This is a genomic window from Amycolatopsis sp. lyj-109, assembly GCF_046548995.1.
GTDB lineage: Bacteria > Actinomycetota > Actinomycetes > Mycobacteriales > Pseudonocardiaceae > Amycolatopsis.
In genome coordinates this window covers 171,743-228,633 of sequence record NZ_JAJPWR010000004.1, presented here as the reverse complement: position 1 = coordinate 228,633, position 56,891 = coordinate 171,743, and the positions used below count along the sequence as shown (strand labels likewise).

At 70.4% G+C, this 56,891-nt stretch carries 52 protein-coding genes and 3 pseudogenes (2 of these 55 running past the window's edge); 21 read left to right on the top strand and 34 right to left on the bottom strand.

The features are described from left to right. Positions 1-363, bottom strand: the 5' end (the start) of a protein-coding gene (locus ACLJQF_RS10820) for a DHA2 family efflux MFS transporter permease subunit (RefSeq protein WP_410608116.1). Its footprint begins 1,533 nt before the window's first position; only the first 363 of its 1,896 coding nucleotides appear in the window; its start codon is at positions 361-363; its stop codon lies beyond the left edge, outside the window. 112 nt (positions 364-475) lie between these two features. Between ACLJQF_RS10820 and ACLJQF_RS10815 the strand changes: the two genes are divergently transcribed. Beyond that, the gene (locus ACLJQF_RS10815) at positions 476-3,340 is read left to right on the top strand and encodes an AAA family ATPase (protein ID WP_410608115.1); all 2,865 of its coding nucleotides are present in this window, start codon (positions 476-478) and stop codon (positions 3,338-3,340) included. 12 nt (positions 3,341-3,352) lie between these two features. Here the strand turns inward: ACLJQF_RS10815 and ACLJQF_RS10810 are convergent. Then, positions 3,353-4,845: pseudogene (locus ACLJQF_RS10810) on the bottom strand (aromatic amino acid ammonia-lyase). A gap of 152 nt (positions 4,846-4,997) precedes the next feature. On the opposite strand from ACLJQF_RS10810, the gene ACLJQF_RS10805 reads away from it, so the two are divergent. From ACLJQF_RS10805 to ACLJQF_RS10780, 6 genes are all read left to right on the top strand, one after another. Next, positions 4,998-6,134, top strand: a complete 1,137-nt coding sequence (locus tag ACLJQF_RS10805; RefSeq protein WP_410608114.1) for an ABC transporter ATP-binding protein — start codon at positions 4,998-5,000, stop codon at positions 6,132-6,134. Beyond that, the gene (locus ACLJQF_RS10800) at positions 6,134-6,760 is read left to right on the top strand and encodes an ABC transporter permease (RefSeq protein ID WP_410608377.1); all 627 of its coding nucleotides are present in this window, start codon (positions 6,134-6,136) and stop codon (positions 6,758-6,760) included. The genes ACLJQF_RS10805 and ACLJQF_RS10800 overlap by 1 nt, the downstream gene beginning before the upstream one ends. A gap of 10 nt (positions 6,761-6,770) precedes the next feature. Then, positions 6,771-7,460, top strand: coding sequence for an ABC transporter permease (locus tag ACLJQF_RS10795; RefSeq protein ID WP_410608113.1), 690 nt, complete (start codon positions 6,771-6,773; stop codon positions 7,458-7,460). A 53-nt stretch (positions 7,461-7,513) separates the two neighbouring features. Further along, positions 7,514-8,440 (top strand): ABC transporter substrate-binding protein, encoded by a 927-nt coding sequence (locus tag ACLJQF_RS10790; protein WP_410608112.1) that lies wholly within the window; start codon positions 7,514-7,516, stop codon positions 8,438-8,440. Continuing rightward, on the top strand, positions 8,437-9,315 hold the full coding sequence (locus tag ACLJQF_RS10785) for a MurR/RpiR family transcriptional regulator (protein WP_410608111.1): 879 nt from the start codon (positions 8,437-8,439) through the stop codon (positions 9,313-9,315). Before ACLJQF_RS10790 ends, ACLJQF_RS10785 begins: the two co-directional genes overlap by 4 nt. An 87-nt stretch (positions 9,316-9,402) precedes the next feature. Then, positions 9,403-10,671, top strand: coding sequence for a glycosyltransferase (locus tag ACLJQF_RS10780; RefSeq protein ID WP_410608110.1), 1,269 nt, complete (start codon positions 9,403-9,405; stop codon positions 10,669-10,671). A gap of 141 nt (positions 10,672-10,812) precedes the next feature. Here ACLJQF_RS10780 and ACLJQF_RS10775 read toward each other — a convergent pair whose 3' ends face one another. The 4 genes from ACLJQF_RS10775 to ACLJQF_RS10760 all read right to left on the bottom strand — a co-directional run bounded on the left by ACLJQF_RS10775 (position 10,813) and on the right by ACLJQF_RS10760 (position 16,330). Beyond that, positions 10,813-12,777 (bottom strand): right-handed parallel beta-helix repeat-containing protein, encoded by a 1,965-nt coding sequence (locus ACLJQF_RS10775; RefSeq protein ID WP_410608109.1) that lies wholly within the window; start codon positions 12,775-12,777, stop codon positions 10,813-10,815. A gap of 173 nt (positions 12,778-12,950) precedes the next feature. After that, a complete protein-coding gene (locus ACLJQF_RS10770; RefSeq protein WP_410608108.1) occupies positions 12,951-14,123 on the bottom strand; it encodes a hypothetical protein in 1,173 nt (390 codons plus the stop codon). A gap of 84 nt (positions 14,124-14,207) precedes the next feature. Further along, a complete protein-coding gene (locus ACLJQF_RS10765; RefSeq protein ID WP_410608107.1) occupies positions 14,208-15,056 on the bottom strand; it encodes an alpha/beta fold hydrolase in 849 nt (282 codons plus the stop codon). A gap of 14 nt (positions 15,057-15,070) precedes the next feature. Beyond that, positions 15,071-16,330, bottom strand: a complete 1,260-nt coding sequence (locus tag ACLJQF_RS10760) for a cytochrome P450 (RefSeq protein ID WP_410608106.1) — start codon at positions 16,328-16,330, stop codon at positions 15,071-15,073. A gap of 110 nt (positions 16,331-16,440) precedes the next feature. Here ACLJQF_RS10760 and ACLJQF_RS10755 point away from each other — a divergent pair, with 110 nt between their 5' ends. Both ACLJQF_RS10755 and ACLJQF_RS10750 read left to right on the top strand, forming a co-directional pair. After that, entirely contained in the window at positions 16,441-17,283 is an 843-nt protein-coding gene (locus ACLJQF_RS10755) for a hypothetical protein (RefSeq protein ID WP_410608105.1), read from the top strand. Between the two features lie 97 nt (positions 17,284-17,380). Continuing rightward, positions 17,381-18,151 carry an SDR family NAD(P)-dependent oxidoreductase gene (locus ACLJQF_RS10750; protein ID WP_410608104.1) on the top strand — a complete coding sequence of 257 codons (771 nt, stop codon included), beginning with the start codon at positions 17,381-17,383 and terminating at the stop codon, positions 18,149-18,151. Between the two features lie 259 nt (positions 18,152-18,410). Here ACLJQF_RS10750 and ACLJQF_RS10745 read toward each other — a convergent pair whose 3' ends face one another. Continuing rightward, the gene (locus ACLJQF_RS10745; RefSeq protein ID WP_410608103.1) at positions 18,411-19,511 is read right to left on the bottom strand and encodes a hypothetical protein; all 1,101 of its coding nucleotides are present in this window, start codon (positions 19,509-19,511) and stop codon (positions 18,411-18,413) included. A 430-nt stretch (positions 19,512-19,941) separates the two neighbouring features. On the opposite strand from ACLJQF_RS10745, the gene ACLJQF_RS10740 reads away from it, so the two are divergent. Genes ACLJQF_RS10740 through ACLJQF_RS10730 form a run of 3 tightly spaced genes read left to right on the top strand, consistent with a single transcriptional unit; the run spans position 19,942 to position 25,339 of the window. Beyond that, complete coding sequence (locus ACLJQF_RS10740; RefSeq protein ID WP_410608102.1) at positions 19,942-21,117, top strand: ThuA domain-containing protein; 1,176 nt, start codon at positions 19,942-19,944, stop codon at positions 21,115-21,117. 35 nt (positions 21,118-21,152) lie between these two features. After that, positions 21,153-24,017, top strand: coding sequence for a PQQ-dependent sugar dehydrogenase (locus tag ACLJQF_RS10735; protein ID WP_410608101.1), 2,865 nt, complete (start codon positions 21,153-21,155; stop codon positions 24,015-24,017). Next, positions 24,014-25,339 (top strand): PHB depolymerase family esterase, encoded by a 1,326-nt coding sequence (locus ACLJQF_RS10730; protein WP_410608100.1) that lies wholly within the window; start codon positions 24,014-24,016, stop codon positions 25,337-25,339. The genes ACLJQF_RS10735 and ACLJQF_RS10730 overlap by 4 nt, the downstream gene beginning before the upstream one ends. 78 nt (positions 25,340-25,417) lie before the next feature. Here ACLJQF_RS10730 and ACLJQF_RS10725 read toward each other — a convergent pair whose 3' ends face one another. After that, a complete protein-coding gene (locus ACLJQF_RS10725; RefSeq protein ID WP_410608099.1) occupies positions 25,418-25,702 on the bottom strand; it encodes a hypothetical protein in 285 nt (94 codons plus the stop codon). 59 nt (positions 25,703-25,761) lie between these two features. Between ACLJQF_RS10725 and ACLJQF_RS10720 the strand changes: the two genes are divergently transcribed. Together ACLJQF_RS10720 and ACLJQF_RS10715 are read left to right on the top strand one after the other, a co-directional pair. Beyond that, entirely contained in the window at positions 25,762-26,013 is a 252-nt protein-coding gene (locus ACLJQF_RS10720; protein WP_410608098.1) for an RICIN domain-containing protein, read from the top strand. 441 nt (positions 26,014-26,454) lie between these two features. Continuing rightward, entirely contained in the window at positions 26,455-27,429 is a 975-nt protein-coding gene (locus ACLJQF_RS10715) for an anti-sigma factor RsbA family regulatory protein (protein ID WP_410608097.1), read from the top strand. 92 nt (positions 27,430-27,521) lie between these two features. Here ACLJQF_RS10715 and ACLJQF_RS10710 read toward each other — a convergent pair whose 3' ends face one another. Continuing rightward, entirely contained in the window at positions 27,522-28,037 is a 516-nt protein-coding gene (locus tag ACLJQF_RS10710) for a helix-turn-helix domain-containing protein (protein ID WP_410608096.1), read from the bottom strand. A gap of 264 nt (positions 28,038-28,301) precedes the next feature. On the opposite strand from ACLJQF_RS10710, the gene ACLJQF_RS10705 reads away from it, so the two are divergent. Genes ACLJQF_RS10705 through hypF form a run of 4 tightly spaced genes read left to right on the top strand, consistent with a single transcriptional unit; the run spans position 28,302 to position 32,621 of the window. After that, the gene (locus tag ACLJQF_RS10705; protein WP_410608095.1) at positions 28,302-29,321 is read left to right on the top strand and encodes a hydrogenase expression protein HypE; all 1,020 of its coding nucleotides are present in this window, start codon (positions 28,302-28,304) and stop codon (positions 29,319-29,321) included. Beyond that, positions 29,318-29,830: a NifU family protein gene (locus ACLJQF_RS10700; protein WP_410608094.1), complete on the top strand. Its 513-nt coding sequence runs from the start codon at positions 29,318-29,320 to the stop codon at positions 29,828-29,830. The genes ACLJQF_RS10705 and ACLJQF_RS10700 overlap by 4 nt, the downstream gene beginning before the upstream one ends. After that, positions 29,827-30,429 (top strand): DUF5947 family protein, encoded by a 603-nt coding sequence (locus ACLJQF_RS10695; RefSeq protein WP_410608093.1) that lies wholly within the window; start codon positions 29,827-29,829, stop codon positions 30,427-30,429. Before ACLJQF_RS10700 ends, ACLJQF_RS10695 begins: the two co-directional genes overlap by 4 nt. Positions 30,430-30,470: 41 nt before the next feature. Beyond that, complete coding sequence (gene hypF / locus ACLJQF_RS10690) at positions 30,471-32,621, top strand: carbamoyltransferase HypF (protein ID WP_410608092.1); 2,151 nt, start codon at positions 30,471-30,473, stop codon at positions 32,619-32,621. On the opposite strand, the gene hypB is transcribed toward hypF, so the two are convergent. From hypB to ACLJQF_RS10595, 19 genes and pseudogenes are all read right to left on the bottom strand, one after another. Further along, positions 32,578-33,273, bottom strand: coding sequence for a hydrogenase nickel incorporation protein HypB (gene hypB, locus ACLJQF_RS10685; protein WP_410608091.1), 696 nt, complete (start codon positions 33,271-33,273; stop codon positions 32,578-32,580). The two genes, hypF and hypB, sit on opposite strands and share 44 nt — an antisense overlap. Next, on the bottom strand, positions 33,266-33,601 hold the full coding sequence (locus ACLJQF_RS10680; RefSeq protein ID WP_410608090.1) for a hydrogenase maturation nickel metallochaperone HypA: 336 nt from the start codon (positions 33,599-33,601) through the stop codon (positions 33,266-33,268). The genes hypB and ACLJQF_RS10680 overlap by 8 nt, the downstream gene beginning before the upstream one ends. A 62-nt stretch (positions 33,602-33,663) precedes the next feature. Beyond that, on the bottom strand, positions 33,664-34,740 hold the full coding sequence (gene hypE / locus ACLJQF_RS10675; protein ID WP_410608089.1) for a hydrogenase expression/formation protein HypE: 1,077 nt from the start codon (positions 34,738-34,740) through the stop codon (positions 33,664-33,666). Next, positions 34,737-35,864: a hydrogenase formation protein HypD gene (gene hypD, locus ACLJQF_RS10670; RefSeq protein ID WP_410608088.1), complete on the bottom strand. Its 1,128-nt coding sequence runs from the start codon at positions 35,862-35,864 to the stop codon at positions 34,737-34,739. The genes hypE and hypD overlap by 4 nt, the downstream gene beginning before the upstream one ends. Positions 35,865-35,873: 9 nt before the next feature. Continuing rightward, positions 35,874-36,146: a HypC/HybG/HupF family hydrogenase formation chaperone gene (locus tag ACLJQF_RS10665; RefSeq protein ID WP_410608087.1), complete on the bottom strand. Its 273-nt coding sequence runs from the start codon at positions 36,144-36,146 to the stop codon at positions 35,874-35,876. Positions 36,147-36,149: 3 nt separating this feature from the next. Next, positions 36,150-36,638, bottom strand: a complete 489-nt coding sequence (locus ACLJQF_RS10660; RefSeq protein WP_410608086.1) for a hydrogenase maturation protease — start codon at positions 36,636-36,638, stop codon at positions 36,150-36,152. Further along, positions 36,635-37,768 (bottom strand): hypothetical protein, encoded by a 1,134-nt coding sequence (locus ACLJQF_RS10655; RefSeq protein WP_410608085.1) that lies wholly within the window; start codon positions 37,766-37,768, stop codon positions 36,635-36,637. Before ACLJQF_RS10655 ends, ACLJQF_RS10660 begins: the two co-directional genes overlap by 4 nt. Then, positions 37,765-38,394, bottom strand: coding sequence for a DUF6084 family protein (locus ACLJQF_RS10650; protein ID WP_410608084.1), 630 nt, complete (start codon positions 38,392-38,394; stop codon positions 37,765-37,767). The genes ACLJQF_RS10655 and ACLJQF_RS10650 overlap by 4 nt, the downstream gene beginning before the upstream one ends. After that, on the bottom strand, positions 38,387-38,992 hold the full coding sequence (locus tag ACLJQF_RS10645) for a DUF5947 family protein (RefSeq protein ID WP_410608083.1): 606 nt from the start codon (positions 38,990-38,992) through the stop codon (positions 38,387-38,389). The genes ACLJQF_RS10650 and ACLJQF_RS10645 overlap by 8 nt, the downstream gene beginning before the upstream one ends. Then, positions 38,989-39,498, bottom strand: a complete 510-nt coding sequence (locus ACLJQF_RS10640; protein WP_410608082.1) for a NifU family protein — start codon at positions 39,496-39,498, stop codon at positions 38,989-38,991. Before ACLJQF_RS10640 ends, ACLJQF_RS10645 begins: the two co-directional genes overlap by 4 nt. Beyond that, the gene (locus tag ACLJQF_RS10635) at positions 39,498-41,282 is read right to left on the bottom strand and encodes a nickel-dependent hydrogenase large subunit (RefSeq protein ID WP_410608081.1); all 1,785 of its coding nucleotides are present in this window, start codon (positions 41,280-41,282) and stop codon (positions 39,498-39,500) included. The genes ACLJQF_RS10640 and ACLJQF_RS10635 overlap by 1 nt, the downstream gene beginning before the upstream one ends. A 13-nt stretch (positions 41,283-41,295) precedes the next feature. Beyond that, positions 41,296-42,345: a hydrogenase expression protein HypE gene (locus tag ACLJQF_RS10630; RefSeq protein WP_410608080.1), complete on the bottom strand. Its 1,050-nt coding sequence runs from the start codon at positions 42,343-42,345 to the stop codon at positions 41,296-41,298. Beyond that, positions 42,342-43,022, bottom strand: a complete 681-nt coding sequence (locus ACLJQF_RS10625; protein ID WP_410608079.1) for an SIS domain-containing protein — start codon at positions 43,020-43,022, stop codon at positions 42,342-42,344. The genes ACLJQF_RS10630 and ACLJQF_RS10625 overlap by 4 nt, the downstream gene beginning before the upstream one ends. Before the next feature lie 20 nt (positions 43,023-43,042). Further along, positions 43,043-43,279 (bottom strand): HypC/HybG/HupF family hydrogenase formation chaperone, encoded by a 237-nt coding sequence (locus tag ACLJQF_RS10620; protein WP_410608078.1) that lies wholly within the window; start codon positions 43,277-43,279, stop codon positions 43,043-43,045. Then, complete coding sequence (locus ACLJQF_RS10615; protein ID WP_410608077.1) at positions 43,276-43,896, bottom strand: SIS domain-containing protein; 621 nt, start codon at positions 43,894-43,896, stop codon at positions 43,276-43,278. The genes ACLJQF_RS10620 and ACLJQF_RS10615 overlap by 4 nt, the downstream gene beginning before the upstream one ends. A 103-nt stretch (positions 43,897-43,999) precedes the next feature. After that, positions 44,000-44,221, bottom strand: coding sequence for a hypothetical protein (locus ACLJQF_RS10610; protein ID WP_410608076.1), 222 nt, complete (start codon positions 44,219-44,221; stop codon positions 44,000-44,002). Next, entirely contained in the window at positions 44,211-47,417 is a 3,207-nt protein-coding gene (locus ACLJQF_RS10605; RefSeq protein WP_410608075.1) for a chemotaxis protein CheB, read from the bottom strand. The genes ACLJQF_RS10610 and ACLJQF_RS10605 overlap by 11 nt, the downstream gene beginning before the upstream one ends. A gap of 97 nt (positions 47,418-47,514) precedes the next feature. Next, positions 47,515-47,946 (bottom strand): annotated as a pseudogene (locus ACLJQF_RS10600) (non-reducing end alpha-L-arabinofuranosidase family hydrolase); the annotation flags it as partial. A 170-nt stretch (positions 47,947-48,116) separates the two neighbouring features. Beyond that, on the bottom strand, positions 48,117-48,623 hold the full coding sequence (locus tag ACLJQF_RS10595; protein ID WP_410608074.1) for a hypothetical protein: 507 nt from the start codon (positions 48,621-48,623) through the stop codon (positions 48,117-48,119). A gap of 21 nt (positions 48,624-48,644) precedes the next feature. Here ACLJQF_RS10595 and ACLJQF_RS10590 point away from each other — a divergent pair, with 21 nt between their 5' ends. After that, on the top strand, positions 48,645-48,791 hold the full coding sequence (locus ACLJQF_RS10590; protein WP_410608073.1) for a hypothetical protein: 147 nt from the start codon (positions 48,645-48,647) through the stop codon (positions 48,789-48,791). Positions 48,792-49,142: 351 nt separating this feature from the next. Here the strand turns inward: ACLJQF_RS10590 and ACLJQF_RS10585 are convergent, their stop codons facing one another. Next, positions 49,143-49,337 carry a hypothetical protein gene (locus tag ACLJQF_RS10585; RefSeq protein WP_410608072.1) on the bottom strand — a complete coding sequence of 65 codons (195 nt, stop codon included), beginning with the start codon at positions 49,335-49,337 and terminating at the stop codon, positions 49,143-49,145. Between the two features lie 186 nt (positions 49,338-49,523). Here ACLJQF_RS10585 and ACLJQF_RS10580 point away from each other — a divergent pair, with 186 nt between their 5' ends. Further along, positions 49,524-49,769, top strand: coding sequence for a hypothetical protein (locus tag ACLJQF_RS10580; protein ID WP_410608071.1), 246 nt, complete (start codon positions 49,524-49,526; stop codon positions 49,767-49,769). On the opposite strand, the gene ACLJQF_RS10575 is transcribed toward ACLJQF_RS10580, so the two are convergent. The 5 genes and pseudogenes from ACLJQF_RS10575 to ACLJQF_RS10555 form a co-directional block, all read right to left on the bottom strand. After that, positions 49,763-50,773, bottom strand: a complete 1,011-nt coding sequence (locus ACLJQF_RS10575; RefSeq protein ID WP_410608070.1) for an SMP-30/gluconolactonase/LRE family protein — start codon at positions 50,771-50,773, stop codon at positions 49,763-49,765. The genes ACLJQF_RS10580 and ACLJQF_RS10575 overlap by 7 nt on opposite strands. Before the next feature lie 27 nt (positions 50,774-50,800). After that, positions 50,801-52,858 (bottom strand): PQQ-dependent sugar dehydrogenase, encoded by a 2,058-nt coding sequence (locus tag ACLJQF_RS10570; RefSeq protein WP_410608376.1) that lies wholly within the window; start codon positions 52,856-52,858, stop codon positions 50,801-50,803. 301 nt (positions 52,859-53,159) lie between these two features. Continuing rightward, positions 53,160-55,081: pseudogene (locus tag ACLJQF_RS10565) on the bottom strand (APC family permease). Between the two features lie 104 nt (positions 55,082-55,185). Continuing rightward, positions 55,186-55,947, bottom strand: a complete 762-nt coding sequence (locus ACLJQF_RS10560) for an ABC transporter permease (protein ID WP_410608069.1) — start codon at positions 55,945-55,947, stop codon at positions 55,186-55,188. 6 nt (positions 55,948-55,953) lie between these two features. Continuing rightward, positions 55,954-56,715, bottom strand: coding sequence for an ABC transporter ATP-binding protein (locus ACLJQF_RS10555; protein WP_410608068.1), 762 nt, complete (start codon positions 56,713-56,715; stop codon positions 55,954-55,956). Between the two features lie 84 nt (positions 56,716-56,799). Between ACLJQF_RS10555 and ACLJQF_RS10550 the strand changes: the two genes are divergently transcribed. Continuing rightward, a protein-coding gene (locus ACLJQF_RS10550) for a PadR family transcriptional regulator (RefSeq protein ID WP_410608067.1) crosses the window boundary here: on the top strand, positions 56,800-56,891 show its start. The gene runs 235 nt beyond the window's last position; the window shows 92 of its 327 coding nt (coding positions 1-92); the start codon lies at positions 56,800-56,802; its stop codon lies beyond the right edge, outside the window.

Genomic DNA, 56,891 nt, shown 5'->3' with positions numbered 1-56,891 from the left:
CGCGCTGAGCATGGTCATGGACAGCGGCGCGAAGATCGCCCCACCGGCACCCTGGACCGCGCGGGCCGTCACCAGGGCCCCGACGTCCGGCGCGAGCGCCGCCGCGGCCGACCCGGCGGTGAAGAGCGCCAGGCCGATCGCGAACATGCGACGACGGCCGAAGCGGTCGCCCAGCGCCGCCCCGGCCAGCAGCAGCACGGCGAAGGGCAGGGTGTAGGCGTTGACCGTCCACTCGGCGCCCGCGAGGCCGGCGCCGAGGTCGGTCCTGATCACCGGCAGGGCGGTGGTGACCGCCAGGCGGTCCAGTGCGAAGAGGAACCACGCCGACGAGGTGATGGCGAAGGTCCGGACGAACAAGCTCATGACAGGCAGCCTGCGTGCCGGGCACGTTCGCGGGCACTAGGGCGAGACCCCAGGCACCACCCCAGGTTTACGAGGTGTACCCCGGGCGGTCACCGTGCCAGAATTCGGGACTGTGCTACCCGAACCGGACACCCGGCCACGGCCGGCGGAACTCCTGGAGCGTGCCGGTGAGCTGACCGCGGTGGCCGCGCTGGTGGCCGCCGCCGACGCGGGCCGGGGTGGTTTGCTGCTGGTCGAGGCCACCGCGGGGCTGGGGAAGTCGACGCTGCTCGACCACGCCGCCGCGCTGGCTCGCGACCAGGGGCACCTGGTGCTGCGGGCGCGCGGCCACGAGCTGGAACGGGCGTTCGCCTGGGGCGTCACGCGGACCCTCTTCGAACGGTGGGCGGATGGCGGTCCGCAAGCGGAGCTGCTGACCGGCCCGGCGGTTGCTGCCCGGCTGGTGTTCGGTGCCGCCGAGGAGCCGGGCGACCTGCCGGTGTCCGATGCGGCGTTCGCGATCCTGCACGGGCTCTACTGGCTGGCGGTGCGGCTGGCCGAACGGACGCCGCTGCTGATCACGGTCGACGATGCCCAGTGGGCGGACGGTCCGTCGCTGCGCTGGCTGACGTTCCTGCTCGGCCGCCTGACCGACCTGCCGATCGCCGTCGTGGTCGCCACCCGGCCGGGGACCCGGGGCGAGGGCGGCGTGCTCGCCCAGCTGGCCGGCGATCCCGACGTGCTGGTGTGCCGGCTCGAGCCGCTGGGACCGGACGCCGTCGCCCAACTCGTCCGCCGTCGCCGTCCGGAGGCCGACGACGGCTTCTGCCGCCGCTGCCTGGAGCTGACCGGCGGCAACCCGCTGCACCTCCGGGAGCTGCTGGCGGCCATCGAGGCGCAACCCGGTGGCACCGACGCGGAGATCTTGGCCGGGAGTGTGGCGCTCGCCTCGCGTTCGCTGGCCCGCTCGGTGCGGCGCCGGCTGGCGGCCCTGTCCCAGGACGCGTACCAGCTGGCGCGGGCGGTCGCCGTGTTCGAGAACGACGCCCCGCTGATGATGGCCGCGGAGCTGGCAGAGATCGACACCTCGGCGGCGGTGCACGCCGCGGACGAGCTGACCCGCGCGGACCTGCTCAGGCCGGGTGACCCGCTGGAGTTCATCCACCCGTTGCTGCGCACCGCCGTCTACCACGAGCTGCTGCCCCGCAGGCGCTCTCAGCTGCACCGCCGGGCCGCCGCCTTGCTGGCCGGGGACGGCGCGGCGGACGAGTGCGTCTCCGCCCACCTGCTGGAGTCGCCGCCGGCGGAGGACGGCGAGGTGGTCGCCACGCTGCGCGCGTCGGCTCGCCGGGCCTTCGGCCGTGGCGCGCCCGCGTCCGCGGTGCGGTACCTGGACCGGGCGTTGCGGGAACCCGCCCCGGCGGCGGTGCGGCCGGCTCTGCTCGCCGAGCTGGGGCGCGCCGAAGGTGCCACCGGCGGGCAGGAGGCCGTCGCGCATCTGACGGAGGCTGTCGAACTGGCCGGCGACGCCCGTACCCGCGCGACGCTGTTGCTCGAACTGAGCCGGCTCCTGCACGACCGGGGGCGGCTTGACGAGGCATGCGAGGCATGCCTGCGCGGGCGGGCGGAGCTCGAGAGCGACGGCGACGGGCTGACCGACGAGCTCGCCGCCGGTCTGGACGCGGCCTACCTGACCTCGGCGATGCTGAGCCCGAAGCAGGCGGCCGAGGCTCACCAGCGGGTTCGGGCGATCCTCGACCGGCCGGCCCGGCTGGACAGCCCGGCCGATCGGGCACTGACCAGCAAGGCGATGATCATGCGGATGGGCGCGGGCGGGAACCGCGACGAACTGCTGACCGTCGCGAGGGACCTGTTCGCCGGGGGACGCCTGGCCACCGAGGGCGGCGCCGACTCCCAGGCGCTGTGGCACACCATGGGCGCGCTGAGCTACTGCGACGACTACGCGACGGCCGAGCACGCCTTCCAGCTCGCCTTGGCGGACGCGCGGCAGCGCGGGGCGACGATCGCACTCGCCGGCGCGTCGGTGTTCCGGGCCCGGCAGATCCTGTGGACCGGGCCGGTCGCCGAGGCCGAGCACGACGCCCGCACTGCGTTCGACGTCTGGCACGGTGTCGGGCACATGTACGTCTCGGCGGCCGGTCTCTGCCTGGTCTCCGCGCTTCTCGAGCAGGACGACATCGACCAGGCCGGGACCGTGCTCGCGGCGGTCGAGGAGCAGGCCACGCCGTTCGGGCTCTTCGCGGCCTGGCGGCTCGCGGCGACCGGCCGGGTCGCCGCCCGGCGCGGCCAGGACACCGAGGCGCTGCGGGCGTTCACCGCCTGCGGGCAGCACCTCGCCGGGATCGTCCAGCTCAACCCGGTGATGCTGTCCTGGCGCTCGGAGGCCGGGCTGGCCGCGCTGCGCCTCGGCCGGCGCGATGCCGCCGAGACGCTCATCGACGAGGAGCTCGCCCTCGCCGAAAGCTTCGGCGCCCCACGGGCCATCGGCGTCGCCCGCCGCGCCGCCGGCCTGCTCGCTCGCGGCGAGCAGGCGATCGAACTGCTCCGCTCCGCCGCCGACCTCCACCACGGCTGTGCGGCACACCTCGAGCACGCCACCACGCTCGTCGAACTCGGCGCCGCCGTCCGCCGCGCCGGCCGCCCGGCCGAAGCCCGCGGCATCCTGCGCGACGCACTGGCACTAGCCGAACCGCTGGGTGCGACTCACCTTGCGCGCCGAGCACGCGCGGAGGTACAGCTCGCCGGCGGCCGGGCGCCGTCCCGCCGCGACACCACCGCCGAGCTGACGCCCAGCGAAAGCCGGGTGGCCCGGCTCGCCGCCGACGGCCGCACGAACCGCCAGATCGCGGATTCCCTGTTCATCACCGTGAAAGCCGTCGAATGGCACCTCAGCAACACCTACCGCAAACTCCGCATCCGCGGCCGCGACGAAATCGGCAGCGCACTGGTCGTCTCCAGCGACACCGCAGGAGAATGAGACCGGTTCGCGTCACGTGATCGATGACCCCTCGATTTCTCCGCTGCCGGCCAGCCGGTCGAGCAGGATGGCGGCCGCCATGACGTCCGGGGTCAGGGAACGGTCGGCCATGTCCGCGTCCAGTGCGCGGTCGGCGAGCCGGTAGGCGGCGGCGAGGGGACTGGCCGGGTCCGGCTCGATGGATCGCTGGCGCAGCGTCCGCATGGCCGCCACGAGTTCGCACGCCAGCACCAGCCGGAACGCGCGGGCCGCGCGCAACGCCTGGCCGGCCGACTGGAACGCGAAGCTCGAATGGTCCTCGACGCCCCGGGAGACGACCGCGTGGCCGAGGCCGGCCGGCTGGGCCATGCTGCGTACCTCGGCCAGCGCCGAGTGCGCGCTGTATTCGAGGATCATGATCCCGGAACTGCCGGTCGCGCCCTCGGCGAGGAAAGGCCGCTGTGCGGTGAATCCCGGTTCGCTCAGCGTGGCCAGCCGCGCGGTGGACAGCTGCCCGGTGTGCAGCAGCGCGAGTTTCGTCGTGTCCAGGGCCATGCCCAGATAGGCGCAGTGGAAACCGCCGTGGTGGTACGCGGCGTCGTCCTCGGCCGAGATCAGCGGGTTCTCCGCGGCCGCGTTGAGCTCGACGGACAGCACCCGATCCAGCCCGTCGACGGCATCCACGGCGAGCCCGGTGATCTGGGGGAAACACCGGTAGCCGTAGGGATCCTGGATTCTCGCCCGCTGCCGCGGCGGCGTGCCGATCAAGCGCCGCATCCGCGCGGCGGCGAGCACCTGGCCGGGGTGCGGCCGGGCGCGGTGGACCCGCTCGGCCAAGGGTCCAGCGACGCGTCGACGGCCAAAAAGGACAGTCCCGCGACCAGGCTGGTGGCGGCCACCAGGTCCCGCACCATCCGCCAGGCCAGGGACGCCAGGCCGATGGTCAGCGCGTTGCTGCTGATCAGCGCGAGGGCGTCGCCCGGTTCGAGGGTGATCGGCGGCGGGGTGGTGAGGGCGCCGAGCCACGGCCGTTCGCCGAGCAGGACGAGCCCGGTTTCGGCGAGCGCGGTCAGATCGCCGGTGCCGATCGCGCCGAACTCGTGCACCGCCGGGTAGGCGCCGGCGTTGAGCGCGGCGGTCAGCGTTTCGGCGATGGCCGGCGGCAGTCCGGCACCGCCGGCCAGCAGCTGGTTGACCCGGACCGCCAGCATCGCGCGGGCCTGTTCCTCCGGCAGCAGGTCGCCGATCCCGCCGGCGTGGCTGCGCAGGAGCCGGAGCCCGTGCTCGGCGCGGTCGTGCACGGACACGCTCTCGGTCCGGTTGGCGCCGACCCCCGTGTTGCGTCCGTAGACGAGTTGCCGGTCGACGATTTCCCGCGAGGCGCGGGCCGAGGCGGCCATCCGCTTGCGGCCGGTGTCGTCGAGCACGACCGTTGCCCGTTCACAAGCCACGCTGAAGAGCTGGTCGGCGCTCAACGTGCGGCCGTCGAGCACCACGGGTGCGACGGTCCCGATCACCGACGTCATGTCGATCTCCTCCGGACACGGGTCATCGCGGACGGTGGCCGGGACCGGCTCGTGTTTCCGGTCGGTTAACGCCCGAGACTGAACCTTGACATACGCGTATTCGCTACGAACTATGCATGAAGATATTCACTCACTTCAAGGGGTGAAGATAGTTGATCAGATTCGAGTCGGTGACGAAGCGCTTCCCGGGCGGTGCCACGGCGGTGCACGAGTTGGACATGACCATGCCGGCGGGACAGCTCACCGTGCTCGTCGGCACGTCAGGGTGTGGGAAGACCACCACGCTCCGGATGATCAACCGGATGGTCGAGGCGACCTCCGGTGCGGTCACAGTGGACGGACGCAACGTGCGCGAGCTGCCGGAAGCCGCCCTGCGAAGGGGTATCGGCTATGTGATCCAGCAATCCGGGCTGTTTCCACATCGGACGGTCCGGGACAACATCGGCACGGTGCCGCGGCTGCTCGGCTGGCCGAAACGCAAGATCCGGGACCGCACCGACGAGCTGCTGGAGACGGTCGGGCTGGCGGAGCAACTGGCCGACCGGTACCCGCATCAGCTCTCCGGTGGGCAGCAGCAGCGCGTCGGGGTGGCCCGCGCGCTGGCCGCCGACCCACCGGTCCTGCTGATGGACGAACCGTTCGGCGCGGTCGATCCGGTGGTCCGCGGCCGCCTGCAGGAGGAATTGCTCAGCCTGCAGCGCCGGCTGCAAAAGACGATCGTGTTCGTCACGCACGACATCGACGAGGCGGTGAAGCTGGGCGACCGGATCGCGATCTTCCGCACCGGCGGCAAGCTCGCCCAGTACGCGGCGCCGGCCGAACTGCTCGCCCACCCGGCCGACGAGTTCGTCGCCGACTTCCTCGGCGAGCAGCGCGGGCTGAAACTGCTGTCCCTGCGCTCGCTGGACGGCGTGCCGATCCGGCCGGTCACCACGGTCCGCGCCGACACCCCGGTCGCCGAAGCGCGGTCGGCGGCCGGTGACCAGCGGTGGCTGCTCGCCGTGACAGTGAATGGCCGGCCGGTCGGCTGGGTCGACCGGCAAGGGCTGCCGGCGAGCGGGGTGGTCGCGGACGGCGAGATCTTCCCGGCCGGCGGCCTGCGGCCCGACGCGTCTTTGCTGTCCGCATTGGACAACGCGATGTCCGCGCCGACCGGGCTCGCCGTCCGGCTCGACGAACACGGTGCGGTGGCCGGTGTGTCCGATCAGCGGGAGATCGGCGAGCTCGCGGCCGGCTTCCGGGCCGGGATCGTCGCCGAGGTCGCCGTGCACGAGGTGCCGTCATCGTGATGTGGTCGTGGATTCCCGGCCACGTCAGTGCACTGTGGACGCTGGTGCTCACCCACACCGAGATGACCGCGATCGCGGTGCTGCTCGGGCTGGTGATCGCGCTGCCGCTCGGGGTGCTCGCGCACCGGATGCCCGTGCTGCGCGGCCCGATCACGGCGATCAGCGGCGTGCTGTTCACGGTGCCCTCGCTGGCGCTGTTCATCCTGCTGCTGCCGATCACCGGGCTGACCGAGACGACCGCCATCGCCGGACTGACCGTCTACACCCTGGTCGTGCTGGTACGCAACATCGTCGAGGGGCTGGCCGGGGTGTCCCCGCAGGTCCGCCAGGCGGCCAGGGCGATGGGCTACACCCGGCTGCACACCCTGTTCGCGGTGGAACTGCCGCTCGCCCTGCCGGTGATCATGGCCGGGGTCCGGATGGCGACCGTGATGACGATCAGCCTGGTCAGCGTCGCCGGGTTCATCGGCTACGGCGCGCTCGGCCAGTTGTTCATCGACGGCTTCCAGCGCAACTTTCCCACCCCGATCGTCGTCGGCGTGGTGCTGACGCTGCTGCTCGCGCTGGTCGCCGACGGGGTGCTGGTCGGTGTGCAGCGCGTGCTCACCCCGTGGACCAGGAAGTAGGAGCCGCGTCATGTTCGATATCTTCGGCTCGGTCTTCGGCTGGCTGACCAGCGGTGCGCACTGGGCGGGCACCGGCGGGGTGGCCAACCGGGTGCTGGAGCACCTGCAGTACTCCCTGCTCTCCACGCTCGCCGCGATGGTCGTCGCGCTGCCGATCGGCCTGCTCATCGGGCACACCGGCCGCGGGGCGTTCCTGGCCATCAACATCAGCGGCTTCGGCCGGGCGCTGCCCACCGTCGGGCTCGTCACCCTGGTGTTCCTGGTCAGCGGGCTGAGCCTGTGGCCGGTGTACGTCGCGCTGGTGGTGCTGGCCGTTCCCGTGATCATCACCAACACCTACGCCGGCATGGCCTCGGTCGATCGGGAGGTGCGCGACGCGGCGCGCGGTGTCGGGATGACCGGCCTCCAGGTGCTGTGGGAGATCGAGATCCCCCTGGCACTGCCTCTCATCATCACCGGCATCCGGCTGGCCGCGGTGCAGGTGATCGCCACCGCGACCATCGCCGCGTACATCAGCTTCGGCGGCCTCGGCCGCTACCTGTTCGACGGCCTTGCCCAGCGCGACCTCACCCAGGTGCTCGCCGGCGCTGTGCTCGTCGCCGTCCTGGCCATCACGGTGGACCTCGCGTTCACCGGGCTGCAGCGGAGTCTCGTACCACGGGGCATTGCGATGCGGCGACGTCAAAACAACGACGCCTAGCCGGCCGAGCTCGACCCGACCCACCTCACCGTTCGCGTTCGTCGAGGAGCCCCGTGAAAAACCGCATCTGCTTGATCGCCACCACCGCCATCACCGCTGTCCTGCTCGCCGGTTGCTCCGGTGGCGTCAGCTCGCTCGACCAGCCCGCCGGCGGGCCCGCTTCGAACAGCGGCGGCGGCGCCATCACCGTCGGCACCGCCAACTACACCGAAAACGTCGTACTCGGCTACCTCTACGCCGGCGTGCTCAAGGCCAAGGGGGTGAACGTCACCGTCAAGCCCAACCTCGGTTCCCGTGAAGTGATCATCCCGGCGTTGCAGCACGGCGACATCGACCTGCTGCCGGAGTACCAGGGCAGCCTGCTCGCCTACCTGAAGCCGGACGCCAAGCAGAGCAGCGCCGCGGACGTGCAGCAGGCACTGGCCGCCGCGCTGCCCGCCGGGCTGAAGGTGCTTCCGTATGCGGCCGCCGAGGACGCCGACGTGTACGCGGTCACCAAGGCCACCGCCGACAAGTACAACCTGCACTCGCTGGCCGACCTGGCCGCGCACAACGGCAAGCTCGTGTTCGGTGGACCGGCCGAGGACCAGACCCGGTACGCTGGAATCGTCGGCCTTCAACAGGTGTACGGGGCGCAGTTCAAGGAGTTCAAGGCCCTGGACGCGGACGGGCCGCTGACCAAGGGAGCACTGGGCAAAGGTGACATCGACGTGGCCAACCTGTTCAGCACGGACGTGGACATCCAGCGCAACGGCTGGGTCGTGCTCACCGACCCGAAGCACCTCATCGCCGCTCAGCACATCGTGCCGCTGATCAGCTCGGCCAAGCCCAATCCGACGGTGGAAAGCGCGCTGGCCCAGCTCAACGACAAGCTGACCACCGACGCCCTCAGTCAATTGGACTCCAAAGTGGACAACGACAAGGCGGACCCGGACCAGGTCGCCGCCGACTGGCTGAAGCAGGAGGGAATCACTTCGTGACCCAACCGGATCTCGGGTCGGCACCGGACACCGGATGGATGATCGCCAGGATGCACGAGCTGTTCGGCGGGCATCGGCTGTCCCCGGCGCAACGGCGGATCGCGCAGTACCTGCTCGACCATCCGCGGGAGGCGGTGTTCCTCAGCAGCGTCGACATCGCGGAGAAGGTGGGCGTCAGCCAGCCGTCGGTGACGAGGTTCGCCACCGCGCTCGGCTTCGACGGCTTCCCGGAGTTCCGCAGCGCGCTGCAGTCGGCGCTGCTGGCCCGGCCGGCCGACCAGCCCGCCGCCGGTGTGCGCAACGAGATCCAGCTGCTGATCGACGCCGAGATCCGGAACCTGGAAACCCTGCGGGACACAATGGCGGACCTCGGTCCGCTGCGTACCGTATCGGCCGCGCTGGCGGCGTCCCGCCCGTTGCCCGTGATCGGGCTGCGGGTGTCGGCGCCGCTGGCGCAGCTTTTCGGCTATTTCGCGGCGAAGGTACTGCCCGACGTCCGGGTGCTCGACGTTCCCGGTTCGACGCTCGAAGACGGCCTGACCCGGGCAGCCGAGACCGGCGCCGAATGGGTACTCGTCTTCGCGCTGCCCCGCCAGCCGGAGGAGACCAAGAAGGCGATGCTCTGGGCACGGCGGGTCGGCCTGACGATCGCCCTGGTCACCGACCAGCAGCTCAACCCGCTGGCCGAGTACGCGGACGTCGTGCTGGCCGCGCCGGTCTGCTCGGACTTCGCGTTCGACTCGCACGCCGCGGCGACCGTGCTGTGCACGGCGCTGCTGCACACGGTGCTCGGCGCCACCCCGACCGACCAGCAGGCCAGCCTCGACCTGTTCGAGACGACCGCGGAGGAGCGCCAGATCTTCCTGTCCAGGTGACCGGGGCCGACGGGCGCCGAACTCGCCACCGCGGTTCGGATCTCGCCTGTCCGCCACCGCTCGAGCGGAGCCTGGTTGGATCACCGCATGCCGTTGGATCTCCTGTTCGCGACCATGCCCGTGCCCGGCCACGTCGGCCCGTTGCTGCCCATCGCCCGCACCCTCACCGCACGAGGGCACCGGGTGCGGTGGTGCTCCGGACAGGTGTTCGCGGATCGGATCCGGGCCACCGGCGCGGAGTTCGTGGCGATGGACCCGGCCATCGACCATCTGGGCCGCAACGTCGACGAGCTTTTCCCGCAGCGCACCCGGCTCAACGGGGTCGCGAAACTGCGCTACGACATCCGCTCGGTGTTCCTCGAACCCATTCCGGCGCAGGTCGCGGACCTGCGGCGGGAGCTCGACCGGCGGCCGGCCGACCTGGTGCTGCACGACGCGGCCCATGTCGGCGCCGCTGTCCTGGAACAGCTGGGCGGCCCGCGCGCGGTCAGTGTCGGGGTCACGCCGCTGATGCTGCCGGCGCCGGAGGTACCTCCGTTCGGGCCCGGGCTCAAGTACCGGCGCGGGGCGCTCGCCCGCCTGCGCAACGGCGTGGTGCGCCGGCTGCTGGACAACGTCGTCTTCAAGCCGGTGTACGACCACCGCGACCGGATCCTCGCCGGGCTCGGCCTGCCGGCCGGGGAACACGGGATGGCGGGCGTTTCGCCGCACCTGCACCTGCAGAACGGTGTCGCCGGGCTGGAACACCCGCGCGAACAGCTGCCGCCGCAGGTGAAGTTCGTCGGGGCGCTGGTGGATCCAGCGCCGGCGGCGGAGCTGCCCGCGTGGTGGGACCGGATGATCGGCGCCGGTCGCCCGATCGTGCACGTCACCCAGGGCACGGTCGCGGACACGGATCTGGCGCAGCTCGTGCTGCCTGCCATCCGGGCGCTGGCGGGCGAAGACGTCACGGTCGTGGCGAGTACCGGTGCGCACGACGTCGGTCCGTTGCCCGGCAATGCGTTCACCGCGCCCTTCCTGCCCTACGACCGGCTGCTTCCGGAGATCTCCGCGATGGTGACCAACGGCGGCTTCGGCGGGGTGCAGCTGGCCCTCGCCCAGGGCGTGCCGCTCGTCGTCGCCGGCACCACCGAGGACAAGCCCGAGGTCGCTGCCCGTGTCGAACGGTTCGGCGCCGGTCTCAACCTGCGCACGGCGACGCCGTCGGAGAAGGCGCTCAAGGCGGCGGTGCGCAAGCTGCTCGACGGCGGGTCGCACCGGCGGCGCGCGGAGGAACTGGCCGCGGAGTACCGCGGGCTCGACGCGGGGGAGCTGTGCGCCGGCCACATCGAGCGGCTGGCCGGCGTGCGGGTGTGACGCCCGGCGATCAGACCAAGACCGGCGAGTGGTGCCCTGTCCGGCGCGCCGGACAGGGCCCGTCCAGCCGCCACGGCGTCGAGGAAGCAGGCCGCCGCGGCGGTTTCGCCGCGGCGGCGGAGGTGGATTTACGGTGACCGATCAGCCGGCCGAGGTCCAGTCGAGGATGTCGGCGTACGCCGCTTCCAGGCCTGCGTTGGTGCGGATGCTCGCCGGGATGCCACTGGCGTCGGTGATCGCGTGGTTGTTCTTGATGACCACGGATTTCTGGTTGTAGTCGGCGCTGCCGTTCTCCCAGTAGTTGTTCTCGATGTCGAGTGGGTCGTAGGTGCCCTTGTTCAGCGTGTAGTCGGTGTGCTTGGAGCCCCATGCGAGAGCGGCGTTGTACAGGCCGTTGCCGGTGATGGTGATGTTCCCCGCGCCGTTGTCGGTGTAGACAGCCTTGCCCGCGCCCTTCTGGTCGTGGATCACGTTGCCGGTGATCTTCTCGCCGCCGGCCATGTTCGGCCCGGTGTTGCCGTTGGTGTAGATCCCGGCGCCGTCGGCGAGCAGCTGCATGTGGTCGAAGATCAGGTTGTTCGACAGTGTGTTGTTGTTGCTGTAGTTGGGTTCCGCCTTGATCTTCACCTTGTCCGGCCAGCCGCCCCAGCCGATCGAGATCCCGCTGTAGGGGGTGTGGTCGATCTGGTTGTGCGAGACCGTGGTGCGCTCGGTGTAGCCGATGTCCATCCCGATGCCGCCCGCGTACTCCACCGACGTGGCGAACACGTGGTTGTCGAGCAGCCGGTTGCCGCTGGTGTGCTGCGCGGCCGTGGCGGGCAAGGTGATGTCGACGCCGCCGAGTTCCAGCCCGTTGCCGGAGATGTCGGTGAACACGCTGCCCTGCACCAGATCGTTCTGCGAGCCGGTGCCCAGGTCGAGCCCCGCCGCGCCCAGGTGGACGAACGCGTCCCGCGTGAAGCTGATGTTCTTGTCATAGGCGAAGGAGACGTTGCCCGGTTCCTTGGTCCAGTTGCCGTACGGGCATTTGCCGCCGTCGATGAACTGGCACAGCCCTTGCTGGTCGAAGCCGTGCGCGCCGGTCAGCGTGTAGTTCGCCTGGATCTCCGAGAATCCCTCGGGCGTGCTCGGGAAGTTCCAGGTGGCGTAGGAGAACTGGAGGCCGGTGAACGTGATGTCGTGGACCGGCGCGGAAGCCGTCCCGATACCGGACACCAGGGTCTCCAGTGCGGGCGCGGTCACCGTCTCCTTGGTGATGTCCTCACCGGGTTTCGGCACGTAGAAGACGGTGTGCGCGCTGTTGTCGAGGTACCACTCACCGGCGGAGAGCAGCTCGTAGGCGTTTTCCACCGCGGTGGGCAGTTCGGTGATGGCCTGGCGGCCGACCAGTTCGACCGTGCGGCCGGAGTCGTCGGTGCGCATCACCCGCTTCGTCGAGTTGTCCCAGCACGGCTGCGCCATCTTGATCGTCGTCGGGGAGATCGTGTTCACTGGGCACCGTGGCTGCGTCCACGCGCCGAGGCCCCCGGTGTAGACGAAGTCGATGTCCTTGGGGTTGCGCCAGTTGTCCATCGCGGCCGACGACGTCGTGTAGCCACCGGTGATCCTGGTCAGCGTCACCGGAAGGGTGCCGGTCGCGCGCGGGACGCGGGCACCGTTGACGTACAGCTGGCGCGTCCGCAGTGTCGCGGGGGCGGGCGCGGACCAGATGTTCTTGCCGCTGTCGGCCACCTTCCAGCCGGTGATCGGGACGCCGCCGCTGATGACCGGCCGGGCGCCGGGCGCGGCGGTCCAGAGCACGCGGTGGCCGTCGGCGCCGGAGTCGGCGGCGGTCAGCTGCAGTGGCGCGCTCAACGCGTAGGTACCGTCGGCGAGGCTGACGGAGACATCGCCGGTCATGCCGGGGATCAGCCCGCGCACGAGCTGCTGAGCGCGGTGCAGCGTCCGGACGGCCTGGGCCTCGCTCGTGCCGTCGTGGGTGTCGTCGCCGTTCGGGGCGACGTGGACGACCTGCGGTGGCGCCGACGTCGCCGGGGTCACCAGTACCCCGGTCGCCGCCAGCGCGAGACCGGTCGCGAAGAGTGCCGCCTTGAGTCGTGTGCGCACCGATGACCGTCCTTCGTCGGAGGCTTTGGGCGGCTCAGAGTCTGACCGGGCTGACGAAGAACTGTCAACTAATGATCGGATGACTTAGGCCGAAAAAGCCGTAAAGCGGACTATTTCGCGCCTGAGTGTTCCGTTCATCGGATCTCTGGCGGCCGGTTCCCGGCCACCTCCGGTCAGTTCCTGAGCCACTTCTCCACGTAGGGCTGGAAGATGTTCAGCAACACCGGCAGCGCGACGGAGAACAGGACCGGGATGCGCGCGAAGTTGCCCAGGCGCATCGGCCGGATCCGGGCAGTGCGGTAACGCTGCACTCGCGTCTCGAGCTCGTCCAGTTCCTTGGTCGAGGCGCCCTCCGCCTCTGCCTCGGCGATCGCGATGTGGCGCTCCCGTGCGGCGGTTTCGATCCTGCGGATCCCGAGCCACGGCAGGCCGACGTAGATCCACAACAGGACGAACCAGAACGCGGCCGGGATCCAACCGCCGCTGCCCAGTCCAAGGACGACCGCCAGACCGGAAACCATGATCCCGTAGAGCGCCATGGAGAGCCACACACTGCGAAAGATCTGCCGGACCGGTTCCCAGCCGTAGTGGCCGTCCGGGTTGATCCAGTTGGCGTCGAGCTGCACCAGGCGGGGCAGCGCGGCGGCGATGCGCGCGATGCTCACCCCGACGTGCGTCTGGGCGAGGATCATGTAGATGGCGAGTGCCGCCAGCAGGAAGTACGTGATCGCACCGATGGGGTGGTCGATGCCCGCCCACCAGTGCGCGTACGCGTCATGCCGCCACTGCTCCCGCTCCGCCGGACTGCCGTTGGTGGGCATGAAGATGCGGAACAGCCCGTAGTACTGTCCCAGCGACAGGAGCAAGGCCAGTACGAACGCGGACACCGCGAACGCGGTCGTGATCACCGCGGCGTGCCGGCGGTTGCGGTCGTTTGTTCTCTCGAGGTACCTGGCCAGCCGCTGTTCCGGAGGGAAACTCGCCGCCCAGCGCAGGATCGGCGGGTCGTCCGGGTTCTCGGTGGTGAGGCCGTGCCGTGGTTTGATCACCTTGTTGGCGATCAGTTTCGGAATGCACGTCTTGAACAGCCGCCACTGCCGGTGCATGATCATCACCTCGGTGATCATGATGGCCGCGAACAGCCACACCAGGGTGTCTCGCACGAGCGGGTACCGCAGCCCTTGGGCAACCGTGAGGTCGTTGCGTCCGACCGCCCGCCAGAAGTCTTCGAGGGGCTGGAAGTCGTGGGCGCCGCCCAGCATGCCGCCTGCCGCGGCGCTCACCACGAGCACCACGGCCACGATCGGAGCCAGGAGCAGGAGCGCACCGCCCGGCACCTTCCGCAACCATCGGAGGGGAATCGCGGCGGAATAGGGATCGAATGCAGCGACGTCGACTGCCGATGCACGGGCGGGGCTGTCCGGCATGTGTCACTCCTTTGCGAGGATGAAGTCGACAAGGGCCTGCGGATCCTCGATGAGGGGCCAATGGCGGCAATTGCGGACGATCAGTTCGCGCCGCACATCGGCGTGCCGGCGCACGATCTCGAAGTCAGCCGCGGTGTTCATCGTGTCGCGCTCACCACGTACGACGTCGATGGGCACTCGCGCGGCATCGAGCAACGCGGGGAGGTCGATACCGCGGGCCTGCCGCAGTGCGCGCAGCACGGTGCGGGCGCCACCCGTGTAGGAGAGGGCCTCCGCGGTGAGCACGGGGTCAAGCCGCGATGGCTCCGCGACGAACGCCCCCAGCGCGATCGAGCGCAGGACTTTCGACCTGGCGATCAATCCGGCCGACCAGGGTCGCAGCGGCACCAGGCCGCCGGCGAACTGGGCGGCGAGTGTGGCGGCGAGCGCCGGTGCCCGCAACGCGCGCGCCGGATGGTGCAGCATCTCGATGCCGGTCACCGGTGTGGCGTCGACCAGCACGAGGCGCCGGCACACGCCGGGATTCTTCGCCGCCACTCTGAGGGCGACCATGCCGCTCAGCGAGTGTGCGACCACAGTGCACCTCGTGGCCTTCGCACGGTGGCAGAATTCGATGATGGCGTCGGCCACCCCGTCGAGGGTCACCTGGTCGCCGGGCAGCGCGCTGCGCCCGAACCCCGGCACATCGATCACCAGCGTCCGACCGACGGCGCCCAGTGCCGGTGCCACCCCACTCCAGAACCTGAGTGTTCCGCCCAGTCCGTGCAGGAGGAGGAACGTGCTGTCCCCGTGGTGGCTCGGCATCAGCTCGACGACGTGCACACCGTCCCGGAGCTCGGCCCGCCGGCTCATCGCGCTCCCGCCCGTCACCATGTGACCGGCAACGACTCGACGCCGTGAATGACGGAGAAGCGCTTGAATTCGATGCGCTCGGCGGGTACCGCCAATCGTATGCCGGGAAACCGGCGCAACAGTGCGGGGAACACGACGCGCATCTCCAGCCGGGCGAGTGGCGCACCGAGGCAGCGGTGGACGCCGAACCCGAACGCGAGGTGAGCTGTGGTCCTTCGGTGGGGATCCACCTCGTCCATGTCCGTGCCGAGTGCCGGATCGCGATTGGCCGTGGGCAACGAGCAGAAAACGGCGTCACCCGCCCTGATTCGCTGTCCCCTCAGGATCACGTCGCGCCGGGCGAACCGGGGGAACGCGAGCTGAGCCACGCACACGTAGCGCAGCAACTCGTCCAGTAGCCGGTCGATCGGGGCATCCTCGCGGCGGAGCGACGTCACGAGACGGTCGTCCCTCAGCAACACCAGGCAACCGGTCGCGATCATGCTCGCGGTGGTGCCGAGCCCGCCGGTCAGCAGCCCGTCGATCAGGCCGGCCAGCTCACGATCATCCAGCTGGTCACCGTGCTCGCTGATCAGCCTGCCGAGCAGACCGGCCCGCCGGCCCGCACGCTGGCGGGCGACGAGCTCGACCACGTCCTCCAACGACCGGTCGGCGGCGGCGATCGACGTACCGAGTTCGCCGGACAGGTCGAACCGGCCGCTGCCGGTGGCCCGCCGGTCAGCGTCGGGAACCCCGATCAGCTCGCTCATCACCGCCGACGCGACGGGTTCTGCCAGTGCCCGCACCAGGTCGGCCGGAGGCCCGGCTTGCGCCATGCGCTCGAGTTGCGTGGCGACGATGTCCTCGAGCCGGCGCGCCATGTCCCGGATGACCCGGGTGCGGAACGCGGGGGCGAGCAGCCGCCGGCGTCGGGTGTGCACGGGAGAGTCGTGGAAGCCGAGGCCACCCGGTCGCCACTGCCCGGCCGTGTGCGGCATGGTCACGTCCCGAGCCAGGGAGAGTTCGTTGCCGAATGTGCCGGCATCGCCGAGCACGGCTCGCACGTCTTCGTGCCGAGTCACCAGCCATGCCTTGCCCAGGCCGAGCATGGGAAATGCCACCACCGGATGTTCGTGGCGCAGGCGGCCGAGTTCCTCGTGCGGATCCAGCCCGTTGCGCATGATCGGCAGAAGCGGATGCATGGCTTCCTTCCCCGGGCCGGTGGCCGAGACGAGTGCGCCGACGACAGGCGTGCTCGGCGGAGGTGTCGCGGAAAGGGGAGCGAGCTGTTTCACGGCTTGATACACCGGTGAATGACCGTTGCTCAACCGTGACCTGCGGCCGGCACGTCGGTGTGGCCCCGGTCCCGGGACGCCGGTCGTAGCCGGGCTGGCACACTCAGGCGGTGCTCCTCGGATACGTCCTCGCCGTGCTGGCCGCCGTCGCCTCGGGTAGCGGCTCCATTCTGGAGTCGGCCGGAGTCCGGCGGGCCGGTGCCTTCGGCGGCTCGCCCCAGGACCTGGTCGCGCTGCGCCGTCAGCCGCTCTACTTCCTCGGGGTGGGGGTCGATCTGCTCGGGTTCGTCTTCGCCGCCGCCGCCCTGCACCGCCTGCCGCTGTTCCTGGTCCAGTCGGTGCTCGCGTTCAGCGTCGGCGTGACCGCGACGATCTCCGCCATCCTCGGCGTCCGGCTGGCCGGCGCCGGCTGGGCCGCGCTGGGGGTGGGTGCGACCGGCCTGGTCCTGCTCGGCCTGTCCGCGGAGCCGGGCCCGGCACGCCTGCTGTCGCCCGGGTGGCAACTGCTGCTGGTGGGCGTGGCGGTGGTGATAGCGGCGATCGCGTTCGCCGCCCAGCGCGGGGACGGCCGCTGGTCGCCGATCGTGCTGGGGTTCTGCGCCGGGCTGGGGTTCAGCACCGTCGGGATCGCGGCACGGACGCTCGACGTGTCCGGGCCGCTCTGGCACCTCGTCCTGGAACCGGCGCTGTGGGCGATGATCGCCAACGGGCTCGTCGCGGCGGTGGCGTTCGCGATGGCCCTGCAACGCGGCCGGGCGACCGCGGTCACCGCCATCATGTTCACCACCAACACGGCGGTGTCCTCGCTCATCGGCGTGGTGGCGCTGAACGACCGCGTCCGCGAGGGCTTCACCGCCGCGGCCGGGGCAGGATTCGTCCTGGCTGTCGCCGGGGCGATCGGCACCGCGCACTACGCGGCCCATCGGACGGAGCCCAGCACTTCCGCCGCGTGAGCGGAGCCGGCGGGCGTGGGACTGGGCGAGGCCCGTGTGGGAAAAGCCCTTGGCGCGAACCGTGGATTCGCGCGGCGCGGTGATTTAAGGTCGCGTCATGCTGCTGGCCGAGAAGGTCGCCCTGATCACCGGAGCGAGCACCGGGATCGGCGCCGCGTCCGCACGGCTCTTCGCCCGGGAAGGCGCGGCCGTCGTGCTGTGCGCGCGTTCGGCGGACAAGCTCGCCGCGCTGGTCGAGGAGATCCGGGCGGCGGGCGGGCAGGCCGCCGCGGTGGTCGCCGACGTTGCCCGGGACGCGGACTGCGAAGCGGCCGTCGCCGCGGCGGTCGAGCGGTTCGGGCGGCTCGACGTGGCTTTCAACAACGCCGGTGTCGGTCCGGAGGGAACCCCGCTCGCGGACACGTCACCGGAGGCGTGGCAGGCGGCGCTCGCGACCAACCTCATCGGCGTCGCGCAGTGCCTGCGGCACGAGATCCGGGCGATGCTGGCGACCGGCGGCGGCGCGATCGTCAGCAACGCCAGCACCGCGGCGTTCTTCGGGACCGCGTTCTCGGCCGCCTACTCCGCGTCCAAGCACGGCGTGGTCGGGCTGTCGAAGGCCGCGGCCGCCGAATACGGCCCGGCGGGGATCCGGGTCAACGTCGTGAATCCCGGTGTCACCGAAACCCCGCAGACCGGGCCGTGGCTCGATTCGGTTCCCGGTGAGCGTGACCGGGTCGCCGGGTGGAACGCGCTGAAGCGGCTGGCCCGGCCGGAGGAAGTGGCCGAGGCGGCGGCGTGGCTGCTGTCGGACCGCGCTTCGTTCGTGACCGGCGCGGAGCTGGCGGTTGACGGCGGTTACACGGCGATCGCGCCGTACGTCGGGTGATCCCAGGGCAACGGCCCGGAGTAGTCCACTGTGGACGGAAGTCGGCAACCGGTAGTTCATGGGCCGCCGTTTCCCGATGGTGATCCATTCGGGCAGGGGAGTGCTTTTCCTTCCTTGCCGGGTTTCGTCACTTCCCCACAGGGGAGTGTGATTAGCCGTGATTCAGCGACGTCTCTGGCTCCTCGCCGAGCCCGCACCGACGCCGGTCGGACCGCGCCTGAGCCGTGCGGTACCGGAACGGCTCGGCTGAGATGTTCGGTCAGGCGTATCGGGTCGGTCTGGGAAACGGGGCGGCCATCGAGGTGGCGAGGACCGCTTCGAAGTCGGGCGGCGGTGTCCATTGTGGTGGACCTGCAGCCGGGATGGGATTGCCGTGGACGGCCTGGCACAGCGAGTACTGCGCGAATGTGACGTAGGGGTGGGTTTCCGGGCCGGGATCGCGGAGAAGCCGCAGCGCGGTGCGGTACCGCTCGGCGAGTTCGGTGTCCTCGACGAGGTGGAGCAGCGGGTCGTCGCCGGCGGGGAGCCTCGCTTCACGGGTGAAGCCGGTCAGCCGGCGCAGCATGAATGCCGCGACGGTTTCGCCGGTGAGCTGGTCGGTGATCTCCTGGACGTCGTCCGGGTCGTAGACGTCGATCGCGTGGGTGTTCCCGTTCCTGGCGGCGGCCCGGGGCACGAAGGCATCGCAGCGGACGCCGAGTTCGTCCGCGATCACGGGGACGGCGTCGGCGGGTACTTTCCACACGGCCGCGACCTGCGGGGGCCGCCACCAGCGGTCGCGGGTCGGATTCACCCGGTCGACGACCTTCCGGTGTTCGACCTCGACACCGGGCAGGTCGCTCAGCCACGCCGTCAGGAGCTGGGCGTCCACGTCGATCCGCTCCGCGCCCCGGACGGTCTCGCCGGTCGTGCGCAGTTCCAGTTCGACACCGGCGGGTTCGGCGAGCTTCACGTGTTCGATGACGGCGATCGACCGCAACGCACTGGTCCGCGTTGCCCCGGACACTCGTTTGACGAGCACCCGCGTCGGGTTTTCCCCGAGCTTCAGCTCCACCCACCGTGCGTCGGAACGCAGGCTCCACGGCATGACGACCGACAGCACCAGCCCGAGGGCAGCGAGGACGCCGCCGAGCACGAGGGCGGTGTGCCACATCGCGGTCCATCCGAAGAAGACGGCGACCACGGGCAGGACAACGACGACGAGCAGGGGGCCCGCCACCGCGAACGGGATGGCCAGGCTGCCGGCCCACGTCTTGGTCAGCAGGCGCGTGACGCGCGGCACGAACACCAGCCGCCACGTTCCGGACGACGTCGTCACCACTGGGCGCAGCTCCTCGGGTACCGCTGAGGAAACGTCCACCGGCATCTCCCTCGATCGAGGCCACAGGTCGTCAGGCTACCTCGATCGCCCCGGTCCGTGGCCGAATTCCGGGTGTCGCGGGCAAAGGCGCCGTGACTCTGAGCTACAACCTGTGCACCCCTGCGCCGCGTGGAGCCGGTCGTCCACCGGACCGCGGCGGTTGGGTGGCCGAGGTGCCGCGCGTCGCTCTGGTCGCGACGGGGGAGAAGCAGCCCGGCGCGGGAGGCGGCGGCTCGCCGATTCCCGCCATCGTTCCTTTGTGGACTGACCGATGACTCTGCCGGGCTCGCCATCCGTTGCGGGCAAGTAAGTTTCATCGTGCATTGACGTTGCCGCCGGACAAACTTATCTTGGCTTTGCCCGTTCGGTGACCGGGCGACTTCACAGCGCGCACCCCGCGCGCTCCTTGCGCTCCTGAAGAGGAGTACCCGTGACGACGCTGTCTCGTACTCTGCGCGCGGCCACCGCGCTCGCCGTGCTGTTGCTGCTGGCGGTCGCGACGCCCGTGTCGGCCGCGCCTGCGGCGGCGTTCAAGGTCCTGGTGTTCTCCAAGACCACCGCCTTCCGGCACGACTCCATCCCGGCCGGGATCGCGGCGATCCGCCAACTGGGTCAGCAGAACGACTTCGCGGTCGACGCCACCGAGGACAGCGCGGTGTTCACCGATGCCGGCCTGGCCCCGTACGCCGCCGTGGTCTTCCTCTCCACGACCGGCGACCCGGTCAGCACGCAGGCCGGGAAGGACGCCTTCCGGCGGTACATCGAGCGCGGCGGCGGGTTCGCCGGCGTCCACGCGGCCTCCGACAGCGGGTACGACTGGGCCTGGTACGGCCAGCTGGTCGGCGCCTACTTCAAGCAGCACCCCGCGCTGCAGAACGCACTCGTGAAGGTCGAGGACGCGGTCCACCCGTCCACCCAGGGGCTGCCCGCGCAGTACACCCATTACGACGAGTGGTACGACTACCGGGCGAACCCGCGTTCGTCCGTGCACGTCCTGACCACTGTGGACGAATCCACCTACTCGGGTGCCACGATGGGCGCGGACCACCCCACCACGTGGTGCCACGACTTCGACGGCGGCCGCGCCTGGTACACCGGCATGGGTCACACCGTCGCGAGCTTCAGCGAACCGAACTTCCTGCACCTGCTGCTGGGCGGGATCCGGACCGCGGCCGGGGCGGTCCCCGCGGACTGCTCGGTCGCCACCACACCCCCGCCGACGGGCAAGCAGATCGTGGGCGCGCAGTCGGGCCGGTGCGTGGAGGTGCCGAACGCCTCGACGGCGAACGGCACGCAGGTGCAGCTGCGGGACTGCGTCGCCGGGCAGGCGAACCAGACCTGGACCTACACCGCGGGCAAGCAGCTGACGGTGTACGGGAACAAGTGCCTGGACGCCTCCGGCCGCGGCACGGCCAACGGCACGCCGGTGATCATCTGGGACTGCACCGGGCAGCCCAACCAGCAGTGGAACGTCACCGCGAACACGATCACCGGTGTCCAGTCGAACCTGTGCCTGGACGCTTCCGGACGGGGCACGGCCAACGGCACGAAGCTCATCCTGTGGTCCTGCGGTGGGCAGGCCAACCAGCAGTGGACCCTGCGCTGACCCGTTCTCGCCACCCCTTCGCCCCGAGGAGAGCCATGTCCGGATTTTCGGCGCTGCGCCGCGGCGCTTTGGCGGTGGCCGCGGTACTGGCCGCCGCATCGGTTCCGGTGTTCACGGCTGCCGTGAGCCCGGTCGCCGCGGCGGCGCTGCCGCCGGACTCGAAGTTCCAGAAGGTCATCCTGCACACCGAGACGTCCAACCCGATGGCGCTGGACGTGGCGCCGGACGGGCGGGTGTTCTACATCGACCGGCTCGGTGACGTGAAGGTCGTCAAACCCAACGGAACGACGGTTCTCTCGACGCACCTGAACGTTTTCACGGCCAACGAGTCCGGCGGCCTCAACATCGCGCTGGACCCGGGGTTCGCCACCAACCAGTGGGTGTACGTCTATTACTCGCCGAACAACGCCGGCAACGTCGACCGCCTGAGCCGGTTCACCGTCGGCGGCGACACCATCGACCAGTCGACCGAGAAGGTCGTGCTGGACGTGCCGGTGCAGCGCGCCGAGTGCTGCCACCACGGCGCGGGCCTGGTCATCGACAAGAAGAACGGGAACCTGTGGCTGGCGCTGGGTGACAACACCAACCCGTTCGCCTCGGACGGCTACAGCCCGCTCGACCAGCGCTCCGGGCGCGCCAACTGGGACTCCGAACGCACCGCGGGCAACACCAACAGCTTGTCCGGGAAGCTGCTGCGGATCCACCCGGAAACCACCGGGACCTACACGATCCCTTCGGGCAACTTGTTCGCGCCCGGCACGGCCGGTACGCGCCCGGAGATCTACTCGATGGGTCAGCGCAACCCGTTCCGGATCGGCCTCGACCCGAAGACCGGCTACCCCCTGGTCGCCAACTACGGCCCGGACGCCGGGTCGGCCAACCCGAACCGCGGACCCCAGAACACCGTGGAATGGGACGTCGTCAGCAAGCCGGGCAACGCCGGGTGGCCGTTCTGCATCGGCCCGAACCTGCCCTACAACCAGTACAACTTCGCCACCGGCGCGTCCGGTGCGAAGTTCGACTGCGCCGGCGGCCCGACCAACAGCTCGCCCAACAACACCGGGCTGACGAAGCTGCCGCCGGCCATCCCGGCCCAGATCTACTACCACTACCAGGCCGACCCGGCGCACTTCCCGCAGCTGTCCGGCGGGGCGCCGATGGCCGGGCCGGTCTACCGGTTCGACCCCGACCTCGCGTCGGCGCGCAAGTGGCCGGTGGACTTCGACGGCCGCGCGGTCTTCGCCGAGTGGAACACCAGCGCGATGTACACCTTCCAGCTCGACAGCGGCGGCACGAACGTCACCTCGATCGACCCGCTGCTGCCGTCGGTGAAGTTCACCCGGCCGATGGACTTCGAGTTCGGCCCGGACGGCGCGCTCTACGTCATCGAGTGGGGCACCGGGTACGGCGGCGGCAACAGCGACGCGGCCATCGTCCGGGTCGACTACCTCGGCGGCGGCTCGGCCGCGCCGGTCGCGAAGGCCGCCGCGGACCGCACCAGCGGGCCCGCCCCGCTCACCGTGAACTTCTCCAGCGCCGGCTCGGCCGATCCGGGCGGGTCCGCGTTGCGGTACAGTTGGACCTTCGGGGACGGCACCACCTCCACCGCGGCGAACCCCAGCCACACCTACGCGGCCGGCAATTACACCGCGGTGCTGACCGTGACCAACTCGGCCGGCGCCACCGGGACGGCGAGCGTCGCGGTCACCTCGGGCAACACCGCACCGACGATCACCGTCACGACCCCGCCGACGGGCGGGCTGTTCGAGTGGGGCGACAAGGTGAACTTCGCCGTCACGGTCAGCGATCCGGAGGACGGGACGATCGACTGCTCGCAGGTGACCGTCCAGGCCTACCTCGGCCACGACGAGCACGGGCACCCGCTCGACCAGTACCCCGGGTGCACCGGCCAGGTGCAGACCACCCTTTCGTCGGGGCACAGCGAGAACGATAACCTCTTCTACGTCCTCGAGGCGTCCTACACCGACAAGGGCGGCGCCGGGGGAGCCGGCCCGGTCACCGGGCGCGCCCAGGTGATCCTGCAGCCCAAGATGAAGCAGGCCGAGTTCTTCAGCGCCACCGGCCGCACCGCGGACGGGAAGGGCACCGACACCGCGGGGGTCACGGTGGAAGCCTCGACGGACCCGATGGGCGGCGGCGGCAGCGCCGCGTTCGTCCAGGACGGGGACTGGTGGTCCTTCGACCCGCTGGCTCTCGACAACATCACCGGTCTGCACGTCCGGGCGTCCTCGGGCGGCTCCGGCGGCACCCTGGAAGTGCGCCGCAACGCGCCGGACGGCGCCTTGGTCACCTCGGTGCCGATCACCGGCACCGGCGGCTGGCAGAACTGGCAGGACTTCACGGTCGGCCTGTCGAGCCCGCCCGCCGGCACCGGGAAGCTCTACTTCGTGGCCCGCAACCCCGCCAGCCAGAGCGGTGCCGCCTACCTGTTCAACGTCAACTGGGTCCACTTCGACGGCGCCGGCGTCGGCCAGCCCGGCACCCCGCCGTCGGGCAAGCAGATCGTGGGGAAGCCGTCCAGCCGGTGCGTGGAGGTGCCGAACTCGTCGACCGCCAACGGGACGCAGGTGCAGCTGCGGGACTGCGCCAGTCCGGCCGCGAACCAGCAGTGGACCTACACCAGCGGAAAGCAGCTGACGGTCTACGGGAACAAGTGCCTGGACGCGTCCGGGCAGGGCACCGCCAACGGCACGCAGGTGATCATCTGGGACTGCCACAACCAGGTGAACCAGCAGTGGAACGTCAACGCCAACGGCACCATCACCGGCGTCCAATCGGGCTTGTGCCTCGACGCGAACGCGCAGGGCACGGCCAACGGCACGAAGATCATCCTCTGGTCCTGCGGCGGCCAGGCCAACCAGCAATGGAGCCTACGGTGAAACGGCTGCTCGCGCTCCTTCTCCTGCTGCCCCTGGCCGTCGCCGGGGTGGTCTCCACCGCTCGTCCGGCCGAGGCCGCCGCGTTGACCCGCGTCACCGGCTTCGGCACCAACCCGACCAACCTCGGCATGTACCTGTACGCGCCGGACAACGTGGCACCCAAGCCGGCCCTGCTGGTCCTGGTGCACTACTGCGGTGGTTCGGCGAGCGGGATCTTCAACGGCAACGGGCACGACTACGCGACGGCCGCCGACCGCTACGGCTACCTCGTCGTCGTCCCCGAAGCGACCCGGGACGGCCACTGCTTCGACGTCTCCACGAAAGCGGGCCTGACCCGCGACGGTGGCAGCGACACCACCGGCATCATGGCGATGGTGGCTTGGACCCGCCAGCACTACGACGTGGATCCGGGCCGGATCGTGGTCAGCGGCTTCTCCTCGGGCGCCATGATGACGAACGTCCTGGCCGCGCAGTACCCGGACGTCTTCGCCGCCGGTGCCGCGTTCTCCGGCGTGCCCGCCGGGTGCTTCGCCACCACCGACGGCTCGCTCTGGAACAGCCAGTGCGCCGGCGGCAACGTCAGCAAGTCCGCGCAGCAGTGGGCCGACCAAGCCCACGCCATGTACCCCGGCTACACCGGCACCTACCCGCGGATGCAGCTGTGGCACGGGAACCAGGACACCACCCTGGCGTACCCGAACTACGGCGAGGAGATCAAGCAGTGGACCGCGCTGCGCGGGCTGAGCCAGACGCCGTCCTTCACCGACCACCCGCAGTCGTCGTGGACCCGCAACCGCTACGGCGACACCGGCACCCAGGCGACCGTCGAGGGCATCACCATCGCGGGTACCGGCCACACCCTGCCGCAGGCGGGGATGCTCGCGTACGCCCTCTCCTTCCTCGGCCTCGACCGCGGCGGGAGCACGACCACCGGCGGCCCGGTGCGCTCGGTCGCCGCGGGCCGCTGCCTCGACGTGCCGGGCCAGTCGACCACCCAGGGCACGCGAACCCAGGTCTGGGACTGCCACGGCGGCGCGAACCAGACGTGGACGGCCACCGCGGCCGGGGAGCTGACCGTCTATTCCGGCGGCACGCAGCGCTGCCTGGACGCCGAGGGCGGCGCCACCGCCCCGGGCACGGCCGCGATCATCTGGGCGTGCCACGGCGGAGCCAACCAGAAGTGGCGGATCGGCTCCGACGGCACCGTCACCGCGACGCAGTCGGGGCTCTGCCTGGAGCTCGCGGGCGCCACCGTGAACGGCACCGCCGTGCGGCTGGGAACCTGCACCCACGGAACCACCCAGCAGTGGACCCGGAGCTGACCTACCGTGACCAGCCGTCGCCCGGTCAGCCTTCGGTGACGTTGAGCGGCTGGTTGTTCCGGCGCAGCAGGAATGCGGTCAGGACGCCGGCGAGGGCGGACGCGATGCCGAGGACCGCCAGCGCGCCTTGGAGCCGCCGGCGCCGGTACCGATGGCGGCGAGGGCGAGCGGGCACACGAACTCACCGAGGAACAGTGTGCCGGTCCACAGGCCGGTGCCGCGACCTCGCTGGTCGAACGTCAGCCGGTTGACCGCCCAGGTCAGCAGGGTGGGCAGGAGCATGCCGGTGCCGAAGCCGGTGAAGACCGCGCCGACGGTGACGACGACCGGTGAGGCAGTGGCGAACACCAGGAGGAAACCCACGGCGGCGAGACCGAACTCGGGTCGGCGTCGCGGACGTCGCGGGGGCGTGGGGTGCCTTAGTGGTCGGTTTCCGTCTGGTCGGCCGTGAGCTGGACCTGCCTCGTACTCCAGGTTGTCACTGCCGGGTCAAGGACGAGGCGCAGCTCTTCCGGATCGAGCATTTCGACGGCACCGCCGAGGACTACCGCCTGCGGCGAGCACGAACCGATTTCTGCATCGGCATCGGCGACACCGCTTCGGGAGCGGAAGCCAGCCGGCAGCCCGGTAGCGACGCCGCGGCCCAGCGCTTCCGCTTCGAGCTGGGCGTCTGACCGAACGGCGGTGTCGACGTGAAAGGCGAAATTTATTCGTCCTCTCCTGGTAGCCGACCGCTGTGCGACTTTCGAACAATTCCCATAGCCTGTCCGGAATGAAGGTGAATTGTTTCGAACAGGTGGGCGCCGGATCTTTCCCGGCGAGGTTCGGACAGTACTGTCAGGCGTCCTGATGGAGGGGACACATCTGGCCTGATATCCCTGCGTGACAGGGGTTTCGCCGGGCCGTGACCGGGGTGCCGGCGGGTCTCGCAAATGACGGTTGTGTCCGCCGCGGGGGATGGCGGTGTCAAATAGTCCGAACGGGTGCAATAAATTCGTCGCGTGATGGCTGAACCGAGCTGTTTCGGGTACGCTCCCAGCGGTCCGCATGCGTTCCCCGGGGAAACGCGATCGAATGGACAACCGGCTAAGAAATACTCAGGAGGCTCGGTGTGCATGAACACCCCGGCAGCTGCTGCGGCACCGGAAAGCGCGGTGAAGCCAGGTTTCCGGCACCAGGGCTGCCTCTACGCCAGCGACGCCGAGTTCCTCGCGATGGCCGTCCCGTTCGCGGGGGACGGGTTGCGCCGGGGTGAGCCGGTGCTGGTCACCACGACGGGGGCCAACCTCGACCTGCTGCACGCGGTGATGGGCGCGGATGCCGACCGGATCGCCTTCGCGGAGTCGGACTACTTCGGCCGGCGGCCGTCGCAGCTGGCCGAAGCGCTGCAGCGCTACTGGGGCCGCCACCGGTCCACCGCGCCGACCGGCACGGTCCGCATCCTCGCCGAACCGGCCCGGGCCGGCGGTGCCCGCGACGAAGCCGCCTGGCAGCTGGCCGAGGCGGAGTTCAACGTGGCGCTGACGGGTACCCGGATCTGGATGATCTGCCCCTACGACACCCGGACCACCGGTCCCGGTGTGGTCGAGGTGGCACGCCGCACGCATCCCGAGTACGTCGTGGACGGCGAGGTGCGGCCGTCCGCGCAGTTCAAGGCCCCCGAGGAAGCAGACGGACCCGCGGCGGCCATGCCGGCGCACCCCGCCGAGGACCCCTTCCACTTCGAAGGCGACCTGGTCGCCGTGCGGCGTCACGTGCTGGAGCGGGCGAGCGTCCTGCTGCGCTCCGAAGACACCGCGACGCTGTTCGGCGTCGCCGTCGGCGAGGCCATGGCCTACCTGGTCGAGCACGACATCGACCGGGCGGCCGTGTGGATGCGGGCGGCGGCGGGCCGGGTGGTGTGCACCCTGCACAGCGAACGGCCCGTCGACGGCCCGGCGTTCTACGGGCCCCGGGCGGCTGCCCGCCCCGGCACCACGTTGTGGATGACCGACCAGATCTGTGAGTGGCTCGACGTCAGCTCCGACACGGCCGGCTGCACCATCGAGCTGGCCATGCGGGAACGGCCCGCCGGTGGGGGCGCACCCTGACCGGCGCCAGTGGATTCGGGGTAGGGCCGGCCGGATGCGGTGAATGAGTCATTCAAGACGCCGTGGCTCGCCGGCCGGGACACATCTGTCCGTCAGTGCAACCGCACGTCGCCGAAGCGGTCTTCGATGCGGCGCAAGTCGCGCAGCCGGGGCTCGGTCTGCCCGCCGAGCCAGCGGTTCACCGTTTTCGGGGACACGCCCAGCTCTTCGGCAGCGGTCTCCTTCGTGATCCCGCGGCTGCGCAGGGCTTCGGCCAGCCACTCGGCGAAGCTGGCGGCGGGCGCGTCCGGTCCGCCCGGCTGCGGGGGCACCGGGGGTGGCTCCTGGCCGCGGGACGGGAGCACGTCGAACTCGACGCGCTGGGGATATTTCCGGCAGGAGACCTCGAGCACGCCGGATGGGCCGGCCGCGGTCAGCAGGGCCCGGAGGATCGTGTTGCCCACCTCGCGCTCTTCGGCCTCGGCGAGCGGCGCACCGGCGAGGCACCCCTGGACGAATTCCCGGATTCCCGGAACGGCGGACGGGCGGGCAGGAAAGATCTTCGTGATGATTTCGACCGGTACGACCTCGATCGAATTGCCTGCTGACCGGCCCGCCGATTCCACCACGATCAATGCCCCTTCCACAGAGGGTCCAGTGTAGTCTTCCGCGCGATTTCCGGCTGTCCTCCGAACGCTGAGGCGCAGGCCGCCGGTATTGTCCGCCGCCCGGGGGCCAGCTGTGTCCGGGACGCCGGCCCGGCAGCCTTGCCGCTGCTGCCGGACGGGTCTACGGTAGGCGTCCTTCGGGCCGGTCATTCGGGGGACAGCCTGTTTCCGAGGAAGAACTGCCGACTTCGCGTGCGGCCCGCGGCCGCAGGGAAGGTGCCATCGATGGTCAGGGCCCCGCAGACCGGCAACGGCCCGGCGGACGACTCGGAGAACAACCCACCGACCGTCCATATTCTGTGGATGAATGGCGGACTGAGCTGTGACGGCGAATCGGTCGCGCTGACCGCGGCCACTCAGCCCAGTATCGAAGAGATCGTTCTCGGCGGTCTTCCCGGGCTGCCCGAGGTCGCCATGCACTGGCCGTTCCTCGATTTCCACAGCGGGCCCGACGGGGGTTCCGACAGCTTCATCGAATGGTGGCACCGCGCGGACCGCGGCGAGCTCGAGCCGTTCGTCCTGATCGTCGAGGGTTCGATCGCCGACGAGACGAACAAGGCCGAGGGCTACTGGTGCGGGTTCGGCACGGACCCCGCGACCGGTCAGCCGGTGACGGCGAGTGAGTGGCTCGACCGGCTGGCCCCCAAGGCGATGGCGATCCTGGCCGTCGGCACCTGCGCGAGCTACGGCGGCGTGCACGCCATGGCCGGCAACCCCACCGGGGCCATGGGCGTGCCCGAGTACCTCGGCCGGGACTGGCGGTCGTGGGCCGGGCTGCCCATCGTGTGCGTGCCGGGTTGCCCGGTCCAGCCGGACAACCTCTCGGAGACCATCCTGCACCTGCTGTTCCAGGTGGCCGGGCGGGCACCGGAGATCGACGTCGACGAGGCACTGCGCCCGAAGTGGCTGTTCGGGAACACCGTCCACGAAGGGTGCGACCGGGCCGGGTACTACGAGCAGGACGAGTTCGCCGATCAGCACGATTCGCCCAAGTGCCTGGTCAAGCTGGGGTGCTGGGGCCAGGTGGTCAAGTGCAACGTGCCCAAGCGGGGCTGGATCAACGGCGTCGGCGGGTGCCCGAACGTCGGGGGCATCTGCATCGGCTGCACGATGCCGGGCTTCCCGGACAAGTTCATGCCGTTCATGGAGGACCCGGCCGGCGTCGGCGGCCCGGCTCCGGCGAGCCGCGTGTCCGGGTCCGCGATCCGGATCCTGCGGGAGATCCGGACGGCGGCCGACCGGTGAGCGACCTCGGCGACCCCACCGCCCCGAGCCCCGGAGAACGCCTCGAGACACTTCTGGGTGCCCTGCTCGCCGGGCCGGGCCGGTGGCCCGTCGAAGAGATCGTCCGGCAGCTGACGGACCTGTACGGCGAAGGCCTGACCCGGATCGTCGGCACGCTGCGCGAGCACGCCCCGGGGCTGGTCGGTGCGCTCGCCGCCGACGACGTCGTCGCGAGCCTGCTGGCGCTCCACGACCTGCACCCCCTCGACGCGCCGGCGCGGGTCCGGGGAGCCCTGGACCGGATCCGTCCGCAGGTGGGCGCGGTCGGGTACCTGGGCACCGACGACGGCGTGGTCCGGCTGAGCCTCGGCGCGAGCCGTGGCTGCTCGTCGGCGGCTCGTGCGACGGTCGCAGCCGCCGTCCGGGACGCCGCTCCGGAACTCACCGGCGTGGAGATCGTCGCCGCTCCGGCGCTGTACCAGATCGGCATGGGACCACCCGGCGCCGCACCGGAGGGGAGAGCGTCATGAGTGTGTCCTACCCCGCGTTCGCCCGGGACAGCCGCTCCGCGCGGCAGGAGCGGTGCGAGCTCTGTGGGACACCGGTGGCGGCGCGGCACTGCCACTTGGTCGACACCGGCCGCCGTGGCCTGCTGTGCGCGTGCCGCGCTTGCTTCCTGCTGTGCACCGGGTGCCCGACCGGAGAAGCGCGCTACCGCGCGGTACCGGAGCGCTACCTGTGGGACCCCCGTCGCCCGATCGCCTGCCTCGACTGGCGGGGCCTGGACATCCCGGCGCGCTTCGCGTTCTTCGTCCGCCGCGGCACCCGCGTCACCGCGTTCCAGCCCGGACCGGCCGGCGCGGCCGAGACGCCCCTTCCGTCCGGCCTCTGGGCGGAGCTCGCCGCGGCGCACCCGCTGCTGGCCACGGCCGAGCCGGACGTCGAGGCGATCGTGTTCCGCGGGCGTGGGTGGGGGACGGACTGCTTCCTCGTGCCCGTCGACGTGTGCTACCGGCTGGCCGGCGCGGTCCGCCGGTACTGGACCGGCGGCGACGGCGGCCCCGAGGTGCACGAACGCGTCGGCGAGCTGTTCGCGGAGATCGAACAGCGTGCCCGGCCCCTGCGGTAGCGCCCTGGCCGGATGAGGTGACCCGGGCGCAGACTGGGCGCGTGCGGGTGGCGGTCCGGGTCGTCGGGGTGGTGCAGGGCGTGGGGTTCCGGCCCTTCGTCCATCAGCTGGCGGTGCGGCTCGGGCTCAGCGGGTTCGTCGGGAACGACGTGCACGGGGTCTTCGCCGAGGTGGAAGGAACGCCGTCGGGGGTTGACCGGTTTGTCGGCGCGCTCGAGGCCGAAGCGCCGCCCCTGGCCCTGGTCGATGACGTGCGGGTGCGGGAGATTCCCGCCGCGGGTGGGGCCGGGTTCAGGATTGTCGGGAGTCCTCCCGGTGGCGGTGCCGACACGCTGGTCTCCGCCGATTCCGCCACCTGTGACGACTGCCTGCGGGAGCTGCACGACCCGGGCGACCGGCGGTTCCGGTACCCCTTCGTGAACTGCACGAACTGCGGCCCGCGGTTCACCGTCGTCCGGGGCGTGCCCTACGACCGGCCGCTCACCACCATGGCCGCCTTCGCGATGTGCGCCGAGTGCAAGCAGGAGTACGAGGACCCGGCCGACCGGCGGTTCCACGCCCAGCCCGTCTGCTGTCCGGCCTGCGGGCCCACGCTGCGGTTCGGGCCCGGTGGCGGGGAGGCGATCCCGGCGGCCGTCGAAGCCCTGCGCGAGGGCGCGATCGTGGCCGTGAAAGGGCTGGGCGGCTATCACCTCGCTGTCGGGGCACGGCACGAGGAAGCGGCCGAGCGACTGCGCAGGCGGAAACACCGTGCGGACAAACCGTTCGCCGTCATGGTCGCCGACCTGGCGGGGGCCAGGGAACTGGCCGAAGTGGACCCGGCGGCCGAAGCTGCGCTCACGAGCCGGCGGCGGCCCATCGTGCTGCTGCCGAAGAAGAGCGAACTCGCCCGGGCCGTCGCGCCGGGGAACCGGCGGATCGGCCTCGTGCTGCCCTACACCCCGCTGCACCACCTCCTGCTGGAGCGCACCGGGCCGATCGTGCTGACCAGCGCGAACGTCTCCGACGAGCCGATCGTGTACCGCGACGAAGACCTGGACCGGCTGAAGGGCGTCGCCGATGCCTTCCTCGGCCACGACCGGCCGATCCACACCAGGACCGATGACTCCGTGGTGCGGATCGTCCGAGGACGGGAGCAGCTCCAACGGCGATCACGCGGCTACGCGCCCGAGCCGGTCCGCCTCGAAACGAAGAAGCACCTGCTCGGCTGCGGCGCCGAACTCAAGAACACGTTCTGCCTCGCCAAGGGCCGCCACGCCTTCGTCTCGCACCACATCGGCGACCTCGAGAACTACGAGACCTTCACGGCCTTCACCGAAGGCATCGAGCACTTCAAGCACCTCTTCGCCGTCGATCCCGTCGTCGTCGCACACGATCTGCACCCCGAGTACCTGTCGACGAAATACGCGCTCGATCAGGAAGCCGAGCTGCTCGGCGTCCAGCACCACCACGCCCACATCGCCGCGTGCCTGGCCGACAACGGACGGGACGGCCCGGTCCTCGGCGTCGCCTTCGACGGCACCGGCTTCGGCCCCGACGGCACCGTCTGGGGCGGCGAGTTCCTCCTCGCCGACCTCGTGGGCTATCAGCGGCTGAGCCACCTCCGGCCGGTCGCCATGCCCGGAGGTGTGATGGCCATCCGGCACCCGTGGCGGATGGCCGTGTCCTATGTGGACGAACTCGGACGGCCGGCCCGGGAAGACATCGTGAAGCTCAAGCGCAGCGGCCTCAACTCACCTCTGACCTCCAGTGCCGGACGGCTCTTCGACGCCGCCGCCGCGCTGCTCGGCGTCCGGGACACCGTCACCTACGAAGGCCAGGCCGCCATCGAGCTGGAGCAGCTGGCCGATCCCACCGAAAGGTCCGCCTACCGGGCCCGCATCGACGACGTCGTCCACGGCGAGGACCTGATCGCCGCGCTGCTGGACGACCCCGGCACCCCGGCGACGAGAGCCGCGCGGTTCCACAACGGGGTCGCCGACGCGATCGTGCGGACCTGCGACCGCTTCCGGGACCACAGCGCCACGGTCGCGCTGTCGGGCGGGGTCTTCCAGAACGTCCTGCTGCTCGACCGGACCGTCGAAGCCCTCGAAGAGGCCGGTTTCGAGGTCCTCACCCACCGGAGCGTGCCCACGAACGACGGCGGGATCAGCTTCGGTCAGGTCGCCGTAGCCAGTCGTACCACCCGGTGAGGCCGTCGCCGCGCGTCGCGCTGACCTGGAGGATCGTCGCCGAGGGGTTGACTCGCCGCGTGTCCCGCTCGAACTCGCCGACGTCGAAGTCGACGTAGGGCAGTAGGTCGACCTTGTTCAGCAGCACGAGGTCCGTCGCGGCGAACATGTGCGGGTACTTCAGCGGCTTCCCGGGCCCCTCGGTCACCGACAGGACCACGACCCGCGCCGCCTCGCCGAGGTCGAACAACGCCGGGCAGACCAGGTTGCCGACGTTCTCGATGAACAGCGTCGAGCCGGGCGCGGGCGCCAGCGAATGCAGCGCCCGGTGCAGCATCGACGCGTCGAGGTGGCAGCCGGCGCCGGTGTTGATCTGCACCACCGGTGCGCCCGTGGCCTTGATCCGCTCGGCGTCCAGCAGCGTCTCCTGGTCGCCCTCGATCACCGCGCAGGGGGTGTCCAAGTCCCGGATGGTCCGTTCCAGCAGCGTCGTCTTCCCGGCGCCGGGCGAGCTCATCAGGTTGATCGCGAAGACGTCCCCGTCGCGCAGGTGCGCGCGGTTGTGCGACGCGAGTTCGTCGTTCTTCGCCAGGATGTCCTGCTCCATGACCACCGTGTGGGCGTGGTCGGTGATCCGGACGTCCGAATCCGAGCAGCCGCAGGTGTCACACATGGCCGACCTCCACCGAGGTGATGCGTAGTTCTCGCCCCGCGAGCACCGACACGTCGGCGCTGCCGCACGGGCACAGCAGGATGAAGTCGTCGAGGGTGAACTCGTCGCCGCAGTCGCGGCAGCGCGCCCGGCCCATCGGCTCGGCGATGTCCAGCCGGGCGCCTTCCAGCGAGGTCCCCGTGCACAGCACGTCGAAGCAGAAGCGGACGCTGTCCGGCACCACCCCGGACAGCCGCCCGATCTCCAGCCGCACGCTCGTCACCGTCGCGTCGCCCAGTCTGGCGACGATCGCGTCGACGACCGACTGCGTGATCGCCATTTCGTGCATGGGTCACCTCCTCGTGAGTGGTAATTAGGGTTCTAACCCGAATTACCACTCACGACCGGTTGCTAGCAGATCCTCGGCAGCGGGTCCCCGACCAGCAGGTCCACGATCCGGGTGCCGCCGAACGCGGTGTTCAGCAGCACGATCCCGGGCGGGTCGTCGGCGATCCGGCCGATCACCGCGGCGTCCGCGCCGAGCGGGTGCGCGCGCAACGCGGCGAGCGCGTCCGAAGCCTGTGAGCCGTCGACGACGACCACGATCCGGCCTTCGCAGGCGACGTACAGCGGGTCGATGCCCAGCAGCTCCGACGCGCCGCGGACCTCCTCGCGCACCGGGACGGCCTTCTCGTCGACGACCACGGCGACCTCCGCGGCCTTCGCGATCTCGTTGAGGATCGTCGCGACGCCGCCGCGGGTCGCGTCGCGCATCGCGCGCACGCCGGGCACCGCGGCCAGCAGCCCGGCCACCAGCTCGTGCACCGGTGCGGTGTCGGACTCGAGGTCGGCGTCGATGTCCAGCTCGCCGCGGGCCAGCATGATCGTGACGCCGTGGTCGCCGATCGGCCCGGAGACGAGGACGGCGTCGCCGGGTTTCGCGGTGGCGACGCCGAGCCCGGTGCGGGTGAGCGCCCCGACCCCGGCGGTGTTGATGTAGACGCCGTCGGCCTTGCCGCGCTGCACGACCTTCGTGTCGCCGGTGACGATCCGGACGTCGGCCGCCTCGGCGGCCGTCTTCATCGACTCGACGATCTTCAGCAGGTCTTCGACGGGGAAGCCTTCTTCGAGGATGAACCCGGCGGTCAGGTACAGCGGCCGCGCGCCGGAGACGGCGAGGTCGTTGACCGTGCCGTTGACCGCCAGGTCGCCGATGTTCCCGCCGGGGAAGAACAGCGGCGAGACGACGTAGGAGTCCGTTGTCAGGGCCAGCCGGGCGTCGCCGATGGTCAGCGACGCCGCGTCTTCCAGCGGCTCGAGCAGCGGATTGCGGAACGCGTCGAGGAACACGGCCTCGATGAGCGTGTGCGTCGCCTTGCCGCCGGCGCCGTGGGACAGCGTGATGCGCTCTTCGCGCACCTTCGCGCGCCGGCGCCGCGCTCGTTCGATGCGGTCGAGGACCTGCTGCTCGCGCTCGGTGGTCGTCATGTGCGGCTCGCCTCCCGGACGCGCTGCCGGCTGAACCGGCCGAAGTTGTAGTACGCCGCGCAGGCGCCTTCGGGCGAGACCATGCACGTCCCGATCGGCGTCTCCGGGGTGCACGCGGTGCCGAACACCTTGCACTCCCACGGTTTCAGCACGCCCTTGAGCACCTCGCCGCACTGGCACGCCTTCGGGTCGGCGACGCGCAGGCCGGGGATCTCGAAGATCCGTTCGGCGTCGAAGGCGGCGTACTTTTCGCGGATCGCCATCGCCGAGTGCGTGATGAACCCGAGACCGCGCCACTCGAAGTACGGCCGCAGCTCCAGCACCTCGTTGATCACCCTCAGCGCGACCATGTTCCCGTTCCACGGCACGACCCGCGAGTACTGGTTCTCGACCTCGCACCGCCCGGAGGAGAGCTGCAGCATCAGCAGGTAGATCGACTGCAGGATGTCCAGGGGCTCGAACCCGGCGACGACCACGGGCTTGCCGTAGTCGCGGGCGATGAACTCGTACGGCCGGCAGCCGATCACCGTGGAGACGTGCCCCGGCCCGATGAAGCCGTCGAGCCGCAGGTCGGGGGAGTCGAGGATGGCCTTGATCGCCGGGATGATCGTGACGTGGTTGCCGAACACCGAGAAGTTCCCGATGCCCTCGGCCGCCGCGCGCAGCAACGTCATCGCGGTGGACGGCGTGGTCGTCTCGAACCCGATCGCCATGAACACGACGCGCAGGTCCGGGTTCTGCCGCGCGATCTTCAGCGAGTCCAGCGGCGAATACACCATGCGGATATTGGTGCCTTCGGCGTTGGAGTCGAAGAAGTTCCCGCCGGAGCCGGGTACGCGCATCATGTCGCCGAAGGACGTCATGAGCACCCCGGGCTGCCGGGCGATGTGGATGGCGTCGTCGATGCGGCCCATCGGGATCACGCACACCGGACAACCCGGCCCGTGCACCAGCGTGATGCTCTCCGGCAGGTAGTCCTCGAGGCCGTGTTTGTAGATGGTGTGCGTGTGCCCGCCGCAGACCTCCATGAACTTGTAGTGGCGGCCCGGCTCGCACAACGACGTGATCTTCGCGGACAGTGCCCGCGCCTTTTCGGCGTCGCGGAACTCGTCGACGAAACGCATGACGACTCCTTATTCGATCTGTGATTCGAGCAGTGCGGCCATCTCGTCCTCGTACGCCTTGCCGATGCTTTCGAGGAAGTCCAGCGCGGCCGCCGCTTCCGCTTCGTCTATTTTGGACAGTGCAAAGCCGACGTGGATGAGGATCCAGTCGCCCGGCACCGGTGGGTCGTCTTCGAGCAGGCCGATGTTGATGAGCCGCTTGACCCCGCTGACCGAGACCTTCGCGAGGTCCGGCCGCTCCTCACTGATCTCGATGATCTCGCCCGGGATGCCGAGGCACATGGCTCAGACCTCCGTGGTTTCCAGCCGCGGGCTCGTGCCCCAGGCCAGCTCGGTGACGGCGCGGACGGCGGCCGGGACGGCCGCGGTCACTTCGGGGGACAGCCCGATCCCTTCGTCGACGCACGCGGGCTCGCAGCCGACGATCAGCACCCGGCCGGCGTCCCCGCCGAGCAGCCGCAGCAGCCGGAACACCGCTTCGGGCTGCATGCCGTGCGCGTCGATCGACGCCGACGCCGCCAGATCTTCGGTGTCGGCCTCGATGAGCGAGAGCGTGCCGGGAGGCCGTCCGTGCGGTGTCGCGTCGAGCAGGATCGTCGTGTCGTAGCCGCCCAGCAGGTCGTAGGCGAGGTGCAGGCCGGCGATGCCGTAGTCGGCGATCTGCACCCAGTCCGGCAGGTCGGTGCCTTCCAGTTCCTTGATGACTTCGACACCGAAGCCGTCGTCGCCGAGGAAGATGTTGCCGATTCCGGCGACCAGGACCCGTGGCCTCATTCCGCACCTTCCCAGGGCTCGATCTCGTCGGGGGAGAAGTACCGGTACCGGCCGTGCGCATGCTGCAGGTCGGCGCCGGGGTCGTCGTCGAGGGTCACCGCGAGGTACGCGACACCGTCCACATCGGACAGCACGACCCGCACGGTGGCGGTCTTGCCGACCAGGAACATGTCCTGGGCGTCGGTCCCCCGCAGGTTCGGCCGGAGCCGCACCCGGGATCCGCCGGCGATGCGGACGCCGGCGACGGTCACCGCAGGCTCGACCGGCCGGAGGGACCGGACCGCGCCGTGCAGCCGCTCCAGCAGCTCCGGCGGCATCGAGTCGACGCGGTCCACGATGGCCGCCGCGCGGGGGTCGGTGGCCCGGGCCTCGCGCTTCTCCTCGGCGGTGAGCGTCATCGTGCGCAGCGTCAGGATCTCGTCGATCTCGGTGCCGTCGAACAGGTCGCCCGGGCTTTCCGGCGCGATCGACGGGTCGTCGTAGAGGATGATCGGCGAGGCGAGCACCACCGTGCTGCGCGAGGTGTCGCCGATCAGCACCGGCCACAGCCGTTCCTGCCGGCAGGCTTCGACGGCCGGTTTCGCCCATTCCGGCGGGTCCAGCATCGACAGGAAGTGCCCGGAGTCGACGCTGAACACCAGGTGGGCGGCGAGCAGTGAGTGCCGCAGAGCGTGCTCGCGGACGCCGTCCGAATGCCACAACTTCGTGTTGTGCACTTCGACGTGCAGCCGGGTGCCGCCGAACGGCCCGTCGAGCGGGTCGGCCCGGGCGATGAGGACGCCGGACAGCTCCTGCACGTGGAACGGTCTCTCGGCCGGGAGCGCGGAAAGCGGCAGTTCGAAGTCGATCTCGTGCTCGTCGGCTTCGTCCCACGTCGTGCCGAGCCGGGTCCGGGCCTGCAGGAACCGCAGCTTGACGTGCAGGATCGTGTGCGTGAGGGGTTCGAGGACGCACTCGGCACGCGCCGAGGCGTGCTCGCCGATCTCGGCCGACGCGTACGACGGCGGCACCAGCACGCCCCACTGCCAGCGCACCCGGTTCTTCGGCGCCGACGCGCGGTACGGGTAGAGGAGATAGCCCTCGTAGAGCACGGCGTCACCGACCGCGCGAGCTTGGTCGAGAACGTTCACGGCCCACCGGCCAGCAGGTGCTCGATCGCGGCTTCCCAGGTCGGGATCGCGTGCTGCGCCTTGTACTTGAGCAGCGCGTCCACCGTGTCCCGGGGCAGCTTGATCCACGCGACGTTCGGGAAGTAGCGGGACACCAGCTCGTCCCAGACGGCCACCGGCATCCGGCACTCGGCCTGCGTGTGCCACGGCACCTGCTCGACCCAGAACCCCGGCCCGCCCTTGCCGAACACGGTGCCGCTGAACAGCAGCACCATCGGCACGACACCCTCGGACAGCGCGTGGAAGTACTTGCCGGCCGCGACTTCGAGGTCGTAAGTGCACGGCACCTCGGCGTCCACCTCGGTGGCGCCGGTGAACGCCGGCACGGTCACCGAAATCGTGGTGAACTGGAACGGCTTCAGCGTCTCGCCCCATCGGGACCGGTCGCCGAAGAGGTGGGTGAGCAGCTCCGACTCGTCGTCGGCGTACCGGCGGCGCTGCGGCTCGATGCGGATCTGGACGCGCAGCACCATCGCGTGCACCGGCTGCCCGGTCAGCTCGGAGATCCGCAGCTTGAACGCCAGCGTCGGCGACGCGGCGTACTTCAGCGGCCGGACGTCGATGCAGTCGAAGGTCAGCTCAGCCATCCGCCACGACCTCGCTGCGTTCCCTCAGCCGCGCGAAGAACCCGTCGATGGCTTCGTGCGCTTCGGAGCCGCCGTCGAAGCCACGCCACGTCGTCCGGACGAGCCCGACCAGCTCGTAGCAGACGTCGATCGGCACCAGGAAGCACTCGAAACCCAGGTCGAGCTGGTTCAGCAGCAGGGCCTCGACGTCGTCGGCGACACCGGCCGAGGCGAGCAGGTCGTCGCCCGTGCCCAGCGGGAGCAGGGACTCCGTCGCGCCGGCCGGGCTCGGGTAGAACGCGACGGTGCGGTCCTGCACGGAGTTCCGGAACAGGAACGCCGTCTTGACCGGGATCCCGGCGGACTCCCACAGCGCCGGGCCCGGGCCGAAGCGGGGCAGGTGCCGGAACCGGTCGGGCACCGCCCGGTGCCGCTTCCCGCCCGCCCCGCGGTGGGTGAAGAGCAGATAGCAGCCCCGGCAGGTGCACAGGATCGTCCGGGACTCGAGGTCGATGACGTGCCCGTGCTCGCTTCCGATCGGTTCCGCGCACATCTCGCACTTCTCGCCCGGCGCGGTGCGCCGGACGGGGGTGCGGAACCTGCGCAGGCCGCCGGTCACGGGACCTCCACCGGGCACAGGGGGAGCAGCGGCCGGCCACCCGGGCCGGTCTCTTCCACCACTCCTTCGACGATGACGTCGGAGATCTCCGGCGCGATCTCCCGCACCATCCGCTCGATGGCGTACTTCGCGGTGACCGTCGAGGACGGGCAACCGTCGCAGGAACCTTTCAGCCGGAGCCGCAGGACGCCGTCGTCGATGCCGACGAACTCGACGTCGCCGGCGTGCGAACCCAGGTACGGCCGGACCTTGTCGAGCGCTTCGGTGACACGCTCGTGCGTCGACCGGGGGTGCAGGTCGTGCAGCACGAGCAGGCCGCGGATGTGGTCGTCCTCCGCGAGCCGGTCGAGCAACGGCCGGTCGACGATCTCCACGATCCGCGCGAGACCGGCGCCGTAGAACTCGATCAGCGTGTGGACGAGGTCCTCGGCGAGCTCGGCGTCGGCACCGTCGAACTCGCCCAGGAGCTGCTCGATGCGCTCGCCGACCCGGTCGACGTCGGACATCAGCCGAGCTCCCCGCCGAACGCGTGCGGGGTGTGCAGCCGCTCGATCACCTTGCCCTTGCCGGTGTACATGTGGACGCCGCAGGGCAGGCAGGGGTCGAAGCTGCGGACCGCGCGCATGATGTCGATGCCCTTGAAGTTCTCCTGGGTGTTCTCCTCGAAGATCGGGGTGTTCTGCACGGCGTCCTCGTACGGCCCCGGCGTGCCGAAGCTGTCGCGCACGCTGCCGTTCCACGGCGTCGGCGGGTACGGGTGGTAGTTCGCGATCTTGCCGCCCTTGATCACCATGTGGTGCGAGAGCACCCCGCGGACGGCTTCGGTGAAGCCGCAGCTGACGCCTTCGTCCGGGACCTTGAACGGCTCCCACGTCTTGGTGTTGCCCTTGCGGACCTCGCCCAGCGCCTGCTCGCCGAAGTGCAGCGCCATCGCGGCCGCGTACGCCTGGAAGTACGTCCGGGCGCGGTTGCGCTCGAGGGCGTTGCTCCACTGCGGGATCTTCCACTCGAAGGCGGCTTCGGGTTTGGTCGCCGTGCGCGGCAGGGTGATCGTGACGCTGTGCCCGGTCGACTTGACGTACGGCGTGTCGACGAGCCCGGCGAGCGCGGTGACCCACAGTCGCGCGATCGGGCCGCCACCGGTGTCGAGGGCCAGGTGGTCCGTGCCGTCGAACCAGCGCGGCGACATCGTCCACGAGTACTTGCCGTCGAAGTCGCGCTTGGCCGGTCGCGGGATGGTGTGCTGGTTCCACGGGTGGCGCTGGTCGACCGGGTTGCCGAGCGGGTCCTGGGTGACGAACATCGGCTGGTCCGCCCAGTCTTCGTAGAACGAGCTGCCGAGCAGGATCCGGATGCCGAGGTTGATGTCGAGCAGGCTGGTGGTGACGAGCTTGCCGTCGACGACCACGCCGGGCGTCACGAACATCTTCCGGCCCCAGGACTCCATGTTCTCGTAGCTGAAGTCGCAGTACTCCGGGTCGTTCAGGCTGCCCCAGCAGCCGAGCAGGACCCGCCGCCGGCCGACCTCTTCGTAGCCGGGCAGGGCTTCGTAGAAGAAGTCGAACAGGTCGTCGTGCATCGGCAGGCAGCGCTTCATGAACTCGACGTAGCGCATCAGCCGGGTCAGGTAGTCGGTGAACAGCTGCACGGTGGCGACCGTGCCGACGCCGCCGGGGTACAGGGTGGACGGGTGAACGTGCCTGCCCTCCATCAGGCAGAACATCTCGCGCGTGCTGCGGCTGACCTGCAGCGCCTCGCGGTAGAACTCGCCTTCGAGCGGGTTCAGCGAGCGCATGATGTCGCCGATGGTCCGGTAGCCGTGGTCACCCGCGTGCGGTGCCTCGGTGCGGTTGGCGAGCTCCAGGACGCCGGGGTTGGTCTCGCGGACCATCCGTTCGCAGTAGTCGACCCCGACCAGGTTCTCCTGGAAGATGTTGTGGTCGAACATGTACTCGGCGGCCTCGCCGAGGTTGAGGATCCACTCGCCGAGGTGCGGTGGGCGGACACCGTAGGCCATGTTCTGGGCGTACACCGAGCAGGTCGCGTGGTTGTCGCCGCAGATCCCGCAGATCCGGCTGGTGATGAAGTGCGCGTCGCGCGGGTCCTTGCCCTTCATGAAGATGCTGTAGCCGCGGAAGACCGACGACGTGCTGTGGCACTCGACGACGCGCTTGGCGGCCCAGTCGATCTTCGTGTAGATGCCGAGGCTGCCGACGATCCGGGTGATCGGGTCCCACGCCATCTCGACGAGGTCGGTCCGGCCCTTGGTGCTGACGCCCTTGTCCGTCATCGTCCGATCCCTTTCAGCGCCACGAGGACTGGTAGCCGGTCTTGAGCTTCTTGCCCGGGTGCCGCCACCTGGGCTCCTTGTCGAGCTTGCGCTCGGTGATCTTCCGCAGCCGCCGGATCACCGACCCGTACGCGCCGCTGGCCAGCGAAGACACCTGGGCGCCCGGGGGCTCGTCCATGAACGGCATGAACTTGTCCGGGAAGCCCGGCATCGTGCAGCCGATGCAGATCCCGCCGACGTTCGGGCAGCCGCCGACGCCGTTGATCCAGCCGCGCTTGGGCACGTTGCACTTGACGACGGGACCCCAGCACCCCAGCTTCACCAGGCACTTGGGGGAGTCGTAGGTGTCGGCGAACTGGCCCTGCTCGTAGTAGCCGCCGCGGTCGCAGCCCTCGTGCACGGTCGCGCCGAAGAGCCACTGCGGCCGCAGGTGGTCGTCGAGCGGGATCATCGGCGCCTGCCCGGCGGCCTGGTAGAGCAGGTAGGTGATGGTCTCGGACAGGTTGTCCGGGTGGGTCGGGCAGCCGGGCACGCAGACGATCGGGATGCCGGCGCCGGAGCGCCAGTCCCAGCCCAGGTAGTCGGGCACCCCCATGGCGCCGGTCGGGTTGCCCTCCATCGCGTGGATGCCGCCGTAGGTGGCGCAGGTGCCGACGGCCAGCACGGCGAGTGCCTTCGGCGTCAGCCGGTCCAGCCACTCGCTGGTGGTCATCGGCTGGCCGGTCTCGGGGTTGTTGCCGAACCCGCACCAGTAGCCTTCATCCTTGATCGCCTCGTTCGGGATCGAGCCCTCGACGACCAGCACGAACGGTTCCAGTTCGCCGCGGTCGGCCTTGTGGAACCACTCGATGAACGTGTCGGCCCCCTTGTCGGGGCCGCATTCGAAGTCGATCAGCGGCCAGTGGACCGCGATCTTCGGCAGGCCGGGCAACGCGCCGAGGACGATTTCCTCGATGCTCGGCTGGGTGGCGGCGGTCAGCGCGACGGAGTCGCCGTCGCAGGACAGACCGGCGTTGATCCAGAGGATGTGGATGGGCTGCTCTTCGGTCTCGGTCTGTGTCACGGCTGGTCAACCCCGAGTTCGTCGAGTGCGCCGAGGGTCAGTTCCCACAGCGCGTGGTAGAGGGTCGTCTGGGCTTCCTGGATGCGGTGCACGGACGGTGACGGGACGACGAAGAGGTGGTCGATGCTGTCCAGCTCGGCCATCTTCCCGCCGTCGTAGCCGGCAATGCCGACGGTCACCAGGCCGCGCCGGGCGGCTTCGTCGAAGGCACGCACCAGATTCGCGGAGTTCCCGCTGGTGGACAGGCCCACCGCGATGTCGCCGGGCCGGCCGAACGCGCCGATCTGCCGGGCGAACACGACGTCGAACCCGATGTCGTTGGAAAGGGCGGTCACCACGGCGATGTCGTTCGTCAACCCGAAGGCGGGCAACGGCCGGGCATCGCCCGCCGGGCTCAGGAACAGGCTGGCCAAGTCCTGCGCGTCGGTCGAACTGCCACCGTTGCCGAACGCGAGCAGCCGGCCGCCACCGGCGAACGCGCGCGCGACGTCCTGCGCGCAGGCGAACAGGCGCTCGCCGTCGGCCGCGAGCACCTCGGCCCGCAGCGCGACGATCTCGTGCACCTTGTCCACAGTGGACTGCTCCACCTGGCGGAGGACGGCGTCGACGTCGCTGGAACCCGCGTAGAGGAACGGGTACAGCGCTTCGAGACCGTCGACCGGGTGTTCCCGGGTCATCCGGCGCTCAACTCCCGCGGCTAGGACTTCGCCAAGCGTGCGATGGCTTCTCCGGCGTGCACCAGGATTCGGTCGCCGACGCCGGCCTCGACCAGCGCGACACTGACCTCTTCCCGGGTAATTCCGGTGTCCACGACAGCGAGCTCGTGTTCGAGGAGCTCGACCACGGTCACTTCGACCGCGGTGTCGGAGCAGGTGATGCACACCCCGTCGGGACAGACGGGGCCGCCTTCTCTGTCGGCGTCACCGGCGCTCACGACGCCACCTCCGAGGTCAGCGCGCCGGGGTGTTCGAAGAAGACGTGCACCAGCTCCCACAGCACGTGGTAGGTGGTCACGTGCACCTCCTTGACGATCCGCGGGTCGGCCGAGCGGGCGATGAAGACGTGGCCCAGCCCAGTAGTCGCGGCGATCGCGCCGCCGTTACGACCGGTCAGCGCGACGGTGAGCATCCCCAGGTCCCGGGCCGTTTCGAGAGCGCGGCGGACGTTGGCGCACTCGCCGTCGGCCGAGATGCCCAAGGCGATGTCGGCCGGTTCGCCGATGATCCGCAGCTGGTGGGCGAAGACGTCTTCGAGGCCGACGCGGTTGGCGACCCCGGTGACGGTCGCGACGTCGGCGGTCAGTGAAATCGCCGGCAGTGCGCGCTTGCCGACGATCACCGGGTGGACGAACTCCACCGCCACGTGCTGGGCGTCGGTGCTGGGACCGCCGTTGCCGAACACCACGAGCTTGCCGCCGCGCTGGAAGCGGCGGGCCATGTCGCGGCACGCCTCGGCGACCGTGTGCGCGTCGTCGGCCAGCGCGAGCACCGGCGCCTTCCGGCGCTCGAAGAGGGCGTCGACGGAGTCCGGGTGATTCGGTGACCACGACATCGCGGTACTGCCTCCGGGCTGCTGCTCGGTGGTGGGAGCCATCCCAGGCTAGAGCTGTGAGTTGGATCACACAATAGCGTGAACGGTCGGAAGGCCGGACCGCTCACCGCGCCGGCGGAGCCGGACGCAGTCGTGCCCAGGTTTGGGTCTGCAGCTTTTCGGCGCGCTGCCGGGCGGCTTCCGCTTCCGCAAACGCCCGTCCCGCGGTGGCCGCCCGCCGGCCCGCCTGCTCCTCGAAGCTGTCCGCCTTGGCCGCGGCCCGGGCGAGGTAGGCGGCGCGCTCGCCGTCCCAGCCGGGTCGGCGGTCCTCGAGTTCACCACGCATGACGCTCTCCGGGGTGAGTCATCGGGCCGGGGACTTCGGTCGCGGTCCCGACCCACTCGACGACTTCGCCGGTGTCGTCGCAGAGGGGAACGGCGCGGGAGTGGGTCCAGGCCAGGGTGCCGTCGGTGCGCCGGACGCGGTGGACCGTGTCGAACACGCTCTTGGTGCGGACCGCCTCGGCGATCACGGCGAGCACCGCGGGCTGGTCGTGCGGAGCGATGTAGCTGTCCAGCCAGGAGTGGCTGGGAGCGGTGGTGTCGGCGATGAACCCGCGGCCGTCGAGCTCGCGCATCTCGCTCCAGTCGGGGTTCATCCGGTAGACCGCGTCGAAGGCCGCCTCGACGAGGGCGCGGAACCGGCGGTCGCCGGTTTCCCGGACGCGGCGGCGTTCGAGCCGGGCGGCGATGCGGGCGACGAGCTCGCTGGGCGCGAACGGCTTGACCAGGTAGTCGTCGGCGCCCGCGGTGAGGCCTTCGACGGTGGCTTCCTCGCCGGCGCGGGCGCTGAGCATGATCAGCGGCACGTCCCGCAGCACGGGGTCGGCACGCAGGCGGCGCGCCAGTTCCAGCCCGTCCATCCCCGGCATCATCACGTCGGCGACGATCAGGCCGGGCGGGTCGCGGCGCGCCGATTCGAGCGTCTGCTGCGCGTCGCCGACGGCGTGGACCTGCCAGTTCGGCGACAGCAGCCGGGTGAGGTAGTCGCGCATGTCGCGGTTGTCGTCGACTACCAGCAGCCGCTCGCGGTCCGCCCGAGCCGGGGCCGGGGCGCCGCCGCTGTGGGTGTCCCAGTGCTCCGCGGCTTCGGCGAGGGTGACGGCGGTGGCGCGGGGGATGGGGCCCGGTTCGGGCCGTTCGGCGGGCCGCACCGGCCGGCGCGGGACCCACACGGTGAATTCGCTGCCCTCGCCCACGGTGCTGCGCACCTTGACCCGGCCGTGGAGGAGCCGCGTGAGCTCGTTGACCAGGGCCAGGCCGATGCCGGCGCCGTCGTGCGTGCGGGAGCGGGTGGCGGGGGCGCGGTGGAAGCGGGTGAACACCTTGGCCAGTTCGTCTTCCGGGATGCCGACGCCGGTGTCGCGCACGACCAGCTGGACGTGCTGGGGCAGCTCGCGCACGGTGACGGTGATCGTGCCGGTGAAGGTGAACTTCACGGCGTTCGACAGCAGGTTCGCGACGATCTTCTCCCACATCTCCGGGTCGATCGGGACCGGCGTGCTCAGGGCGGGGCAGTCGACGCGCAGGGTGATCCCGGCGTGGTCGGTCGCGCCGCGGAACGTGCCGGCGATGTCTTCGGTGAGCTGGGCGAGGTCGGTGGGTTCGGACCGGGCCCGCATCCGGCCCGCCTCGATCTGCGAGAAGTCGAGCAGGGTTTCGACCATCCCCAGCAGCCGGCGGGCGTTGCGGGAGGCGATGTCGACCTGGTCGCGCAGCCGCGCGGGCAAGCCGGTCAGGGGTGCGGCGAGGTCGTCGAGCGGGGCGAGCAGCAGGGTGAGCGGGGTGCGGAACTCGTGGCTGACGGTGGAGAGGAACTGGGTCTTGGTGCGGTCGAGTTCGGCGAGCTGGTCGATCCGGTCGCTCTGGTGCCGGCGGTGCACCGCGTCGGTGAGTGCCGCGGTGGCCTGCGCGGCGACCAGGCCGAGGAAGTGCCGGTAGGTCTCGTCCAGTGGCAGCCGGGGACTCACGCCGAGGATCAGCACCCCCGCGGGCGCGCGAGCGGGGGTTTCGCCCAGCGGGAAGAGCATCGCGCAGCCGGGTTCGTCGTCGTCCGCGCCGACGGTCACCCCGCGGAAGGTGTGCGCCAGGTCCGTCGCGAGGACGGGTTCGCCGGTCGCCACCAGTTCGGCCAGCGGCCACTTCGGCCGCTGCCAGGACAGCAACGCCGTGTGCGGCGCCAGCGGCCCGCCGGCGGCGGTGCCCACGGCGGCCACGAGTTCCGCCCGCTGCCGCGTCGGGTCGGCGAGGTAACCGGCCGCGAAGGGAATGTCCGGGGCGTCGTCGCCGAGCGCGCCGACGAACGACTCGAGCGCCGCTCGCCCGGACGTGGCTTTCCGCGTCCGCCCGGCCAAGGTGCTCAGCAGGTCCAGCCGGCGGCGGCCGAGCACTTCGTGCGTCTTCTCGATGGCCGTGACCAGCACACCCACCGGTGCCGGGCCGTCACCGCGCAGCGGGCTGAAGGTCAGGTCGAACCAGGCGTTCTCGGTGTCGCCGTGCCGGGTGATCGGGTACAGCGAGTCCTTGAGCGAGACGGCTTCCCCGGCCAGCGCGCGCCGGTAGCGCGGTTCGTTGAGGTGCCACACCTCCGGCCAGCACTCGCGGTTGGCCTGGCCGAGGCCGGCGGGGTGCTTGGCCCCCATCACCAGCCGGTAGGTGTCGTTGTAGAACTGCAGCAGGTCCGGGCCCCACAGCAGGCACATCCCCACCGGGCTGTCGAGCATCGTCCGCACCAGGGTGACCAGCTGCGCCGGCCACTGCCGCACCGGCCCCAGCGGCGTCTGGCTCCAGTCGACCTTCCTCGAGAGCGTGGCGACTTCGCCGGTTCCGGCGAACACGACGTCGGCGCCGGGGCGGTCCCCGGCGTTGCGGGGCAGCGGGCCGCCCTGCGCGATGTCCCACAGCACCGGCCCGATGTCGGACAGGTCCAGCACCAGGTTCGCCACGCCGGCGTTCGTCACGGCCAGGGGCATCGACGCGTGTTCGGCGGAGTGCTCGCTCTGCGCGATGACGGTGCCGCCGGCCTGCTTGATCGCCCGGGCGCCGGCGAGGCCGTCCTGGCCCATCCCCGACAGCACCACGGCCACCGCGCGCTCGCCGAGCGAACCGGCGAGGGAGTTCAGCAACGCGTCGAGGACGCCACCGGACCCGGGGCCGGTGGCCGGCGCCAGCGACAGCGTGCCGTCCGGCAGCAGCTCCAGCACCGTCCGAGCGGGACACACGGTCACGGTGCCAGGCCGAAGCGACGCGCCGTCGGCGGCCCATTCGACGCGCACCGGCAGCCGGCGGCGCAGGATGTCGACCAGCTTCTGGCCGTGCCCGCCCAGGTGCTGGGCGACCACCACCGGGAACCCGAACTCGGCGGGCAACGCGCTGAGCACGGAACTGATCGCCCCGAGCCCACCCGCGGACGCGACCAGCGCGACGACCGGCGCAGCCGGGGGCGCCGGCGAGCCGGGGGCTTCGCCCGGGGAGGAGACCATCGCCCCAGTCTGCTCGTCGGCGCAAGGGTCCGCATTCTCGCCGGACGGAGACCTGCGGGAGGCGGGCTCGGCCGTGCGCCGAACCCGCCCCTCGACGCTAACGCTGCAGGGTCAGCACCCCCGGCTTGTAGGGCAGGAGGCCGTAGTCGACGCCGTCGGAGGCGGGGTCGCGGCCCTGGTAGAGGAATTGCAGGTTGCAGGGGTCGATGGTCTTGGTCTGGTCGATCGGGGCCCCGCTGGGGAGGGTGCCCGTGAACAGCGTCTGCTGCGCGGACCAGCCGTTGGGGTTGGTGGGGTCGCTCGAGGTGCGGTAGGAGAAGGTGTCGGGCCAGCCCCACTGGTAGGCGAGCACCCAGATGTTCTTCGGGGCGAAGTAGAACAGCGTCGGCGCGACGGCTCCGAAGGACATCGTGCTCTGGCTCGCGGTGGCCATGTCGGACCAGTTCGTGAACGGGCTGAAGCTGGTGGATTTCCAGCTCGTCCCGGTGTCGTGTGTCGTGGCGTAGACGACGTGCTTGCCGTTGGACACATATTGTTGCCGGGCGGTTCGGGGGCAAAGTGGCGGACAGGGAGGGGCAGTTGGTCGACCGGCGGTGCGTCTGAACGCACCAGAGGACTGTGAACGAAGATGTCGGTCGCCGAGCGGCGCACCCTCCGGCAGCGAGCACTTCCAGGCCGCGGCAGGACTTCGTCCGCCGCTCAACGAGACGGTGGGGTCCCACCCGGCCCGCCCCCGTTTCCGGTAGGGGGCGCGCCACCGCCGGACGGTTTCGTCGTGGTGTCCACCCCGACGTTGAGGGTTACGGTGTAGCCGCCGGTGACGTCTCCGGTCACGGTGGCCAGCTGCCGGGCGCCGCTGTCGTCGCCGAAGACGTTGTCGGTGCTCAGGCTCACCTTCTTGAGGTTGGCCACGGACTGCTCGTAGCCGCTCTGGCCGTAGACCGTTTCGCAGACGTTCTGCGGCAGGGCGACCTGCGAGGTGGCGATGGCCTTGGTGGCGTCGGTGATGCCGGCCTGGTCGGGGTAGACCTCGAAGTGGATGTGCGGCCAGCGGCCGTCGTAGCAGGCGGGGAAGATGCTGGTGAAGCGCACTCGGCCGGTGGCGTCGGCGATCTGGACGCCGCGCAGGTAGTTCTCGTTCTCGACACCCTGCGAATAGAGGGAGTACCGGCCGGCGCGGTCGGCGTGCCAGACGTAGACGGCCACCCGGCAAACGGGGAGCCGCCGTTGGCGAGGTCGGCGATCACCAGTTCCAAGGTCATGGGCACGCCTTCGGCGGTGCCGCTGCCGGTGCCGAAGCTGGACCGGATGTCACCGCGCACGACGCCGCTCTGTTCGAGCACGTCCGGCCCGTTCGAGCCGTCGCCGGGGTAGGGGCCCGCGGTCTCGTCCGGGATCTCGCCCGAGGTGGTCGAAGCCGACGTGGCCGTCGTGGTGGTCGAGGAACCACCCGAGGCCGCGCCGCACGCGGTCAGCACGGCACCGGCCGCACCGAGCCCGAGAAGCCGCAGCGCGCGGCGGCGGTCGAAGAGGGTCGTGATGTCGAAGCCGAGACCCTGGTCCTCGACGTCGTCGTGCGGCCGGGGAAGCGGGCGGCCCTGGTAGGCCGGTTCGGGTTTGCTCATGGTTTTGAGCATGTAATGGGAAGGTAAGCACCTGTTGTGCGGGACCTGTGAGCACGCTTTGTCCGCTGGATCGTCGGCGGGAGACGCTGCAAGGGCGTGGTCAGAGCGCGGTCGGTGTCAGCCACACATCCGCATCGAGCAACCCATCGGGCACTGTCGCGGCCCACTGCGCGACTTCGGGCTCGATCCAGGCGAACTGAGCCGTCACGATGGACTGCCCGGCCTCGCTCGCCGCCCGGCTGGTCGAGGTCATCCGCCAGCGCGCCGACAGCTCCTGCCGCAGCCGGTCCTGCACTGCGTCGATGTCACACCGTCGATGTCGGCTGGCGACCACGCAAAGGGCAGGGCCGAAGGCCGGCGGCGGGAGGTGGGCAGGGCGGGCTGGTCCACCGTCTCGGTTCGGCGTCCGGTGCCGGTGGAGGCACCACGCCCAGATAACCTGATACCTGGCCAGAACCCGGCACCGTCGGAGGTTCTTCAGGTGAGTGGTGCGCTGGTGAAGCGAGTCGCGAACGTGGCCACCGTGCTGGCCATCACCTGGGTTACCTGTTTTCTGATGACCTTGCCTTTCGGTCTCAGTGATCTCGTGTTCTCCCTGATCTTCGCGACCGTACTGACAGCGGCGATCCTCCTCGTCGTCGGCCTCGGAAACCTGATCAAGCGAGGCTGGGACGCGCTGACGAAGCCGCTGCAGTTTCGAGCAGCGCGACGTAAGCGGCATCAATAAGGGTTGCCGGACACGTTGAGCTGTGTCCGGTAGAGGCCGAACCCGCCGCCGGAAACGCCGGAGGTGAGGTACAGCGTCCGCCCGTCCGGTCCGCCGAACGCCGCGTTGGTGGTGTTGCGGCCGGCCGAAATGGTGCCGAGCCGGGCGCCTGACGGCGAGAAGACGTAAACGAGCCCTTCGTCGTAGGAGGCCCAGTACAGGTTGCCCGCGCAGTCGATGGTCGCGCCGTCGGGGGTTCGCATGCTCGCGAACGTCGTGCGGTTGCCGGTGGTGCCGTCGGCGAAGACGGTGTACTTCATGATCGCGTTGGCGCCGGTGGACCCCACGTAGAGCGTCTTGCCGTCAGGGGACAGGACGATGCCGTTCGGCTGCGGCAGTGTGTCGTCGACGAGGCTGACCACACCGTCGCGGACGCGGAAGACGCTGGTCCGGCCGCCTTGCTCGTCGGCGCGGTTGCCGCGCTGGTAGTTCGGGTCGGTGAAGTAGGTGGTGCCGTCCCGGCCGGTGGTCAGGTCGTTCGGCGAGTTGAACGCGTGGCCGAGGTAGCCGGCCGCGATGGTGGTCCGGCTCCGGTCGGTCAGGCGGTAGGCGGAAACGGTGCGGTTGTCGTGGGTGGCGGCGAGCACCCGGGTGCCGTCGGCGGTGATCGCCAGGCCGTTGCTGCCGGAGCCGGCGATGAACGTCTCGAAGGTGGCCGGCGGGGTGTACCGGAGCACCGCCGATGGCTGCACGCCCTGAGGACCCGTGGGGTTCTGCATGTGCGACAGCAGCAGGGTGCCCGTTCCCCGGTCCCAGGTGGGCCCTTCGAGGAAGGTGAAGCCGCTCCGGATGAGCTGGGCCGCCACCGTCTGGCTCGGCAACGGCGAACCGTAGGTCGCGCCCGGTGTGCACGGTGCGGCCGTCGTGGCGCCGGACGCCGCCGGCGCCACCCCGCCCGCGATGACGATCGCCGCCGCCGTCACCGTCCACATGCGACGGTGACGCGGTGTCCTGCGGTGAGCCATGGCGGCTCTCCTTTCGTGAGCGGGGGTTCAGCGTCCGAGCTCGACCTTGAAGATGCTTTCGTTGCTGTTGTTCGGGATGCTGTCCTTGTCGCCGTAGTTGCTGGTGGTCAGCCACAAACCGCCGTCGGCGGAGGGCTCGACGGTGCGCAGCCGCCCGTACGTGCCGTTGAGGTACTGCTGAACGTTCGTCAGGGTGTCGCCGGAAATCTCCGCCCGGTACAGCCGGGCGCCGCGCAGGCAGGCGATGTAGAGGGCGCCGCGGACCACGGCGATGCCGCTGCACGAACCGTCGGCGACGGGGTAGGTGCGCTTGGGTGCGACGAAGCCGGGCTGGCCGCAGCTGCCCGTGGTGCCTTCGCAGAGGGGCCAGCCGTAGTTGCCGCCGCGCACGATCAAGTTCGTCTCGTCCATGACGGAGTTGCCGAACTCCTGTTCCCAGAGCCGGCCCTGGGCGTCGAAGGCCAGGCCCTGCGGATTGCGGTGCCCGTAGCTCCACACCGGCGTGCCGAAGGGGTTGTCCGAGGGGACGGTGCCGTCGCGGTTGATCCGCAGCACCTTGCCGGCGAGGTTCGCGAGGTCCTGGGCCCAGTTGCCGTTCTGGCCGTCGCCGGCCGCGATGTAGAGCTTGCCGTCCGGCCCGAAGCGCAGCCGGCCACCATTGTGGTACTTGTTGCGCGGAATGCCGGTGAGCAGCACCTGCGGAGTGCCGGTGAGGACGCCGCCGGTGTAGCGGATGCGCACCACCCGGTTGTCGGTTGCGCTGGTGTGCATGACGTACAGCCACGGGTCGGCCGCGAAGTCGGTGGCCACGGCGAGTCCGAGGACCCCGCCCTCACCGTCGGTTCCCGACACGTTCGGCAGCCGCCCGGCCACGGTCTTCGTGCCGGTGCCGGGGTCGAGGCGGACGAGTTCGAAAGTGTCGCGGCGGCCGTAGAGCACCTGTCCGTCGGGCAGGGTGGTCAATCCCCACGGCAGGTCGGTTTCGGTGGCGACCTTGGTGACCGAGCACAACGCCGTGGCGCAGGCGGAGCCGGTGGTGACCGCGACCGCCGTGCTCGGGGCCGACCGGTTGCCCTGTGCGTCGCGCGCCCGCACCTGGTACTGGTAGCGGGTGTTGGCGGCCAGGCCGCTGTCGGTGAACGACGTCGTGGCCGCGCCGCTGGTCGAGCCCGCGACGGTGCCGTCGCGGAGCACCTCGTAGCCCGTGACGCCGACGTTGTCGGTGGCCGGTGTCCAGCGCACGGTGACCGTGGTGCCCGACGCGGCCGCCGTCACGCCGGCCGGGGTGGTGGGCGGCTCGGTGTCGGCCTGGCACTGCGGCACGGCGACGGTGACCGTGGTGCTGGCCTGGGAGACGTTGCCCGCGGCGTCGCGCGCGTTGACGTAGAGGCCCCAGGTGGCTCCCGGTACGACGGTCAGCTCGGCCGACAGCGCCGTGCCCGGCACCGAGGTCATGAGCTGCCCGTCGTGGTAGACGTCGTAGAAGGCCACCCCGACGTCGTCGGACGATGCCGACCACGACAACACCACCCCGGTGCAGGTCAGGTTCGAGGTGCGCGGGTTGGCCGGTGCGGTCGGCGGCGTCGTGTCGGCGCCGATCCTGATCAGCTGCCACCGCTGGCTGGCGCCGCCGGAGTCGGGCAGCTGGCCGACCCGCGCGCCGTCGGTGGTGGCGGAGCCCAGCACGTCCACGGCCTTGCCGCTGGCCCGGTTGAGCAGGCGCACGTCGCCCCCGGGGGAGTCGGCCAGCCGGAACTGCCGGTCGGCGCTGCCGGCGTCGGTGCTCTGCACCAGGCCGGCCCGGTCGGCGGTGGACGGAAAGTTCAGGACCATGCCGCTGTGCTTGGACTTGATGCGGTAGTGGCCACCGCCGGAGTCGACGAACTGCCACTGCTGCGAGCTGCGGTCGTCGCGGGTGCGCTGGGTGATCCTGGCCCCGTCGTAGGTGGCGCCGCCGGCTACTTCGAGCGCCTTGCCGCTGTTGCGGTTGACCACCACGTAGGAGGCGCCGGTGTCCACGGCGGTGGCCGACGCGGCCGGTGCCGGAAGCACGACACCCACGGCCACCAGCACCACTGTGCACAGCGTCCGGAGAGCCGGGCGGTTCGTTCCCGGGATGGCTCGCATGGGGTTCCTCTCACGGAATGCGAGGTGACCGGCTGGGTGGCCGGAAGTGTTCACGGCGGGAGCCGGACCGGTTCGGGCGCGGAGAATGGCCGGGGCATCCGGCTTCTGCGCACGGAAAGCCATGCGTCGCCTCCTTGCGAGCAGGGTGCTGAGCGTCGCAAGCGCCGAGCCCGCGCAGCTGGGAGCGCTCCCAGGTCACCGTAGCGCAAATTGTTGGCCGCGGACAAGGCCGGTGAGCGGGTATCCAACTGCCGCCGGGTCAGCCGGAGCGTCGCTGGGTCGTGACGCCGCGGCGGATGTCGCCGGGCAGCGGCGGACGCGGTGCAGGTCGCGGCGGGTGGTGGAGTGCAGTTGCCACGGCACGCTCGTCACCATCACGCCGGGTTCGAACAGCAGGCGCCCCTTCAGGCGCAGGGAGCTTTGGTTGTGCAGGACGTTTTCCCACCAGCGGCCGACGACGTACTCGGGGAGGTAGATGCAGACGACGTCGCGGGGGCTGCCGCGCCGGAGGTTCTCGACGTAGTGCACGACCGGCCGGGTGATCTCGCGGTACGGGGACTCGATCACCTTGAGCGGGAGCTTCATCCCGCGCTGTTCCCACTGGTGCTGCAGTTCGCGCGCTGGCTCGGTTTGTGCAAAGTGGACACCAGGACGATCGCGTGGACGCGGCTGGGCAGCAGCTCGCTTTCCTCGTCGGGCTGGAGTTCTTCGCGGACGTGCGTGTAGTGCCGGTGGATCGCGCGCATGAGGACGTACAGCAGGGGGATGGCGATGACGACCAGGTAGGCGCCGTGGGTGAACTTGGTGATCAGCACGACGACGAGCACGATCGCGGTGAGTACCGCGCCGACGGCGTTGATCAGCCGCGATCGCTGGATGGCGGCACGGCCGGTGGTGGCGGTGGCCAGTGCCCGGTTCCAGCGCCGGACCATCCCGGCCTGGCACAGGGTGAACGAGGTGAACACGCCGAGGATGTAGAGCTGGATGAGGCGGGTGGTCGAGCCGTCGAAGGCGAAGATCAGGATCCCGGCGACCAGTGACAGGGCGATGATGCCGTTGGAGAAGGTGAGCCGGTCGCCGCGGGTGTGCAGCTGCCGGGGCAGGTAGCGGTCCTGCGCCAGGATCGAGGCCGGCAACGGGAATCCGTTGAACGCGGTGTTCGCGGCGAGGATGAGGATGAGCGCCGTGGCGGCCTGCAGGATGTAGAACAGCAGCGCGTGGTCGCCGCCGAAGACGGCCGCGCCGATCTGGCTGATGACGGTGCGCTGGGGGTCGGTGGTGCAGTCGCCGCGGAAGCCGGCCAGGTCGCAGGTGTTCTCGGCGATGTGGACCTTGGTGATCAGTGTCAGCGCGGTGATGCCGGCGAACATGACCGCGGCGGTGACGCCCATGGCGGTCATGGTGCGGGCGGCGTTGAGCGCCTTGGGCTTGCGGAACGCCGGGACACCGTTGGAGATGGCTTCGACGCCGGTGAGCGCGGTGCAGCCGGAGGAGAACGACCGCAGCAGCAGGAACACCAGCGCGAAGCCGGTCAGCCCGACCTGTTCGGGCCGGACCTCGTAGCCGGCGCTTTCGGAGACCGGTGGGTGTCCGGTGAGGACTCGGGTGAAGCCGGCCACGATCATCAGCATCACCGTGGCGATGAACAGGTAGGTCGGCGCGGCGAAGGCGCGGCCGGATTCGCGGACGCCGCGCAGGTTCATCGCCATCAGCAGCACGATGAAGCCGATGTCCAGCAGGATCCGCCGGCCGTTCAGCTCGGGCACGGCCGAGATGATGTTGTCGACGCCGGAGGCGACCGAGACGGCGACGGTCATGATGTAGTCGACCATCAGCGCCCCGGCCACGACGAGTCCGGCGTGGGACCCGAGGTTGCGGGAGGCGACCTCGTAGGAGCCGCCCCCGCTGGGGTAGGCCTTCACGACCTGCCGGTAGGAGATCACCACCACGGTGAGCAGCACGGCCACGCCCAGGCCCACCCACGGCGCGAGGGTGAAGTAGGCAAGGCCGCCGATGCTCAGGATGAGCAGGATTTCCTGGGTGGCGTAGGCGACCGAGGAGAGCGGTCGCTGGCGAAGATGGGCAGCGCGAGCCACTTCGGCAGGAGGTTTCGCCGAGGGTGTCGCTGCGGAACGGCCGGCCCAGGACCAGCCGCTTCAGCCATGAGGTGGGTGCCGGCACGTACCGCAGCGTGCCTGGTGCCGCCCGCGACCGGCGTAGGAAAAACGTCAAGATGCGGGCAGCGGCGCAGGGAAACCGTAAGCGTCACGGGGGAGTTTCGAAGTTCAGGAGATCTTGCGGCGGTAGGCCGCGGTGGCGAAGACGAAGGCGGCGACGAGGATGCCGGCGCACCACGCGAGGGCCGTCCGGATGTCGGCGCCGACCGGCGCTTGCGTGAACAGGGCGCGGATGGTGTTGACGATGGACGTCACCGGCTGGTGTTCGGCGAACCAGCGCACCGGGCCGGGCATCGTCGCCGTCGGCACGAACGCGGAGCTGAGGAACGGCAGGAAGATGAGCGGGTAGGAGAACGCGCCGCCGCCTTCGGCCGTCTTCGCGGTGAGGCCGGCGAGGACCGCGATCCAGGTCAGGGCCAGGGTGAACAGGAGCAGGATGCCGGTGACCGCCAGCCACGCCAGTGGTCCCGCTCCGGAGCGGAAGCCCATCAGCAGCGCGACGCCCACCACGATCACCAGCGAGATCAGGTTGGCGACCAGCGAGGTCAGCACGTGCGCCCACAGCACGGCCGGCCGGGCGATCGGCATGGAGTGGAAGCGCTCGAAGATCCCGCTCTTGAGGTCGGTGAACAGCCGCAGGGCGGTGTAGGCGACGCCCGACGCGATCGTGATCAGCAGGATGCCGGGCAGCATGTAGTCGATGTAGGCGCCGGATCCGGTGTCGATCGCGCCGCCGAAGACATAGACGAACATCAGCATCATGGCGACCGGCGTGATCACGGTCGTGATGATGGTGTCCAGGCTGCGGGTGACGTGGCGCATCGATCGTCCCAGCAGGACGGTGGTGTCGCCGAAAGTGTGCGTGGTCATCGTTTCTCATTTCTCCGTTCGGGAGCCGACGACGGCGAGGAAGACGTCTTCGAGGGTTGGCTGCTTCTCCACGTACTCGACCTGGGCGGGCGGGAGCAGCTGCTTGAGTTCGGCGAGGGTGCCGTTCACGATGATCCGGCCCTCGTGCAGGATCGCGATCCGGTCGGCGAGCTGCTCCGCCTCGTCCAGGTACTGGGTGGTGAGCAAAACGGTGGTGCCGCGGGCGGCGAGGCCCTTCACGGTGTCCCACACCTCAAGGCGGGCTTCGGGATCGAGGCCGGTGGTCGGCTCGTCGAGGAAGATCACCGGTGGATCGCCGATGAGGCTCATCGCGATGTCCAGGCGGCGGCGCATGCCCCCGGAGTACGTCGACACCCGTCGCGTGGCCGCGTCGGTCAGGGAGAAGCGCGCCAGCAGGTCGTCGGCGATCCTGCCGGGGTGCTTCAGGCGCCGCAGCCGGGCGACGAGCACGAGGTTCTCCCGGCCGCTGAGGATCTCGTCGACGGCGGCGAACTGGCCGGTGAGGCTGATCGCCGCGCGCACGTCGTCGGCCTGGGTGACGACGTCGAAGCCGTTGACGGTGGCCGTGCCCGCGTCCGCTTTCAGCAGCGTGGACAGGATGCGCACGGCGGTGGTCTTGCCCGCGCCGTTCGAGCCGAGCAGGGCGAAGATGCTGCCCCGCTCGACGTCGAAGTCCACCCCGCGCAGGACCCGCAGTGTCTTGTACGACTTCTCGAGGCCGCGAACGTGAATCGCTGTCATCGTCATCCCCTCATCGGACTACTCAGCGCTGCTGAGTACTGGTATACAGTAGTACTGACTAGTGACGCCAGGGGCAAGCCCGGAGGAACGATGGACGACCTGACCGAGATGCTGAAGGGCACCCTCGAGGGCTGCGTGCTCGAGATCATCGGCGGCGAGGAGACCTACGGCTACGCCATCAC

What these genes read in the sequence shown, in the direction of transcription:
- ACLJQF_RS10800 (WP_410608377.1), top strand. Translation starts at nt 6,134, where the DNA reads ATGTGGTCGTGGATTCCCGGCCACGTCAGTGCACTGTGGACGCTGGTG.
- hypD (WP_410608088.1), bottom strand. Translation starts at nt 35,864, where the DNA reads ATGCGTTTCGTCGACGAGTTCCGCGACGCCGAAAAGGCGCGGGCACTG.
- ACLJQF_RS10715 (WP_410608097.1), top strand. Translation starts at nt 26,455, where the DNA reads ATGAACACCCCGGCAGCTGCTGCGGCACCGGAAAGCGCGGTGAAGCCA.
- ACLJQF_RS10750 (WP_410608104.1), top strand. Translation starts at nt 17,381, where the DNA reads ATGCTGCTGGCCGAGAAGGTCGCCCTGATCACCGGAGCGAGCACCGGG.
- ACLJQF_RS10635 (WP_410608081.1), bottom strand. Translation starts at nt 41,282, where the DNA reads ATGACGGACAAGGGCGTCAGCACCAAGGGCCGGACCGACCTCGTCGAG.
- ACLJQF_RS10625 (WP_410608079.1), bottom strand. Translation starts at nt 43,022, where the DNA reads ATGACCCGGGAACACCCGGTCGACGGTCTCGAAGCGCTGTACCCGTTC.
- hypB (WP_410608091.1), bottom strand. Translation starts at nt 33,273, where the DNA reads ATGTGTGACACCTGCGGCTGCTCGGATTCGGACGTCCGGATCACCGAC.
- ACLJQF_RS10695 (WP_410608093.1), top strand. Translation starts at nt 29,827, where the DNA reads ATGAGTGTGTCCTACCCCGCGTTCGCCCGGGACAGCCGCTCCGCGCGG.
- ACLJQF_RS10575 (WP_410608070.1), bottom strand. Translation starts at nt 50,773, where the DNA reads ATGGCTCACCGCAGGACACCGCGTCACCGTCGCATGTGGACGGTGACG.
- ACLJQF_RS10650 (WP_410608084.1), bottom strand. Translation starts at nt 38,394, where the DNA reads ATGGCTGAGCTGACCTTCGACTGCATCGACGTCCGGCCGCTGAAGTAC.
- ACLJQF_RS10780 (WP_410608110.1), top strand. Translation starts at nt 9,403, where the DNA reads ATGCCGTTGGATCTCCTGTTCGCGACCATGCCCGTGCCCGGCCACGTC.
- ACLJQF_RS10680 (WP_410608090.1), bottom strand. Translation starts at nt 33,601, where the DNA reads ATGCACGAAATGGCGATCACGCAGTCGGTCGTCGACGCGATCGTCGCC.
- ACLJQF_RS10660 (WP_410608086.1), bottom strand. Translation starts at nt 36,638, where the DNA reads ATGAGGCCACGGGTCCTGGTCGCCGGAATCGGCAACATCTTCCTCGGC.
- ACLJQF_RS10705 (WP_410608095.1), top strand. Translation starts at nt 28,302, where the DNA reads ATGGTCAGGGCCCCGCAGACCGGCAACGGCCCGGCGGACGACTCGGAG.
- ACLJQF_RS10795 (WP_410608113.1), top strand. Translation starts at nt 6,771, where the DNA reads ATGTTCGATATCTTCGGCTCGGTCTTCGGCTGGCTGACCAGCGGTGCG.
- ACLJQF_RS10610 (WP_410608076.1), bottom strand. Translation starts at nt 44,221, where the DNA reads ATGCGTGGTGAACTCGAGGACCGCCGACCCGGCTGGGACGGCGAGCGC.
- ACLJQF_RS10640 (WP_410608082.1), bottom strand. Translation starts at nt 39,498, where the DNA reads ATGTCCGACGTCGACCGGGTCGGCGAGCGCATCGAGCAGCTCCTGGGC.
- ACLJQF_RS10735 (WP_410608101.1), top strand. Translation starts at nt 21,153, where the DNA reads ATGTCCGGATTTTCGGCGCTGCGCCGCGGCGCTTTGGCGGTGGCCGCG.
- ACLJQF_RS10615 (WP_410608077.1), bottom strand. Translation starts at nt 43,896, where the DNA reads ATGTCGTGGTCACCGAATCACCCGGACTCCGTCGACGCCCTCTTCGAG.
- ACLJQF_RS10605 (WP_410608075.1), bottom strand. Translation starts at nt 47,417, where the DNA reads ATGGTCTCCTCCCCGGGCGAAGCCCCCGGCTCGCCGGCGCCCCCGGCT.
- hypE (WP_410608089.1), bottom strand. Translation starts at nt 34,740, where the DNA reads ATGACGACCACCGAGCGCGAGCAGCAGGTCCTCGACCGCATCGAACGA.
- ACLJQF_RS10555 (WP_410608068.1), bottom strand. Translation starts at nt 56,715, where the DNA reads ATGACGATGACAGCGATTCACGTTCGCGGCCTCGAGAAGTCGTACAAG.
- ACLJQF_RS10765 (WP_410608107.1), bottom strand. Translation starts at nt 15,056, where the DNA reads ATGAGCCGGCGGGCCGAGCTCCGGGACGGTGTGCACGTCGTCGAGCTG.
- ACLJQF_RS10665 (WP_410608087.1), bottom strand. Translation starts at nt 36,146, where the DNA reads ATGTGCCTCGGCATCCCGGGCGAGATCATCGAGATCAGTGAGGAGCGG.
- ACLJQF_RS10560 (WP_410608069.1), bottom strand. Translation starts at nt 55,947, where the DNA reads ATGACCACGCACACTTTCGGCGACACCACCGTCCTGCTGGGACGATCG.